Origin of the sequence: Faecalibacillus sp. (assembly GCF_047023275.1) — a bacterium.
Taxonomy (GTDB): domain Bacteria; phylum Bacillota_I; class Bacilli_A; order Erysipelotrichales; family Coprobacillaceae; genus Faecalibacillus.
Genome location: NZ_JBKYAR010000020.1, coordinates 1 through 53,889 on the forward strand (window position 1 = coordinate 1; position 53,889 = coordinate 53,889).

51 protein-coding genes, 1 pseudogene and 3 other annotated features are annotated in these 53,889 nt (G+C 31.3%); of the genes and pseudogenes, 5 read left to right on the top strand and 47 right to left on the bottom strand.

All coding sequences use genetic code 11. From position 1 onward, the window contains the following. Window positions 1–272: 272 nt before the first annotated feature. Window positions 273–581, bottom strand: a complete 309-nt coding sequence (locus ACLVEP_RS08120) for a PTS lactose/cellobiose transporter subunit IIA (RefSeq protein WP_022002421.1) — start codon at window positions 579–581, stop codon at window positions 273–275. 367 nt (window positions 582–948) lie between these two features. Between ACLVEP_RS08120 and tnpA the strand changes: the two genes are divergently transcribed. The 3 genes from tnpA (at window position 949) to tnpC (ending at window position 3,328) form a co-directional block, all read left to right on the top strand. Next, window positions 949–1,281: an IS66 family insertion sequence element accessory protein TnpA gene (gene tnpA, locus ACLVEP_RS08125; RefSeq protein ID WP_119362695.1), complete on the top strand. Its 333-nt coding sequence runs from the start codon at window positions 949–951 to the stop codon at window positions 1,279–1,281. Continuing rightward, entirely contained in the window at window positions 1,278–1,634 is a 357-nt protein-coding gene (gene tnpB, locus ACLVEP_RS08130; protein ID WP_227352341.1) for an IS66 family insertion sequence element accessory protein TnpB, read from the top strand. Before tnpA ends, tnpB begins: the two co-directional genes overlap by 4 nt. 113 nt (window positions 1,635–1,747) lie before the next feature. Next, on the top strand, window positions 1,748–3,328 hold the full coding sequence (tnpC, locus tag ACLVEP_RS08135; RefSeq protein ID WP_412582196.1) for an IS66 family transposase: 1,581 nt from the start codon (window positions 1,748–1,750) through the stop codon (window positions 3,326–3,328). A 199-nt stretch (window positions 3,329–3,527) separates the two neighbouring features. On the opposite strand, the gene tuf is transcribed toward tnpC, so the two are convergent. From tuf to rpsL, 4 genes are all read right to left on the bottom strand, one after another. Continuing rightward, on the bottom strand, window positions 3,528–4,712 hold the full coding sequence (gene tuf, locus ACLVEP_RS08140) for an elongation factor Tu (RefSeq protein ID WP_412584077.1): 1,185 nt from the start codon (window positions 4,710–4,712) through the stop codon (window positions 3,528–3,530). Window positions 4,713–4,805: 93 nt separating this feature from the next. Beyond that, entirely contained in the window at window positions 4,806–6,881 is a 2,076-nt protein-coding gene (gene fusA / locus ACLVEP_RS08145) for an elongation factor G (protein ID WP_412584079.1), read from the bottom strand. 33 nt (window positions 6,882–6,914) lie between these two features. Then, window positions 6,915–7,385: a 30S ribosomal protein S7 gene (gene rpsG, locus ACLVEP_RS08150; protein ID WP_022002418.1), complete on the bottom strand. Its 471-nt coding sequence runs from the start codon at window positions 7,383–7,385 to the stop codon at window positions 6,915–6,917. A 25-nt stretch (window positions 7,386–7,410) separates the two neighbouring features. Then, entirely contained in the window at window positions 7,411–7,824 is a 414-nt protein-coding gene (gene rpsL / locus ACLVEP_RS08155; protein WP_022002417.1) for a 30S ribosomal protein S12, read from the bottom strand. Between the two features lie 288 nt (window positions 7,825–8,112). On the opposite strand from rpsL, the gene ACLVEP_RS08160 reads away from it, so the two are divergent. Beyond that, window positions 8,113–9,474 carry an ISL3 family transposase gene (locus ACLVEP_RS08160; protein WP_412582119.1) on the top strand — a complete coding sequence of 454 codons (1,362 nt, stop codon included), beginning with the start codon at window positions 8,113–8,115 and terminating at the stop codon, window positions 9,472–9,474. Between the two features lie 61 nt (window positions 9,475–9,535). Here ACLVEP_RS08160 and rpoC read toward each other — a convergent pair whose 3' ends face one another. The 9 genes from rpoC to ACLVEP_RS08205 form a co-directional block, all read right to left on the bottom strand. After that, on the bottom strand, window positions 9,536–13,195 hold the full coding sequence (gene rpoC, locus ACLVEP_RS08165) for a DNA-directed RNA polymerase subunit beta' (protein WP_412584081.1): 3,660 nt from the start codon (window positions 13,193–13,195) through the stop codon (window positions 9,536–9,538). A 14-nt stretch (window positions 13,196–13,209) separates the two neighbouring features. Continuing rightward, on the bottom strand, window positions 13,210–16,815 hold the full coding sequence (gene rpoB, locus ACLVEP_RS08170) for a DNA-directed RNA polymerase subunit beta (RefSeq protein ID WP_412584084.1): 3,606 nt from the start codon (window positions 16,813–16,815) through the stop codon (window positions 13,210–13,212). A gap of 149 nt (window positions 16,816–16,964) precedes the next feature. Beyond that, window positions 16,965–17,591, bottom strand: coding sequence for a class I SAM-dependent methyltransferase (locus ACLVEP_RS08175; RefSeq protein WP_412584086.1), 627 nt, complete (start codon window positions 17,589–17,591; stop codon window positions 16,965–16,967). 67 nt (window positions 17,592–17,658) lie between these two features. Continuing rightward, window positions 17,659–18,030, bottom strand: coding sequence for a 50S ribosomal protein L7/L12 (gene rplL, locus ACLVEP_RS08180; protein WP_412584088.1), 372 nt, complete (start codon window positions 18,028–18,030; stop codon window positions 17,659–17,661). A 29-nt stretch (window positions 18,031–18,059) separates the two neighbouring features. Next, on the bottom strand, window positions 18,060–18,614 hold the full coding sequence (gene rplJ / locus ACLVEP_RS08185; RefSeq protein ID WP_412584091.1) for a 50S ribosomal protein L10: 555 nt from the start codon (window positions 18,612–18,614) through the stop codon (window positions 18,060–18,062). 40 nt (window positions 18,615–18,654) lie between these two features. Next, window positions 18,655–18,772 (bottom strand) — a sequence feature (ribosomal protein L10 leader region). A 10-nt stretch (window positions 18,773–18,782) separates the two neighbouring features. Continuing rightward, a complete protein-coding gene (gene rplA / locus ACLVEP_RS08190; protein ID WP_022002411.1) occupies window positions 18,783–19,469 on the bottom strand; it encodes a 50S ribosomal protein L1 in 687 nt (228 codons plus the stop codon). Between the two features lie 48 nt (window positions 19,470–19,517). After that, entirely contained in the window at window positions 19,518–19,940 is a 423-nt protein-coding gene (gene rplK, locus ACLVEP_RS08195) for a 50S ribosomal protein L11 (RefSeq protein ID WP_022002410.1), read from the bottom strand. Window positions 19,941–20,158: 218 nt separating this feature from the next. Beyond that, the gene (gene tpiA, locus ACLVEP_RS08200) at window positions 20,159–20,902 is read right to left on the bottom strand and encodes a triose-phosphate isomerase (RefSeq protein WP_106987802.1); all 744 of its coding nucleotides are present in this window, start codon (window positions 20,900–20,902) and stop codon (window positions 20,159–20,161) included. A 20-nt stretch (window positions 20,903–20,922) separates the two neighbouring features. Next, a complete protein-coding gene (locus ACLVEP_RS08205; RefSeq protein WP_022002408.1) occupies window positions 20,923–22,107 on the bottom strand; it encodes a phosphoglycerate kinase in 1,185 nt (394 codons plus the stop codon). Between the two features lie 84 nt (window positions 22,108–22,191). Here ACLVEP_RS08205 and ACLVEP_RS08210 point away from each other — a divergent pair, with 84 nt between their 5' ends. Next, window positions 22,192–22,491, top strand: coding sequence for a rhodanese-like domain-containing protein (locus ACLVEP_RS08210; RefSeq protein WP_412584092.1), 300 nt, complete (start codon window positions 22,192–22,194; stop codon window positions 22,489–22,491). A 24-nt stretch (window positions 22,492–22,515) separates the two neighbouring features. On the opposite strand, the gene ACLVEP_RS08215 is transcribed toward ACLVEP_RS08210, so the two are convergent. The 33 genes and pseudogenes from ACLVEP_RS08215 to ACLVEP_RS08375 all read right to left on the bottom strand — a co-directional run. After that, entirely contained in the window at window positions 22,516–23,373 is an 858-nt protein-coding gene (locus ACLVEP_RS08215; protein ID WP_412584094.1) for a YitT family protein, read from the bottom strand. A gap of 122 nt (window positions 23,374–23,495) precedes the next feature. Then, window positions 23,496–24,590, bottom strand: coding sequence for a MerR family transcriptional regulator (locus ACLVEP_RS08220; protein ID WP_412584095.1), 1,095 nt, complete (start codon window positions 24,588–24,590; stop codon window positions 23,496–23,498). A gap of 21 nt (window positions 24,591–24,611) precedes the next feature. Further along, window positions 24,612–25,661 carry a MerR family transcriptional regulator gene (locus ACLVEP_RS08225; RefSeq protein WP_412584097.1) on the bottom strand — a complete coding sequence of 350 codons (1,050 nt, stop codon included), beginning with the start codon at window positions 25,659–25,661 and terminating at the stop codon, window positions 24,612–24,614. Between the two features lie 18 nt (window positions 25,662–25,679). Next, a complete protein-coding gene (locus tag ACLVEP_RS08230) occupies window positions 25,680–26,600 on the bottom strand; it encodes a TraB/GumN family protein (protein WP_412584099.1) in 921 nt (306 codons plus the stop codon). A gap of 102 nt (window positions 26,601–26,702) precedes the next feature. Next, window positions 26,703–28,382 (bottom strand): biosynthetic-type acetolactate synthase large subunit, encoded by a 1,680-nt coding sequence (ilvB, locus tag ACLVEP_RS08235; RefSeq protein ID WP_412584102.1) that lies wholly within the window; start codon window positions 28,380–28,382, stop codon window positions 26,703–26,705. Window positions 28,383–28,398: 16 nt separating this feature from the next. After that, the gene (gene ilvD, locus ACLVEP_RS08240) at window positions 28,399–30,078 is read right to left on the bottom strand and encodes a dihydroxy-acid dehydratase (RefSeq protein ID WP_288542057.1); all 1,680 of its coding nucleotides are present in this window, start codon (window positions 30,076–30,078) and stop codon (window positions 28,399–28,401) included. A gap of 14 nt (window positions 30,079–30,092) precedes the next feature. Beyond that, complete coding sequence (gene leuB / locus ACLVEP_RS08245; RefSeq protein WP_412584104.1) at window positions 30,093–31,175, bottom strand: 3-isopropylmalate dehydrogenase; 1,083 nt, start codon at window positions 31,173–31,175, stop codon at window positions 30,093–30,095. A gap of 10 nt (window positions 31,176–31,185) precedes the next feature. Next, entirely contained in the window at window positions 31,186–31,662 is a 477-nt protein-coding gene (gene leuD / locus ACLVEP_RS08250) for a 3-isopropylmalate dehydratase small subunit (protein WP_412584105.1), read from the bottom strand. Further along, window positions 31,662–32,936 (bottom strand): 3-isopropylmalate dehydratase large subunit, encoded by a 1,275-nt coding sequence (leuC, locus tag ACLVEP_RS08255; protein WP_412584107.1) that lies wholly within the window; start codon window positions 32,934–32,936, stop codon window positions 31,662–31,664. The genes leuD and leuC overlap by 1 nt, the downstream gene beginning before the upstream one ends. Before the next feature lie 88 nt (window positions 32,937–33,024). Next, complete coding sequence (gene ilvC, locus ACLVEP_RS08260; protein ID WP_412583135.1) at window positions 33,025–34,041, bottom strand: ketol-acid reductoisomerase; 1,017 nt, start codon at window positions 34,039–34,041, stop codon at window positions 33,025–33,027. Between the two features lie 14 nt (window positions 34,042–34,055). Next, window positions 34,056–34,544, bottom strand: coding sequence for an acetolactate synthase small subunit (gene ilvN, locus ACLVEP_RS08265; RefSeq protein ID WP_412584109.1), 489 nt, complete (start codon window positions 34,542–34,544; stop codon window positions 34,056–34,058). Window positions 34,545–34,557: 13 nt separating this feature from the next. Next, window positions 34,558–36,234 carry a 2-isopropylmalate synthase gene (gene leuA, locus ACLVEP_RS08270; RefSeq protein ID WP_412584112.1) on the bottom strand — a complete coding sequence of 559 codons (1,677 nt, stop codon included), beginning with the start codon at window positions 36,232–36,234 and terminating at the stop codon, window positions 34,558–34,560. A 61-nt stretch (window positions 36,235–36,295) separates the two neighbouring features. Further along, window positions 36,296–36,546 (bottom strand) — a binding site (T-box leader). Window positions 36,547–36,900: 354 nt separating this feature from the next. Beyond that, window positions 36,901–37,029, bottom strand: coding sequence for a hypothetical protein (locus ACLVEP_RS08275; RefSeq protein ID WP_318000744.1), 129 nt, complete (start codon window positions 37,027–37,029; stop codon window positions 36,901–36,903). 14 nt (window positions 37,030–37,043) lie between these two features. Beyond that, window positions 37,044–37,190: a hypothetical protein gene (locus tag ACLVEP_RS08280; RefSeq protein WP_412584114.1), complete on the bottom strand. Its 147-nt coding sequence runs from the start codon at window positions 37,188–37,190 to the stop codon at window positions 37,044–37,046. 136 nt (window positions 37,191–37,326) lie between these two features. Further along, window positions 37,327–37,797, bottom strand: coding sequence for a hypothetical protein (locus ACLVEP_RS08285; protein WP_412584116.1), 471 nt, complete (start codon window positions 37,795–37,797; stop codon window positions 37,327–37,329). Between the two features lie 185 nt (window positions 37,798–37,982). Next, window positions 37,983–39,023, bottom strand: coding sequence for a D-alanine--D-alanine ligase family protein (locus ACLVEP_RS08290; protein ID WP_412584118.1), 1,041 nt, complete (start codon window positions 39,021–39,023; stop codon window positions 37,983–37,985). Between the two features lie 10 nt (window positions 39,024–39,033). Beyond that, the gene (locus tag ACLVEP_RS08295) at window positions 39,034–39,660 is read right to left on the bottom strand and encodes a lysozyme family protein (protein WP_412584120.1); all 627 of its coding nucleotides are present in this window, start codon (window positions 39,658–39,660) and stop codon (window positions 39,034–39,036) included. Between the two features lie 3 nt (window positions 39,661–39,663). Next, the gene (locus tag ACLVEP_RS08300; RefSeq protein WP_412584122.1) at window positions 39,664–40,995 is read right to left on the bottom strand and encodes a UDP-N-acetylmuramoyl-tripeptide--D-alanyl-D-alanine ligase; all 1,332 of its coding nucleotides are present in this window, start codon (window positions 40,993–40,995) and stop codon (window positions 39,664–39,666) included. 9 nt (window positions 40,996–41,004) lie between these two features. Continuing rightward, entirely contained in the window at window positions 41,005–42,198 is a 1,194-nt protein-coding gene (locus tag ACLVEP_RS08305; RefSeq protein ID WP_412584124.1) for a DUF5050 domain-containing protein, read from the bottom strand. Between the two features lie 62 nt (window positions 42,199–42,260). Beyond that, complete coding sequence (locus ACLVEP_RS08310) at window positions 42,261–43,604, bottom strand: hypothetical protein (RefSeq protein WP_412584126.1); 1,344 nt, start codon at window positions 43,602–43,604, stop codon at window positions 42,261–42,263. A gap of 50 nt (window positions 43,605–43,654) precedes the next feature. Next, the gene (locus ACLVEP_RS08315; RefSeq protein WP_412584128.1) at window positions 43,655–44,290 is read right to left on the bottom strand and encodes a methionine ABC transporter permease; all 636 of its coding nucleotides are present in this window, start codon (window positions 44,288–44,290) and stop codon (window positions 43,655–43,657) included. After that, the gene (locus ACLVEP_RS08320) at window positions 44,287–45,255 is read right to left on the bottom strand and encodes a methionine ABC transporter ATP-binding protein (protein WP_412584130.1); all 969 of its coding nucleotides are present in this window, start codon (window positions 45,253–45,255) and stop codon (window positions 44,287–44,289) included. Before ACLVEP_RS08320 ends, ACLVEP_RS08315 begins: the two co-directional genes overlap by 4 nt. A gap of 13 nt (window positions 45,256–45,268) precedes the next feature. Further along, complete coding sequence (msrA, locus tag ACLVEP_RS08325) at window positions 45,269–45,751, bottom strand: peptide-methionine (S)-S-oxide reductase MsrA (RefSeq protein WP_412584133.1); 483 nt, start codon at window positions 45,749–45,751, stop codon at window positions 45,269–45,271. An 11-nt stretch (window positions 45,752–45,762) separates the two neighbouring features. Continuing rightward, window positions 45,763–46,584, bottom strand: a complete 822-nt coding sequence (locus ACLVEP_RS08330; RefSeq protein WP_412584135.1) for a MetQ/NlpA family ABC transporter substrate-binding protein — start codon at window positions 46,582–46,584, stop codon at window positions 45,763–45,765. Between the two features lie 58 nt (window positions 46,585–46,642). Further along, window positions 46,643–46,878 (bottom strand) — a binding site (T-box leader). Window positions 46,879–46,927: 49 nt separating this feature from the next. Further along, window positions 46,928–47,212, bottom strand: a complete 285-nt coding sequence (locus tag ACLVEP_RS08335) for a hypothetical protein (protein WP_119362710.1) — start codon at window positions 47,210–47,212, stop codon at window positions 46,928–46,930. A 10-nt stretch (window positions 47,213–47,222) separates the two neighbouring features. Beyond that, window positions 47,223–47,441 carry a helix-turn-helix domain-containing protein gene (locus tag ACLVEP_RS08340; protein ID WP_022001629.1) on the bottom strand — a complete coding sequence of 73 codons (219 nt, stop codon included), beginning with the start codon at window positions 47,439–47,441 and terminating at the stop codon, window positions 47,223–47,225. Continuing rightward, window positions 47,434–48,384: a DNA-binding protein WhiA gene (whiA, locus tag ACLVEP_RS08345; protein WP_412584138.1), complete on the bottom strand. Its 951-nt coding sequence runs from the start codon at window positions 48,382–48,384 to the stop codon at window positions 47,434–47,436. Before whiA ends, ACLVEP_RS08340 begins: the two co-directional genes overlap by 8 nt. Next, window positions 48,384–49,232, bottom strand: a complete 849-nt coding sequence (rapZ, locus tag ACLVEP_RS08350; RefSeq protein ID WP_412584140.1) for an RNase adapter RapZ — start codon at window positions 49,230–49,232, stop codon at window positions 48,384–48,386. Before rapZ ends, whiA begins: the two co-directional genes overlap by 1 nt. An 80-nt stretch (window positions 49,233–49,312) precedes the next feature. Then, window positions 49,313–50,215: a thioredoxin-disulfide reductase gene (gene trxB / locus ACLVEP_RS08355; protein WP_412584142.1), complete on the bottom strand. Its 903-nt coding sequence runs from the start codon at window positions 50,213–50,215 to the stop codon at window positions 49,313–49,315. Then, the gene (gene ppaX, locus ACLVEP_RS08360) at window positions 50,209–50,856 is read right to left on the bottom strand and encodes a pyrophosphatase PpaX (protein ID WP_412584144.1); all 648 of its coding nucleotides are present in this window, start codon (window positions 50,854–50,856) and stop codon (window positions 50,209–50,211) included. Before ppaX ends, trxB begins: the two co-directional genes overlap by 7 nt. Window positions 50,857–50,916: 60 nt before the next feature. Then, window positions 50,917–51,720, bottom strand: coding sequence for a prolipoprotein diacylglyceryl transferase (lgt, locus tag ACLVEP_RS08365; protein ID WP_412584146.1), 804 nt, complete (start codon window positions 51,718–51,720; stop codon window positions 50,917–50,919). Beyond that, the gene (gene hprK / locus ACLVEP_RS08370) at window positions 51,717–52,658 is read right to left on the bottom strand and encodes an HPr(Ser) kinase/phosphatase (protein ID WP_317999823.1); all 942 of its coding nucleotides are present in this window, start codon (window positions 52,656–52,658) and stop codon (window positions 51,717–51,719) included. Before hprK ends, lgt begins: the two co-directional genes overlap by 4 nt. Window positions 52,659–52,669: 11 nt before the next feature. Next, window positions 52,670–53,889 (bottom strand): annotated as a pseudogene (locus ACLVEP_RS08375) (excinuclease ABC subunit UvrA); the annotation flags it as partial.

The window sequence follows — 53,889 nt, forward strand, 5'->3', positions numbered from 1 at the left end:
ATTGTTGTTGGTCCATCATTGATCAGTGAGACTTTCATCATCGCTCCAAAGATTCTTACTTCTAAGTATTATCATCTTTATTCTTTTTATATTCATTAAAATAGATATCATTGTTTATTCTAAAGTCATTACATCTTGTTATTTCACTATTAATAACGTAATGTATTAAAGGATTAATCACTTGTTTAAATAAATACATTTAAAATAAAAAAAGAAGCCTAACATAAAGTTAGACTTTTAAACATTATATTACTGCTTCTTTTTTATTTTAATTAACCAATTTTTTTGTAAACATCAACGAATTCTTGAGCTAAATCAATGCATAATAATGAAGTCATTAAGTGGTCTTGAGCATGAACCATTAATAAACTTAATGGAGCTTTTTCTCCTCTGATTTCAGCTTGAATCATTTCAGTTTGTGAATGATGTGCTTCGTTTACTGCTTCTTTAGCATTTCCTAAAGATTCTTCAGCTTTTTCGATATCTCCAGCTTTAGCATATTGAATTGCTTCGATAGCTGAACTACGTGCGCTACCAGCATTAACAATTAAGTTAATTACGATTTGTTCTTGTTGATCCATTTTTATTATCTCCTTCTATAAACAAATATTCAGACTACTTACATCTGCACTTTTATTTTATCAAAGTCATATCTATTATTCAAGCGCTTTCGCTATTTAAAACACTATTTTAAATAAAATAATTTAATTAGACTTAATCAAAAAAAGAATATTAAATAAAATATAAAAGGTCTATCTTTTTTATTGATTCTATAAATGATACATATTAAAACTTTAGATTTTTTAAACCATTTATAGTAAGCGCCAAATAAAATAGTGGATAAAAATATAGAACTCTAAGAACTACAATATAGAATGTGGAGACTCCATAAACTATATTGTAGTTTTTATATTCTCCAAAAACTATATGGAAAGGAAGAGAGACTATATGACAGTACAGGAACTTACCGAAAATGAAAAATATAAATTTTGGTATTTTAAAATCAAAGAATGCAAGGAAAGTGGTTTATCTGTCAAAGATTTCTGTGACAAAAACAATATCAAGCCGTCGACTTATTATAATTATCAACAAAAAATCAGAAATATTTTATGTGATCAGATAAATGAAAACAGCTACAAGAATGAAGTATCCTTTGTTTCTGTTGAAAAGCAACCACACAATAATGAAAAGATTATCATTATCAAGGGAAGCATCAAAATTGAACTCGATTCAGATACACCTTACCAAAGTATTGAGCCTCTTTTGAAGTCACTATTATGATTGGTGATATTTCAAAAGCCGAACATATTTATATAGCTGTTGGCTATACAGATATGCGTAAACAGATTGATGGTCTTTCAGCTATCGTTCAACAGAACTTCAAGCTTGATCCTTTTTCTAATTCTGTGTTTCTGTTTTGTGGTAGAAATACAAGAATCATGAAGGCACTGTATTGGGAAGGTGATGGTTTTGTCTTACTTTATAAAAGACTTGAAAATGGTAAATTCAAATGGCCAAGAGATGAATCAGAAGCTCGAGAAATAACCCCTCAACAATTCAGATGGCTGCTTGAAGGACTTTCTATCGTACAGCCTAAGACCATTCAGAAAAGTTATCCACAAGTTGTACTGTAAAGCCTTGATTTCATAGGATAATATGCCTGTTTATGGTATAATGGATGTATGAAATGGAGGTGCTTTTGATGGCTGATTCTACTACAGGTACAGTTGAAAATTTAGCTTTGGTAATGGCTAATCTGTCACATTCTATTGAAGAATTGAAAGCTACAATTGCATCTTTGAACAGTACCATTGACAGTTTGAAAGCTGAAAATGAATACTTAAAAAACAACAATGAACTTTTACGTGAAGAAAATGCCTATTTAAAGAGAAAGCTGTTTGGTACCAAGAGTGAAAAGATAACACATTCTATGGATCAGCTTTCTCTTTTTGATGAAGCAGAAAATGAATGTGAACCTGAACTGCTTGAAGATATCTCATATACCAGAGCCAAAAAGAAACAAAAAGAGAAAATTGATATCAAATTAGACAAGCTAAAACATGTAAAAAAAGTTTATGATGTTGATGAAAAAGACAGAGTATGTGATGAATGTGGCTCTAAATTATCTTATGTAGGTGAGGAATTTGTAAGACATGAAGTTATTTATGAACCAGCCAAACTCTATGTAAAAGATATTTATCGAAAAACATATGAATGTCGAAACTGTAGAAAAAAAGGAAAGGTAGTCATGCTTAAAGCTGGCACACCTCAACCGGTTGTTCCACATTCATATACATCGCCAAGTGTACTGTCACAAGTAATCATTGATAAATATGTAAATCATATGCCACTATACAGACAAGAATCAGAATGGAAACGATTAGGAATGAAACTTTCAAGAACGACAATGGCAAACTGGATCATCATTGCCGCCAATGAATATTTCATTCCATTGGTAAACAGGATGCACGAACTGATGATGAAGGAATCACATATACATTGTGATGAAACGCCAGTTCAGGTATTGAATGAACCAGGTAAGAAGGCTACTTCTAAATCATATATGTGGGTATATTCAAGTATCAAAGAAAGTAAAAGACCTGTTAAGATATTTGATTACAGACCTGACAGAAAAGCAACCAACCCTCAAGAATTTCTGAAAGGATTTGATGGTACTATCATTACTGATGGCTATTATGGATATAACCATATAGATGGTGTAACCAATGCTTATTGTTGGGCGCATGCCAGACGGAAGTTCTATGATGCTTTGCCTGTAGATATGAAGAATGCATCAGATACACTCGCAAATACAGCCATTGAAAAAATAGCTAAACTGTTTGCGATAGAAAAACAAATCGAAACATTATCACCTGATAAAAAGGAGAAAGTACGTCAAGAAAAATCAAAGCCATTAGTTGATGACTTCTTTTTATGGTGCAAAGAAAATCAAAACAAGGTGTTAACAGCTTCTAAGACAGGAAAAGCTATACAATATGCCTTGAATTACGAGGCAGGACTGCGTTCATTTTTAGAAGATGGTCTTGTACCTATGACAAATTCATTAGATGAACGTACAATCAGACCATTTACAGTTGGTCGAAAGAACTGGCTGTTTTCAACTTCTACTAAAGGAGCTGAAGCAAGTGCTGCAGTCTTCAGCTTGATTGAAACAGCTAAAGCCAACAAACTTAATCCATATGATTATATTGAATTCATTCTGGATTATTTACCTCAACAAGATCTGGTTGAAGATCCAAAGAAATTGGATTGGTTCTTACCATGGAGTGAAGAAATAAAAGAAGAATTTGAAATAAAAGCCGACTAAATTGATCATTGTATCAATTCAATCGACTTTTTTAAATACACTATTTTATTTGGCACTTACATTCAATCGACTTTTTTAAATACACTATTTTATTTGGCACTTACCATTTATAGATACTCTTACTAAAAATTTATCTTCTATAATATATAAAATTTAAAACAAAAAAGGTTCAACTTAATGAACCTTTTATTTAAAATTATTATTCAATAATTTCAGAGATGTTTCCAGAACCTACAGTTCTACCACCTTCACGAATTGAGAATTTAGTTCCTTGTTCAATTGCGATTGGGTGAATTAATTCAACTGTTAATTCTACAGTATCTCCAGGCATTACCATTTCAGTTCCTTCTGGTAATTCAATTACACCAGTAATATCAGTAGTTCTGAAATAGAATTGTGGTCTATAGTTAGCGAAGAATGGTGTATGACGTCCACCTTCATCTTTACTTAATACATATACTTGACCTTTGAATTTAGTATGTGGATGTACTGAACCAGGTTTAGCTAATACTTGTCCACGTTGAATTTGATCACGGTTGATACCACGTAATAATACACCGATGTTATCTCCAGATTCAGCATAGTCTAATAATTTTCTGAACATTTCGATACCAGTAGCAACTGTTTTTTGAGTTTCTTTGATACCAACGATTTCTAATTCGTCATTTAAGTTTAATTGTCCACGTTCTACTCTACCTGTAGCAACAGTTCCACGTCCAGTGATTGTGAAAACGTCTTCTACTGGCATTAAGAATGGTTTATCAACGTCTCTAGTTGGAGTTGGGATATAAGTATCTACAGCTTCCATTAATTCGTCGATAGCTGGAGTCCATTTTGGATCTCCTTCTAATGCTTTTAATGCTGATCCTCTGATTACTGGAGTATCATCACCTGGGAAGTCATATTCATTTAATAATTCACGAACTTCCATTTCTACTAAGTCGATTAATTCTTCGTCATCAACCATATCGCATTTATTTAAGAATACGATGATGTATGGAACACCTACTTGACGAGATAATAAGATGTGTTCTCTTGTTTGTGGCATAGGTCCATCAGTAGCAGCAACTACTAAGATAGCACCATCCATTTGTGCAGCACCAGTGATCATGTTTTTGATGTAGTCAGCATGGCCTGGACAGTCAACGTGTGCATAGTGACGAGTGTCAGTTTGATATTCTACGTGTGCAGTATTGATTGTGATACCACGTTCTTTTTCTTCTGGAGCAGCATCGATTGAAGCATAATCCATTGCAGCAGCTTGTCCTTTTTTAGCAAGACAAGTAGTGATTGCAGCAGTTAAAGTTGTTTTACCATGGTCAACGTGACCAATAGTTCCGATATTTACATGCGCTTTAGAGCGGTCAAATTTTTCCTTAGCCATTGTTAAGGTTCCTCCTATTTTTATAATTTTTTACAATAAACATTCTAGTTTATTTATTCGAAAAAATCAATATTTATTTGATTTTAATGTATATTATACATTTCCACCATTTTTCTTGATGATTTCTTCTCTAATTGATTTAGGTGCAGCTTCGTATCTATCAAATTGCATTGTATAGTTTCCACGACCTTGAGTAAATGATCTTAAATCAGTTGCATATCCGAACATTTCTGATAATGGTACAGATGCTTGAACTGAAACAGCATTTCCTCTTTCTTCTTGCCCTTCAATCATACCACGTCTTGATGAAATATCACCCATAACGCTACCTAAATATTCAGAAGGAGCAGTTACTTCTACAGCCATAATTGGTTCTAATAATACTGGAGCACATTTTTTAGCAGCATTTTTAAGTGCTAAACTTGCAGCTACTTTATATGCCATTTCTGATGAATCGACATCATGGTAAGAACCATCAAATAATGTAGCTTTTACGTCTAATACAGGGTATCCAGCAATCATACCAGTTTCAAGTGCGTCTTCAAGACCTACTTTTACTGAGTTGATATATTCTCTTGGGACAGCCCCACCAACGATAGCATCAACGAATTCAAATCCTTTACCTTCATTAGGTTCAAATTTGATCCATACGTGACCGTATTGTCCACGACCACCTGATTGTTTTACATATTTACCTTCACATTCAGCTGCTTGAGTGATTGTTTCACGGTAAGCAACTTGTGGAGCACCAACGTTAGCTTCTACTTTGAATTCTCTCTTTAAACGGTCAACGATTACGTCTAAGTGTAATTCACCCATACCAGCGATAACAGTATCTCCAGTTTCAGGGTTAGTAAATGTTTTGAAAGTTGGATCTTCTTCAGCTAATTTAATTAAACCATTACTTAACTTATCTTGGTCTTGTTTAGTTTTTGGTTCGATAGCTAATTGGATAACTGGTTCAGGGAATTCCATTTTTTCAAGGATAACGAAATTCTTTTCGTCACAAATAGTATCCCCAGTTGTTGTATTTTTGAAACCTACTGCTGCAGCAATATCTCCAGCGTAAACTTCAGCAATTTCATTACGTTTGTTCGCATGCATTTGAAGAATACGACCTAAACGTTCTTTTTTATCTTTTGTAGAGTTTAATACATAACTTCCTGATTGACATGTACCTGAATATACACGGAAGAAAGTTAATTTTCCTACGAATGGGTCAGCCATGATTTTGAATGCTAATGCTGAGAAAGGTTCATCATCTGATGCATGTCTTTCTACTTCATTACCATCTTCATCAGTACCTTTGATTGAAGGAATGTCAGTTGGTGCAGGTAAAAAGTCAATAACTGCATCTAACATTGGTTGAACACCTTTATCTTTGTAAGCTGAACCACATAATACTGGGAATAATTCTACAGCTAATGTTCCTTTACGGATTGCTGCTTTAATTTCTTCTTCAGTAATTTCTTCACCTTCTAAAACTTTCATTAATAGATCATCATCATATGTTGCAGCTTGATCAATCATTTTAGCACGGTATTCTTCAGCTTGAGCCATATATTCTTCAGGAATGTCTTTGTAAACTACATTTTCACCTTTTGTTCCTTCAAAATAAACAGCTTTCATTTTAATTAAGTCAATGATTCCTTCGAAAGTATCTTCAGCACCGATAGGTAATTGAATTGCAACACCTTGTACTCCTAATCTCTTTTCTAAAGATTCTAATGACATAATGAAATCTGCACCTGTTGCATCCATTTTATTAGCGAATACAATACGAGGTACACCATAAGTAGTAGCTTGACGCCAAACTGTTTCAGTTTGTGGTTCTACACCAGCTTTTGCATCTAATACAGTTACAGCACCATCTAATACACGTAAAGAACGTTCTACTTCGACTGTAAAGTCTACATGGCCTGGTGTATCGATAATGTTAACACGATACCCGTTCCATTGAGCAGTTGTAGCTGCTGAAGTGATTGTGATTCCACGTTCTTGTTCTTGTTCCATCCAGTCCATTTGTGAAGCACCTTCGTGAGTTTCACCAATTTTATGGATTTTACCAGTGTAATAAAGGACACGTTCAGTTGTTGTTGTTTTACCAGCATCAATATGAGCCATGATTCCGATATTACGAGTCTTTTCTAACGAAAATTCACGAGCCATTTGTTTTCTCCCTTCAAAATTTTAACCGTTATATTACCAACGGAAATGAGCGAATGCTTTATTAGCTTCAGCCATTTTATGAGTATCTTCTTTCTTCTTAACAGAAGCACCTGTTCCGTTTGAAGCATCAATAATTTCGTTTGCTAAACGATCAACCATAGTTTTTTCGTTTCTTAAACGAGAATAATTTACTAACCATCTTAATCCTAAAGTCATTCTTCTTTCTGAAGAAACTTCAACTGGTACTTGGTAGTTAGCACCACCAATACGTCTTACTTTAAGTTCAAGAACTGGCATAATATTGTTAATTGCTTGATCAAAGACTTCCATAGCTGGGTTTCCAGTTTTTTCTTCTACTTTTTTAAACGCATCATATAAGATGTTTTGAGCAACACCTTTTTTACCATCTAACATAATGTTGTTGATAAGTTTAGAAATAGTTTTAGAGTTATACACTGGATCAGGTAGAACGTCTCTTTTAGCAACTCGTCCTTTTCTTGACATATATATTTCCTCCTATAAGTATTAATTAAGCTTTTGGTTTTTTAGCACCGTATTTAGAACGTGCTTGTTTACGATCGTTAACTCCAGCACAGTCCATTGTACCACGGATAATATGGTAACGAACCCCTGGTAAGTCTTTAACACGACCACCACGAATTAAAACAACACTATGTTCTTGTAAGTTGTGTCCAATTCCTGGAATATATGCAGTTACTTCCATACCATTTGATAATCTAACACGGGCATATTTACGTAAAGCCGAGTTAGGTTTTTTAGGTGTCATAGTAGCAACACGTGTACACACACCACGCTTTTGAGGTGATTTAGTTGATGTAGCTTTTTTAGCTAATGAGTTATAACCTCTATTTAAAGCAGGTGAATTTGATTTTGTTGTTTTATCAGTACGACCTTGTCTTACTAATTGGTTAATTGTAGGCATTTCTTTCTCCTTTCTTGATAACACACAATACCGGGTGTTTCATATTTAATCAATAAATATTGCACCCAATTCGGGCACTGACAATATATTATAGTATTAAAATGATAATGTCAACAAAAAAATTAAAAAATATAAAAAAAATAGGCATAAGCCTATTTTTTAGGCTCTATACTAAAACTGGAGGGGAAATATATCCTGCTCCAGTTTTCTTATATTTAAATAGACATAGCTTTCATACCGTTTTACAATTTAAATGACCAAAAATAAATAGAAAAGAGGTATTCCACTATGTCCAATTTGAATTATATCAATGATTTATTTAAATCTCTAGATTTTCCTGATAATTTATCTGATTATTTTATTCCTGTCCCTTATGAGGACTCTGATTCTTGCTTTAGATATGGTCTTGATAAGCATGGTCACCATTCTAAATTTATTAGACTTAGATCTGTTCTTAAAGATAATTTCGTCTGTCCTCATTGCGGCGTTATCGAACATCATGAATCTAAAGGTTTACGTAAGATTTCCCTGTCTCATATTGCCAATGGTCATCAAAGATTCGTTATTGAGGTTGAATACAGAAGATATTTCTGTCATTCATGTCATTCTTATTTTAAGGATGATATCCCTTTTAAATTTAAAAATACTAGAATGACTTCTTCTGCTGCTCATGCCTGCCTGATTCAATTTAGAGAGAATACGGCCATGGCCGTTATTTCTCGTATGATGGGTGTTTCTAAATCTTCTGTATACAGAATATTTTTTCATCACATCAAAGTAAAAGAACGATTCTATCATCTTAAGTCTGTTATTTCTATTGATGAATTTAAAGCAACCACTGATAAAGGAACTTATGCTTTTCATATTACCGATCCTATCAACGGCAAAACTCTTGATATTATTGAAGACAGAAAAGAACGCAGTCTAAGAAACTATTTTCTTAGATTTCCCTATAAAGAAAGAAAAAAAGTAAGGATCATCATTATGGATCTTTCCAATCCTTTTCGTTGTATCATGCAGCGTCTTTTTCCCAATGCTTCTATTATCGCTGATCGTTTTCATTATGTAAAATTATTCGGTGAATGTCTAAAAAGAAGCAGACTGGATACCTGTTCTTCATTAAAAAATGAAAAGATAGCCAAATCTATTAAGAAAAATCTTCATCTTTTTGACAAATATAGAAAGGATCTTGATGATCAAACAGAATGGTATGATCGTCATTTAAAAAAACACTTTACCTGCAGAACATATGTTGAACATATATTTGAACAGGATGGTACAGATGAATTCTACCAGAGCTATATGATCTATCAGAATCTGTTGAAACTCATCCATGAAAAGCACAATGATTACAAGAAAGAATTGAATAACTGGCTGAACCATATATTTGAAACAAATAATACATATTTTATTTCGTCTGCAAAAAACATAAGAAAGAACTGGTTTGTGCCAATACTTAAGTCACTTACATACAAAGCAATCTATGTTAGAAACGATAAAACATATGAAACAAGTTTTAATAATGGTTTTATTGAAAGTATGAACAACAAGGTCAAGCTTGTAAAACGAAATGCCTATGGCTACAGATATTTTTATAATTTAAGAAAGAGGATTCTTCTTCATCTTGGGTTCTCATATGAATTTGAGTAAAAGAAAAGAGATAGCTTTCGCTATCTCTTAAGCCCCTCCACTATTGACACGGAGCCATTTTTTATAATTGATTTCCAAGATTTTCATGATTATCATCTAATAAATCATATTTAGCAAGTTCAGCAGCTTTTGCTTCTTCAGCTTCTTTTGCTAATGTTTCAGGTGATTTTAAAGGACCTCTAAATCCTGTACCAGCTGGTAATAATTTACCAATTAATACATTTTCTTTTAATCCTTTTAACATATCTTTCTTACCTTTAATTGATGCATCAGTTAAGATCTTAGTAGTTTCTTGGAATGATGCAGCAGATAAGAATGAATCAGTTTCAAGAGATGCTTTAGTAATACCTAATAAGATTGGTCTACCAACAGCAGGATGTTTTCCTTCTTTTAATGCTTCTCTATTTAATTCAGTAAATTGAGTTACATTAACATGTGTACCAGGAAGTGTTCCAGTATCTCCACCTTCAACAATTCTAATTTTCTTCAACATTTGTCTTACGATAATTTCGATATGTTTATCAGAAATTTCGATACCTTGAATACGATATACTTTTTGAACTTCTTTAATAATATAATTTTCAACAGCTTCTGTATCAGCTACATTTAATAATTCTTTTGGATCAATAGAACCTTTAGTGATTTTGTCACCAATACGTACTTCATCACCAACATTAACTCTTAATTTTGCACCATAAGGAGTTAAATAACTTCTTGTTTCTAAATCATTAGAAACAACAACTTCCATTCTTCCAGCATTATCAATAATATTTGATACTTCACCATCAATTTCAGAAATAATTGATTTAGCTTTTGGATTACGTGCTTCAAATAACTCTTGGATACGAGGTAACCCTTGAGTGATATCGGCACCACCGGCAACCCCACCATCATGGAAAGTACGCATTGTTAACTGAGTACCTGGTTCACCGATTGATTGTGCTGCCATAACTCCAACAGCTTCACCTAATTCAACAACATTACCTGTTGCTAAGTTACGACCATAACATTTTTTACAAACTCCGCCTTTAGCAACGCAGCCAAGAACTGAACGAATTTCAACTTCTTTAATACCTGCATCACAAACAACTTTAGCGTTTTGTTCAGTAAAGATTTCACCCGCAGCTACTAATAATTCTTTAGTTTCTGGATGGTAAACATCTTTTTGTGAATAACGACCAACTAAACGGTCATATAATGGAACGATAACTGTATTGTCATCTGTATTGTATAATTCAGTAACAACAAATCCTCTATCTGTTCCACAATCTTCTTCAGAAATAATAACTTCTTGAGCAACGTCTACTAAACGTCTTGTTAAGTAACCTGAATCGGCAGTCTTTAAGGCAGTATCTGTAGAACCTTTACGGGCACCATGTGTCGAAATAAAGAATTCTGATGCTGTTAAACCTTCACGGAAGGCAGACTTGATTGGTAACTCGATTGTTTCCCCTTTTGGATTTGACATTAATCCACGCATACCTACTAACTGAGTGAAGTTAGAAAGTGATCCACGGGCACCTGAATCAGACATGATAAAGATTGGGTTACGATCATCAGCTTCGAACTCTTGACGAACGACTTCTTGTACTTCATCTTTAACACCAGTCCATAATTTGATTACGCTTTGATATCTTTCTGCTTCAGTTAATTTACCTTTGTTATAGAAATTCTTGATTTGTTCAAGTTTTTGATCTGCTTTATCAAAGATTTCAAATTTTGCTTGTGGCACTTGGATATCATATGCAGATACTGTAATACCAGCAATTGTTGAATATTTGAATCCTTGGTCTTTTAATTTATCAAGCATTAAGCTTGTATCTGTTAATGCAGATTGTTTGAATACTTCATCAATGATGCTTCCTAATGCTTTTTTACCTAATGGTTTAACTGGTTTTTGAGCAGCGATATGTGCTTTAATATCAGTTCCCATTGGAACAAAGTATCTATCAGGTGTTCCAGATAAGTTTTCTTTACCTGGTTCATTGATAAATGGGAATTGTCCATCAAAAATATCATTGAAATAAATTTTACCTACTGTAGTAATTAAATAACTATTATTTTGTGCTTCTGTAAATGTTGCATTGTGTAATGAAGATGCTTTAATAGCAACTCTTGTATGAAGATTTACAGTTTTAGCAAAATATGCATGATCAACTTCGTTTCTATCAGCAAAGACAGTACCTTCACCAATTGCTCCAACATCTTCTAAAGTTAAGTAGTAGTTACCTAATACCATGTCTTGTGATGGAGTAACGATAGGTTTACCATCTTTAGGCCCTAAGATATTAGTTGATCCTAACATTAATTGTCTAGCTTCTTGAATTGCTTCTTCACCTAATGGTACATGGACAGCCATTTGGTCCCCATCGAAATCGGCATTGAATGCTGGAGTTACTAATGGGTGAAGACGAATAGCACGTCCTTCTACTAATTTAGGTTCGAATGCTTGGATACCTAATCTATGAAGAGTAGGAGCACGGTTTAATAATACTGGGTGTTCTTTAATAACATCTTCAACGATTGGCCAAATTTTGTCATCCATTTTATCAATAAGTCTTTCAGCAGCTTTAATATTAGTTGCAATTTCTTTATCAACTAAACCATGGATAACAAATGGTTTAAATAAGCTTAAAGCCATTTCACGTGGGATACCACATTGATACATTTTTAAGTCTGGTCCTACTGCGATAACTGAACGTCCTGAGTAGTCAACACGTTTACCTAATAAGTTTTGACGGAAACGTCCTTGTTTACCTTTTAATGTATGGCTTAATGATTTTAATGCACGTCCACCAGCACCAGTGATTGGTTTAGAACGACGACCATTATCAATTAAAGCATCAACAGCTTCTTGTAACATACGTTTTTCATTTTGTACGATAATAGAAGGTGTTCCAAGTTCTAATAATTTTTTCAAACGATTATTACGAGTAATAACACGTCTATATAAATCATTTAAATCACTTGTTGCAAAACGTCCACCATCTAATTGTAACATTGGTCTTAAATCAGGTGGTATTACTGGTAAAGCTTCAAGAATCATCCATTCTGGTTGATTATCAGAAGATCTAAATGCTTCGATTGCTTCTAATCTCTTTAATAATTTAGTACGTTTTTGTCCTTGAGCTTCTTTTAATTCTTTAGATACAAGTTCAAATTCTGCATCTAAATCAACTTGTTTTAATAAAGTTTGAATTGCTTCAGCCCCAATTTGAGCTTCAAATGTATGACCAAATTGTTCATAACATTTACGATAATCTCTTTCAGATAATACTTGTTTGTATTCTAAAGGTGTAGTTCCTTTATCAATAACAACATAAGAAACAAAGTAAATAATTTCTTCTAATTGTTTTGGTGACATATCTAAGATTAATCCCATTCTTGATGGAATACCTTTTAAATACCAAATATGTGCTACTGGTGTAGCTAATTCAATATGTCCCATACGTTCACGACGTACTGCAGATTTAGTAACTTCTACACCACAACGATCACATACAACACCTTTGTATCTAATTTTCTTATATTTTCCACAACTACATTCCCAATCCTTAGATGGTCCAAAGATTCTTTCACAGAATAGACCATCTTTTTCAGGTTTTTGAGAACGATAGTTAATCGTTTCAGGTTTTTTTACTTCACCATAAGACCATTCACGAATTTTTTCAGGAGATGCTAATCCAATTTGGATTGATGAAAATTTATTAGTATTTGCCATTTTCTATTCCCTCCTTATAATGATTCACTTTCTACAGTTTCAACTAATTCTTCAGATTCCATAGCATCAGAAACAACTTCTTTTTCTTCGTTCACATCTTCTTTTTCAATTGATCTTGGGAAACGTCTTTCTTCATCTTCGATATTTCTTTCATCAATTTCTTGATCATTTTCATCTAATAAACGAATATCTAATGCTAATGCTTGTAATTCTTTCTTTAATACTCTAAATGATTCAGGTAATCCTGGTTCTGGCATTGGTTGTCCTTTAACAATTGCTTCATATGTTTTAACACGACCAACAACATCATCAGATTTAACAGTTAAGATTTCACGAAGTGTATAAGCAGCACCATATGCTTCAAGTGCCCAAACTTCCATTTCCCCAAATCTTTGTCCACCGTTTTGAGCTTTACCTCCAAGTGGTTGTTGAGTAACTAATGAGTAAGGTCCTACTGAACGAGCATGTAATTTATCATCAACCATGTGTGATAATTTAACGAAGTACATAATACCTACTGAAACAGGTGAGTCAAAATATTCACCAGTTTGACCAGAAATTACTGGTTGTTTACCATCTTCGTTCATTCCAGCTTCTTTCATTAATGCTTCTAAGTCTTCACGATGTAGACCATCGAACGCTGGTGTAGCAATATATAAACCTAATTGTCTAGCAGCATAACCTAAATGTAATTCTAATACTTGTCCAATATTCATACGAGATGGAACCCCTAATGGATTTAACATGATATCTAATGGTGTACCATCTTCTAAGTGTGGCATATCTTCGATTGGTAAGATTTTTGAAATAACCCCTTTGTTACCATGACGTCCAGCCATTTTATCTCCTTCTGAGATTTTACGTTTTTGAACGATATAAACTTTAACAACACGGTTAACACCTGGTTGTAATTCATCACCATTTTTACGATCAAAGATTTTGATATCATGAACGATACCTGCCCCTCCATGAGGAACTCTTAATGAATTATCTTTAACTTCTCTTGATTTTTCACCAAAGATTGCAAGTAATAATTTTTCTTCTGCTGATAATTCAGCTTGACCTTTTGGAGTAACTTTACCTACTAAGATATCTCCTTCTTTAACTTCAGCACCAATCATGATGATACCATCACTATTTAAATTTTTACGTGCTTCATCTCCAACGTTAGGGATATCTCTTGTAATTTCTTCAGGTCCTAATTTTGTATCACGACATTCAATTGAATATTCATCAATATGAATAGATGTATAAACATCTTCTTTTACTAATCTTTCAGACATAATAACGGCATCTTCGTAGTTATAACCATTCCATGTCATGAAACCAACTAATACGTTTTGTCCTAATGCTAATTCACCTTGTTCCATTGCTGGACCATCAGCTAATACTTGTCCTACAACAACTTCTTCACCAACTTTAACGATTGGTTTATGGTTAATACATGTACCAGCATTTGAAATAGCAAATTTAGTTAAACGATATTTATGCACAACTGCTTCATCATCTACGATTTCAATACGTTTTGCATCAACATAGCTAACAGTACCGTTATGTTTACTTACTAAAGCCGCACCAGAATCTCTTGCAGCTTGATATTCCATACCAGTTCCAACAAATGGTGTATGTGGATTTAATAAAGGTACAGCTTGACGTTGCATGTTAGCACCCATTAAGGCACGAGTTGCATCATCGTTTTCCAAGAATGGAATACATGAAGTGGCAACAGATACGATTTGTTTTGGAGAAATATCGATAAAATCAACATCTTCTCTTTTAGCCATAATGTTTTCACCTAAATGACGTGCAATAACTTGTTCATCTAAGATTTCACCTTCATCAGATGTTTGAACATTTGCTTGTGCAATAATGTAATTTTTTTCTTCATCAGCAGTTAAATAACGTACATCATCTTCATCGATAACACAGTTATTAACTTTACGATATGGAGTTTCAATAAAACCATATTCATTAATTTTAGCATAAGATGCTAAAGTTGAAATTAACCCGATGTTTGGACCTTCAGGAGTTTCGATTGGACAAATTCTTCCATAATGGGAAGCATGTACGTCACGGACTTCATATCCTGCACGGTCTCTTGATAAACCACCTGGCCCTAATGCAGATAAACGACGTTTATTTGTTAATTCGGCTAATGGGTTAATTTGATCCATGAATTGTGATAATTGTGATGACGCAAAGAATTCTTTCATTGCGGCAGTTAATGGACGAATATTTGTTAAAGATTGAGGTGTTACTGAATCAACTTCAGATAATGACATTCTTTCTTTAACAACTCTTTCCATTCTTGATAATCCAATTCTAAATTGGTTTTGAATTAATTCACCTACAGAACGTACACGTCTATTTCCTAAATGATCGATATCATCTAATAAACCAATACGAGCCATATGAGATACTCTATCTTCAGGTGCCAAATCATAAGAATTGAAAATATCAACTAAGTTTAACATATATGAATATGCTGCAATCATGTCAGAGATTGTAACATATTTACAATTTAATGATAAATCTGTACCAATTACTTTCATAACTTTAGTACGTGATTCATCAACATAAACATGAACTACTTGTAATACACCATTACTTTCTAATCTAGGATTAGTTTTCATTTCAATAGTGTGTGCACCTGCTTCAAAAACAGGTCTTAATGTATCAATAACTTCGTTTGTAATAACTGTTCCTTTTGTACAAACAACGTTACCATCAACATCTTTAACATCTTCAGCAAGAACACGTCCTGCAATACGATCTAATAAACTTAATTTTTTCTTAAATTTAAAACGACCAGCTTTAGCTAAATCATAACGTTTAGGATCAAAGAATCTAGTATATAAAAGGCTTGTAGCACCTTCTAATGTAGCAGGTTCTCCTGGTCTTAATTTATTATAAATTTCAATTAAAGCTTCTTCTGTGTTTGTTGTATTATCTTTTGCTAAAGTGTTCAAAATAAATTCATGATCACCAAAAACATCAATAATATCTTCATTACTAGAAAGTCCTAAAGCACGTAATAAAACTGTTCCTGGAATTTTTCTATTACGGTCAATACGAACATTTAAAACATCTTTTGCATCATTTTCGAACTCTAACCAAGTCCCTCTTGATGGGATAATACTACCTTCAAAGACAGTTTTACCACTTTTATCGATGGCATCAGCAAAGTATGCCCCTGGTGAACGTACTAATTGAGATACAATAACACGTTCTGCCCCATTAATAATGAAAGTTCCTGAATCAGTCATTAATGGGAAATCACCCATAAATACTTCTTGTTCTTTAATTTCACCAGTTCCTGAATTAATTAAACGTAAAGTAGCACGAATTGGTGCTGCATAGTTTGCATCACGATCTTTACTTTCGTTTACAGAATATTTTGGTTCATCAAAGGCACAATCAACAAATTCTAATGATAAAGTTTCATTAAAGTTTGTAATTGGGTAGATATCATCAAATACTTCTTTAATTCCTACTTCTTTAAACCATTTATAGGAATTTGTTTGAATTTCTACTAAATTTGGTAACTCTAAAGATCCTGAAATCCTAGAGTAATTACGACGAGTAATCTTGCTTTTTGCTGTAGTTGTATGCTTTTCCACGAATTAACTCCACCCTTCTTTATCTCTATTAAACTGTTTTTGAGCGCACAAAAACGCTTGATTTTAAATATTAATAGTCATTATTGTATTTTAGATAAAGGTTTCAAAAAAGTCAATACCTTTTTTTATAAAAAATAAAAAAAGAAATATTATCTTTTTACGCTGTGTAATAAGTAATATCCCTTATCTCTTTTAACAATTTCACAATTCCCAAAAACTTCTTCCATTTTCTTTTTAGCCGAAGGAGCACCTTGTTTCTTTTGTAAAATGACCCATAAACTTCCTTGATCATTTAAATGATCAATTGCTTCAGATAAAATCGTTGTAACAACTTCTTTTCCAGCTCTAACTGGTGGATTAGTCACAATCACATCATAACTTCCTTGAACATTTTCATAAATAAAACTTTTATAAATATTTGCATGAATATTATTGTTTTTTGCATTTAATTTAGCAAGTTCAAGTGCACGCTCATTAACATCAACCATATCCACATTTAATTGTGAATAAACTTTATTAAGGCATATTCCAAAAGTTCCATAGCCACATCCTACATCAAGAAGTGTTTTTTCATCTGTGATTTCAATATTGTCTAATAAAACACGTGAACCATAATCAATCATACTTTTAGAAAAAACACCATTATCACTTGTAAATAAAAGATCATATTTATGATATCTAAAAATAAATTGTGATTGTTCACTTTTTAAATCTGTATTATCTGTAAAATAATGTTTCATTTGTATACCTCTATTTCCTTTGTCTCTATTATACAAATAAATCGGATTTTAACCAACAAAAAAAGAAGAATCGTAAGATCCTTCTTTTAAATCAAAGTTATAATTATTTAACTTCTACTGTAGCTCCAGCAGCTTCTAATTTTTCTTTGATTTCTTTAGCTTCATCAGCAGAAACTTTTTCTTTGATTACTGAAGGTGCTTTGTCAACTAATCCTTTAGCATCAACTAATCCTAAACCAGTGATTTCTCTTACAGCTTTGATTACAGCAACTTTAGTTCCACCAACTTCAGTTAATGTTACGTTAACTTCTGTAGGTTCAGCAGCAGCTCCATCATCAGCAGCAGCAGCAACAGCAACTGGTGCAGCAGCAGTTACATCAAATTTTTCTTCGATTGCTTTTACTAAATCATTTAATTCTAAAATAGTAGCTTCTTCTAAGTAAGCTAAGATATCTTCATGTGTTAATTTTGCCATGTTTATATTCTCCTTTTCATTAATTCTGCTTATTCAGCAGCTTCTTCTACTTGTTCTTCAGCAGGTGCTTCAACTGGTGCTTCTCCACCATTTTCTTCTCTTGCATCTGCTACAGCTTTTACAACTCTAGCGAATTTGCTAACTGGTTCTTTTAACATACCAAGTAACATTGAGTACATTCCTTCACGTCCAGGTAATTTAGCAATTTCATTAACTTCTTCTACTTCTAATACTTTTCCTTCAACAATTCCAGCTTTGATTACTAAAGCTTCATGATCTTTAGCGAATTTAGCTAAAATTCTTGCAGGTGCAACGGCATCACTATGACCGAATGCAATAGCGTTTGGACCTACTAATTTATCATTGATTTCAGCATATCCAGCGCTTTCAGTAGCTCTTTGAACTAATTTGTTTTTGTAAACTTTGAATTCAACATCTTCTTCACGTAATGCTTTACGTAATTCAGTGACTTCTGCTACTGATAATCCACGATATTCTACTACTACAGCAGATTGTGAATCATTAAATTTACCAGCGATTTCTTCAACAACGACTTTTTTCGCATTGATTGCTTCTACTGACATTGCTACACCTCCTATAAATTTTTATATATGCAACAATATACGCGCTATATTTAAAACTCCCATACGTAGATAGGAGTTCAAGTTCTTTATAAACTCAACACCTCGGTAACAAATTAAGGTTTCCCAGTTACTGTCTACGGTATATTGATTGCGACATTTTTTTACAAACTATTTAGTAGTTTGAACTTTGATTGCAGGTCCCATAGTTGATGAAACTGCAATGTTTTTAATATAAGTACCTTTAGCTGATGTTGGTTTTAATCTTACGATTAAATCATAAATTGTGTTGAAGTTTTCAACTAATTTAGCATCATCAAATGATACTCTACCGATTGGTAAATGAACATTACCTTCTTTATCAGTACGGTAAGTTACTTTACCAGCTTTTGTTTCTTGAACTGCTTTAGCAACATCCATAGTTACTGTTCCAGTTTTTGGGTTAGGCATTAAACCTTTAGGTCCTAAGATACGACCTAATTTACCTAATTCAGCCATCATGTTAGGAGTAGCGATCATAACTTCGAAATCTAACCATCCTTTTTTGATGTCTTCTAAAATTTCTTTACCAGCAACGATATCTGCACCAGCATCTTTAGCTTCTTGAGCTTTTTCTCCTTCAGCTACAACTAAAACTTTTTTAGTTTTACCAGTTCCGTGTGGTAATACAACAGCTCCACGTAATTGTTGATCTGCTTGTCTAACATCTAATCCTAAATTGAAAGCAACATCGACACTTGCATCGAATTTTACATTACTTGTTTTTTTAACTAATTCAATAGCTTCTTCAGCTGAATAAAGTTTTCCATTTTCAATTAATGCAGCTGCTTCTGTATATCTTTTACTTTTCTTTGCCATTTAATTTCCTCCTTAGTGGTTATAACGGATTATCCTTCCACGTGATGCTTACGCATCGATTCCTTCAACTTTAACACCCATGTTTTTAGCTGTACCAGCAACGATTTTCATTGCAGCATCTAAATCATAAGCATTTAAGTCAGGCATTTTGTATTCAGCGATTTCTTTTAATTTGTCAGCTGATAATGTTCCTACAGTAGTTGTTCCTGCATTACTAGAACCTTTTTGTACTCCTAAAGCTTTTTTAATCATTTCTGAAGCTGGAGCAGTTTTTAATACAAAGCTGAAATCTTTGTCTTCATATACTGTTAAGACAACTGGTACTGTTTCTCCCATACGATCTTTAGTTTGATCATTGAAAGCAGTACAGAATTTAGGCATTTGGATACCTGCACCTGCTAATGCTGGACCAGGTTTAGCTTGCCCTGCTTTGAATTGAATTTTCATAACTCTAACAACTTTCTTACTCACGCGACATTTCCTCCTTGTAAAAATTTGTCCGTGTTGTGGTCAAATGGGTGTTACCCTTCCACACAACAATGAATGCGCAATTAGCCTATTGCGTCGACAACTAATTTACCATTATCTTTTGATAAATGCAATACTTTTTTTATATTTTTTTGTCTTTTTATCAAATAAATTTTAAAAAAAGAAAAACTCTAGGAATTTTCCTAGAGTTTAAACAACAATTAGTCTAAAGCAGCGATCATTGCTTTGTATGAATCTTCAACTAATGAAGCTCCACCAACTAAAGCACCATCAATATCAGGTTGTTCTAATAATGCTTTTAAACCTTCAGGTTTAACAGATCCACCATATTGAATTCTTACTTGATCAGCAACTTCTTGTCCATATAATTCAGCAACTACTGAACGGATGTATCCACAAACATCTTGAGCGATTTCATTTGTAGCAGTTTTTCCAGTTCCGATAGCCCATACTGGTTCGTAAGCGATAACGCTTCTAGCAGCACATTTAGGACAAACATCTTTGTAAGCAGCAACTACTTGAGTTTTAACAACATCTTTAGTAGTTCCAGCTTCATATTGTTCTAATGTTTCACCAACACATACGATTGGAGTCATATCATTTTTAAGAACTTGAATCATTTTAGCGTTAACTGTTTCATCAGTTTCACCAAAATATTGTCTTCTTTCAGAGTGACCTAAAATAACCCATTCAACTCCGATTTCTTTTAACATTTCAACAGATACTTCACCAGTATAAGCTCCGCTATCTTTGAAGTGTACGTTTTCAGCAGCTACGATTAAGTTTTTAGCTCCTGCTTTTGCAGTTTGTAAAGCTAAGTATGGAGTAGCAATTCCCCAGTCAGCTTTATCAGTTACTTCTGGATCAACAGCTTCTACGAATGCTTTTGTAGCAGCGATTGTTTTATTCATTTTCCAGTTTCCTACGATAATTGGTTTTCTCATGATTACAAATACCTTCCTTATTATTTATCATCAATTGCAGCAATACCTGGAAGAACTTTACCTTCCATATATTCTAATGAAGCTCCACCACCAGTTGAGATGTGAGAAACTTTATCAGCATATCCAAGTTGCATTACTGCAGCAGCGCTATCTCCACCACCGATGATAGTGTTAGCACCTTCTAAACCAGCTAAAGCTTCACATACAGCGATTGTTCCTTTAGCGAATGGTTCCATTTCGAATACACCCATAGGTCCATTCCATACAACTGTTTTAGCACCAGCTAAAGCAGCTTTGATGTTTTCTACAGATTTAGGTCCGATGTCTAATCCCATGTATCCATCAGGTACATCTTCACCACAAACTTTAATATCACCTTCTGCAGCAAATGCAGTATTGATTACAGAATCTACTGGTAAGATTAATTTATCTCCAGCTTTAGCTAAGATATCTTTAGCTACGTCAATTCTATCATCTTCAACTAAAGAGTTACCGATTGAATGACCTTGAGCTTTAGCGAAAGTATAGCACATACCTCCACCAACGATAACTTTGTCAGCAATTTTTAATAAGTTTTCGATAACTAAGATTTTATCAGAAACTTTAGCTCCACCTAAGATAGCAACCATTGGTCTTTCTGGATTACTTACAGCTTTTCCAATGTAGTTGATTTCTTTTTCTACTAAGAAACCAGCTGCTGATGGTAAATGAGCAGGGATTCCAGCTGTAGAAGCATGAGCTCTATGAACTGAACCGAATGCATCTTCAACAAATACATCACCTAATGAAGCCCAGTATTTTCCTAATTCAGGATCATTTTTACTTTCTCCAGCTTCATAACGAGTGTTTTGAACTAAGATAACTTGTCCATTTTCAGCATTTTTAACAGCTTCTTCTAATTCAGCACCACGAGTGCAATCTACGAATTTTACATCTCTACCTAATAATTCAGCTAATCTTGGAGCAACAACAGCTAAATTGTTTTTAGCTTTGTCTTCTTCAGTTTTCACTTTACCTAAGTGAGAGAATAAAACGATAGCTTTTGGAGATTGTTCTAATAAATATTTGATTGTTGGTAATGCAGCAACAATACGATTATCATTAGTGATTTCTCCTGTTTCTTTACTTCTTGGTACGTTGAAGTCAACACGAACTAAAACAGTTTTTCCAGCGACTTCAATATCTCTAATTGTTTTCTTATCCATTTTTATAATTCCTCCATGGCTGAATTATATCATCTATAATCATTGTTTTCAATTAATTTCATATTATATTATGAGGTGAAAAATATGAAAAATACGAATGTAATCCCTATCCAAAAAATCCCATCTATATTAGAGAATGATTATCAATTTATTGATTTAAGAGATCCTTATGAATATAAGAAAGTGCATCTTACAAAATTCACAAATATTCCCTATGAAAAATTTGATCTCAATCAATATTATTTTTCAAAAAAAGAGCCCCTTATTCTCATTTGTTATAGCGGAGCTAAATCAAAAAAACTAGCAGATGATTTATGTCAACAAGGATACGATGCTTACAGTATTGAAGGTGGATTCTATTCTATATTGCATCAAAAGACATAAAAAAAATTAACGAGTGCATACTCGTTAATCTAATGGTTTATTATAAAAACGTCCAATAAAGTTTTCAACTTTAGTTACAGAAACAATAATCTTAGGGTCTGTTTCCTTTAAAGCTTCTAATACATCTCCAACTTCATAACTTGAAACAATTGCTGTTAAATAGCTTACAGGATGATGTAAATAACCTCCATACCCATCTAAAGCAGTAATTCCATGATGGAATTTTTCTAAGTAAGTATCCACCACTTCATCTTTTTTAGAAGTATAGATATGTAACATAACACGTTTATATCGTGTATGGAATGTAGAAATTGTTTTTGTTGAAATAAATTGGAACAAAATAGAATACCCTGCTTTATCAAATCCAAAAATAACTCCAAAAACACATAAAATCATAGCATTAAAGGCAAAAACTTGCATCCAGATTTCTCGTCCATTTTTATTAGCAAAATACAAAGCAATAAAATCTGTACCTCCTGAAGAAGCACCAGCTTTTAAAGCAAGTACAATACTCATCCCCCAAATATATCCACCAAATACAACATTTAAAACTTGTTCATCAAATAATGGATAATTTGGAATAATTTGTAATAAAAATGATGTTAAAAAGACTTGTAATAATGAAAAGAATACAAATCGTTTTGATATTTTCTTGGCACAAATAAGCGCAACAGGTACATTTAAAGCAACTAAAGTAAATGCTGTTGGAATAGATTTTCCAAATAAATCAGCAATCATATCTACAAGTAAGGCAATACCCATAAAACCACCTGATAATAAGTGTGCTGGTCTTACAAATGTTTTAGTTGTAGCAGCCATAATCAATGAAGAACAAAATACACAACCAAAACTAATTAAATCTCTTTTTTTTATCTTTTTCATGATCTTTCTCCCTAAATTCCACTACATTGTACTCTTTTAAGAACAATTTACAACAGTCATTTACCAAAAAATAAAGTTAATTTATTAACAAAGAAAAAGGATTAAATTTACATCTAATCCTCTTATCTATTCTTTCCATTTTTATGATAAATATTTTCAAAAAAATCATACAATTTTAATTCATCTTGTTCAAAGAAATCAATCACTTCATCACTTGCTTGGATATCAATATTCTTATTTCTTAATATTTGATAAACCATGTTAGGATTTTCCTCAACTGATTTTCCCATATCAATGACAAATTCAAATCCATCTTGAAAAATAAAACTAAATTGCATTACATAAAATGTATATAATCCCTGATGTCCTCCACCACCTTTTGTAAAATAAAGTTCTATTTTTACTCTTCTTAAATCCTGCCAACTATATTCCTTATTTTCATTATTTTCTTTTTTAGTTATCAAACTTTTTAAAATAGATTTTCTACTTTGATAGCGATAACTACAAATTGAAATCTTATTATCTGTTAATTCAACATATTCTAATTTAGTTTCACAAATAATAAATATAATCAAAAGAATAATAAATGAAATACACATAGAAAGAATGATGCGTCTCCCTGATGCTTCATAAAAAGATATTTGAAAATGTTGTACTGAATTTTGTGTTTGTTCGTTAACATAAGATATCATATTAGGAAATGCTAAACCTATTAAAATTCCAAAAATAGCAGAAATAAATAAAGATAAAGCAACAATACCTAATAGACTCCTTGGTATCGACTTATAACCAATTACCACTGTTTGATCTTTCTTAAAATAATCAAATACTTTCTTTAAATCTCTTTTCTTGATTTTTTTATCTCCTATTTGATTATCTTCAATTACTTGATCTAATAGAGGTATATTTTTTTCTTTTAAATCTTCACACATATTTTTTATATATTGTAACGATTCTATTTGGGTATTCACTTTTTCAATATGATTTTCTAAGACATCTTGAAATGTGACTTTATTATTTAAAATATCTTTAATATCTTCTATCGGTACATTGATATCTCTTAAAAACATGATTCTTTCTATTTTATGAATATCTTCTTCATTATAATTTCGATAACCATTTTCATCTCGATAAGGTTGTATTAAACCCATCTTTTCATAATATCTCAAAGTATAAGAACTGATTTTTAGTTTTTCTTGTACTTCTTTTATTTGCATAATTTTCACCTACTTTTTTAACTATCTGTTTTTACCATTTTTATGATAGATATTTTCAAAAAAATCATATACACTCAATTTCTTTTGTTCAAAACAATCAAGCATTTCATCATTTGTTACAATTTCTATATTTTTATTTCTTAATATTTGATAAGCTGCTTTAGGATTATTCCATTCCAAAAAGCTTTTAGTCGTTGCATCTTTAAAATGAAATATATATTTCGGTAAATAATAATACATTGTTTTACTTGTTCCAATTCCTATTCCACCATATTTAATCACTAATTTAATTTCTACATATTCTAAATCCTCCCAACTATAATTCTCCATAATAGTTGTTAAATCTCTTTTTAAAATTAAATAGCTTAATTTTAAATGTGATACTTTCTTAGCATCTAAAATAGAAATTTTATTATCTGTAAGTTCTATATAATTTTGACGTGAACACATGTAAGAAATACTTATTGTTGAAAATATTATAACTAAAATTATTAGTATTAAATAAATGAAAATATGGTCTATTATTTCCTTTTCCAAAATATGAAATCTTTGCAAATAATTAATAGTTGCAAATGTTAGCATTGGGGCAGTAATCAATGCATAAATAAATGTTCTAAAATACATATTCAAATCAAATCTTGTTCCAATGATCACTGTTTGATCTTTCTTAAAATAATCAAATACTTTCTTTAAGTCTCTCTTATTAACTTTTTTATCTCCTATTTGATTATCTTCAATTACTTGATCTAATAAGGGAATATTCTTTTCTTTTAAATCTTCACACATATTTTTTATATATTGTAATGATTCTATTTGGGTATTCACTTTTTCAATATGGTTTTCTAAAACATCTTGAAATGTGACTTTATTATTTAAAATATCTTTAATATCTTCTATTGGTACATTGATATCTCTTAAAAACATGATTCTCTCTATTTTGTGAATATCTTCTTCATTATAATTTCGATAACCATTTTCATCTCGATAGGGTTGTATTAAACCCATCTTTTCATAATATCTCAAAGTATAAGAACTGATTTTTAGTTTTTCTTGAACTTCTTTTATTTGCATAATTTTCACCTACCTTCATTATTTCATACATTCAACTAAATAGCCATCATCCTTTAACAATTGAATAATTCCTTTTTTACCATAAAGATGTTTGCATCCCACACCTATAAAATCATGTTTACCATTATTGATACTATTAACTAGCGTATCTTTCATATGAATATTTCTATTATATGCAAGTACATTCCAATACTTTTCATACTTTTCTTTATCTTTATCATTTAATTGTTCTAACTGCTCTAACAACAAATTTTGTTCATCTTCATAATATTGTGTATTACCACTATAGTAAGCATCTAAATCTTTTTTAGCACTACTTATTACCATTTTTTTATTAGCCAAATTATCTAATATAGTCTCTGAGTAATCCCATGATAATTCAGTTATTAGCTTCATTTGAAATTCAGTACCTTCAACTTCTTTAAAATTCTTTTTCTTTTGAGCATAATCATAAATATAATTATCAATTGCATTAAATTTACTTATATTTGCCTTATTCAATACTTCAGGATCACTATTTATAAGTGAGTTTATTACAAATACATTATAGAGCGCATAACCAGGTTTTCCTTTCAAACTTTTGTATTGTTTCATAAGATTTTCATATTTATCTTCGAGACCTAAGTCACGAATTGAATTGTACGTGTTATATTTCGCATACTCTTCAGTTTCTTTTGGTGATGGATTCATATCACATTCCAAATAAATTGAATCACTTTTACCTAATACCTTTTCAGTTACTTTATCTAAACTTTTAATAGGATATCTTCCTGGATGACATGTTCCAAATAAATATGAATATTCTCCTTTTTGATTAGATACTTTGTAAAGAAATATACTTGTATCTATTACTCTTGCATTTTCTTCTTTCTTTTGTGTTGTACATCCACTCACCATCACTAAAACAAGAACCATGATTAATTTCACTAACTTTTTCATCTTATTTCCCTTCTTTCTACTTGAAACATACACTTTAGAGCAGCTAGAAGGTCAAGTATTTCATAAAAAAAGACCAAATATTTCTATTTGATCTTTCATAAATTATTTATTTTTTAAATCAGATTCATCAAATGCTTTAGAAATAGCACCACCTGGAGCAACCATTGGGAAGACTTTATCATCTTTACCAATCATTACTTCAATTAAAACAGGTCCATTTGTATCTAAAGCTTCTTTAATAGCTGGGGCAACTTCTTCTTTAGTAGAAACACGAATTGCTTTACATCCTAATCCTTCAGCAACTTTACAGAAATCAACTTTATCATCTAAAATCGTATTACTATAACGTTTACCATAGAATAATGTTTGCCATTGTCTTACCATTCCTAATACCTTATTGTTGATAACAACTTGAATAATAGGCACATTGTAACGACTTGCTGTAGCAAGTTCATTCATATTCATTCTAAAGCATCCATCACCTGCAATATTAAATACTGGTGAATCAGGATTTCCATATTTAGCACCAATAGCAGCACCTAAACCAAATCCCATTGTTCCTGCACCACCTGATGTAATTAATTGACGAGGACGGCGATAATGATAATATTGTGCAGCCCACATTTGATGTTGTCCTACATCAGTACAAATGATGGCATTACTATCAGTAATATAATCAATTTGTTCAATGACATAAGGTCCTGTAAGAGTAGAATCATCATAGTTAAGTGGATAACGATCTTTTAAATCACGAATTTGTTTTAACCATTGTGGATGATTTTGTCTTTCTAACTTATTATTTAATTCATTTAAAATACATTTAGCATCACCAATAATACCTAAATCAACTTGAATATTTTTATTGATTTCAGCAGCATCTACATCAATGTGAATAATTTTAGCATTAGAAGCAAATGTTTGCGTATTACCAGTAACACGATCAGAGAAACGTGCACCAACTGTAATTAATAAATCACATTGACTTACCCCAAAGTTACTTGCTTTTGTTCCATGCATTCCAAGCATTCCTGTATAACGAGGTCTTGTATTATCAAAAGCCCCTTTACCCATTAATGTTTCACAAACAGGTGCATCAATTTTTTCAGCAAATTCTTTTAATTCTTGACTTGCACCAGATGAAATAACACCACCACCAGCAAAGATAAATGGTTTTTCACTTTCTTTGATCATTTCAATTGCTTGATCTAAATCTTCAACAGTATATGTTTCTGTTTTAGGTTCAATAGCTTTTGGTTGAAGTGGTTCAAATTCCATCTTTTCTGCAGTAACGTTTTTAGTAACGTCTACTAAGACAGGTCCTGGTCTACCTTCTTTAGCAATATAGAATGCTTTACGAATTGTAGGCACTAAATCTTTAATATCTTTAACGATAAAATTATGTTTTGTAATTGGCATTGTCACACCAGTAATATCGATTTCTTGGAAACTGTCACGTCCTAAGATTTCAACACCTACGTTTGCTGTAATAGCAACAAGTGGTGTTGAATCCATATAAGCAGTCGCAATTCCAGTAACAAGGTTTGTTGCTCCTGGTCCTGAAGTTGCCATACAAACACCAACTTTACCAGTTGATCTTGCATAACCATCAGCAGCATGAGAAGCTCCTTGTTCATGAGAAGTCAAAACATGATTGATTTTATCTTGATAACGATAAAGTGCATCATAGACGTTAAGAATAGTTCCTCCCGGATAACCAAACACTGTATCGACACCTTGTTCAATTAAACATTCACATATAATTTCTGAACCAGTTAACATCATTTTGTTTTTCCTCCTTTTATTTTTTTTCTTCTGGTGCTTGTAATACAGCACCTTTATCTGCAGATGTTACTAAAGAAGCATATCTTACTAAGTAACCTTTTTTAATACGAGGTTCTCTTGGTTGCCATTTAGCTTTTCTTGCAGCCATTTCTTCATCACTAACACGTACATTCATTGAATGATTTGTAATATCAATATCAATAATATCTCCTTCTTCAATGAAAGCAATTGGTCCACCTAAAGCAGCTTCAGGAGCCACGTGTCCAATTGAAGCTCCACGAGTAGCTCCAGAGAAACGACCATCAGTAATTAAAGCAACATCTTTATCTAAGCCCATACCAGCGATTTCTGAAGTTGGTGATAACATTTCACGCATACCAGGTCCACCTTTAGGTCCTTCATAGCGAATGACAACAACATCACCTTTAACGATTTTTCCTTCACGGATAGCAACAATAGCGTCATCTTCACAATCAAAGACACGAGCAGGTCCTGTATGTACCATCATTTCTTTAGCAACAGCTGATTGTTTAACAACAGCACCATTTGGACAAATATTTCCTTTTAAAACAGCGATTCCACCATAAGGTGAATATGGATTTTCCACTGGACGAATGATTTCAGGATCTAAGTTAACACAACCTTCAATATTTTCAGCCACTGTTTTTCCAGTAACAGTTAATAAATCAGTTGATAATAAACCTAATTTATTAATTTCATTCATAACTGCATAAATTCCACCAGCTTCATTTAAATCTTCCATAAATGTGTCCCCAGCTGGAGCTAAGTGACATAAGTTAGGTGTTTTCTTAGAAATTTCATTTGCAATTTCAAGATTTAAAGTAACTCCTGCTTCATGAGCAATAGCAGGTAAATGAAGCATTGAGTTTGTTGAACATCCTAGTGCCATATCCATTGTTAAAGCATTGATAAATGCTTTTTCAGTCATAATATCACGAGGACGAATATCTTTTTTAATAAGTTCTACGATTTGCATACCTGCATGTTTAGCAAGTCTAATTCTTTCTGAATAAACTGCTGGAATTGTTCCGTTTCCACGAAGAGCCATTCCTAAAACTTCAGTTAAACAGTTCATTGAGTTTGCTGTATACATACCTGAACATGATCCACAAGTTGGACATGCTTTTTGTTCAAATTCATGAAGTTTATCTTCTGTCATATTTCCAGCATTGAATTGTCCTACAGCTTCAAATAATGAAGATAGACAAGTTCTTTTACCATCCATTTTACGACCAGCTAACATTGGTCCACCAGAAACAAAGATTGTTGGAACATTGACTCTAGCAGCAGCCATTAATAATCCTGGCACGTTTTTATCACAGTTAGGAATCATAACTAAACCATCAAATTGATGAGCTTCAGCCATTGCTTCTGTACTATCAGCAATCAATTCACGTGTAACAAGTGAATATTTCATACCTGTATGGTTCATCGCAATCCCATCACATACAGCGATTGCTGGAATTTCTACTGGTACCCCACCTGCAAGATAGATTCCCTTTTTAACAGCTTCACAAATTTTATCTAAGTTCATATGTCCTGGAACAATTTCATTGAAAGAATTGACAACCCCAATTAATGGTCTTTCTAATTCTTCATCTGTATATCCAGCTGCATTAAATAATGATCGATGAGGAGCTCTTTCAGTTCCTTTTTTTACAAAATCACTTTTCATCCCTATATATCCTCCTATAAATGACTTACAATAAGGTCTCCCATTTCACGAGTCCCTACTAATGTTTTACCTTCAGACATGATATCTGTTGTACGATATCCTTCTTTTAATACTTTTTCAATAGCATCTTCAACATCTTTTGCTTCTTGATCTAAATCAAAAGAATAACGAAGCATCATTGCTGCTGATAAAATTGTTGCAATTGGATTTGCAATATTTTGTCCAGCAATATCTGGTGCACTCCCATGACTTGGTTCATACATACCAAAACTATCTTCTCTTAAAGAAGCACTTGATAACATTCCAATTGAACCAGTAACCATACTTGCTTCATCTGATAAAATATCACCAAACATATTTTCAGTTAAAATAACATCAAATTGTTTTGGATCTCTCACAAGTTGCATCGCACAGTTATCTACTAACATATGTTCTAAAGTAACTTCAGGATATTCTTTAGCAACTTCTTCAACCACTTTACGCCATAAACGAGAAGTATCTAAGACGTTTGCTTTATCTACACTTGTTACTTTTTTATTTCTTTTCATCGCAATATCAAATCCACGTTTAGCAATACGACGAATTTCACTTTCACTATAACTCATTGAATCACGAGCAACCATTTGATCTCCTTCTTTTTCAGTAGAACGTTCACCGAAATAAAGACCACCTGTAAGTTCACGCATGATCATCATATCAAATCCACCTTCAGTTAATTCTTCTTTAAGTGGACAAGCCCCTTTTAATTCATCATATAAATAAGCAGGACGTAAGTTTGCGAATAATCCTAGTTCTTTTCTAATTTTTAATAAACCAGCTTCTGGTCTTAACGAAGGTTCTAATTTATACCAAGGTGAAGTTGTGGTATTTCCACCAATAGCCCCTAATAAAACACTATCACTTTCTTTGGCAATTTTTAAAGCTTCATCACTTAATGGTACACCATAGGCATCAATTGAACATCCACCCATTAAGATTTCTGTATAATTAAATGTATGATTATATTTTTTAGCAACAGCATCTAAAACCTTCATCGCTTCTGTTACGATTTCAGGTCCGATTCCATCACATTTAATAACCGCAATATTCTTTTCCATTTTTTATCCCCTATTTTTTAGAATTTACATAATTTACTAAACCATCAGCATCAATCATCTTTTGTAAGAATTCTGGGAATGGTTGACTTTGATAAGTTTCATTTTTTGTTTTATTTGTAATGACACCAGTTGAAAAATTAACTTCTACTTCATCACCTTTTTCAATTTTGTCAGCTGCTTCTTCACATTCCATAATTGGGAATCCAATATTAATAGAATTACGATAGAAAATACGTGCAAAACTTTTAGCGATTACACATTTAACACCTGCAGTTTTTAAGCAAAGAGGCGCATGTTCTCTTGAAGAACCACAACCAAAGTTTTGACCTGCAACAATGATGTCTCCTTTTTCTACAGTTGAAGCAAAAGTCGCATCAATATCTGCCATTGCATGACTTGCAAGTTCTTTTGCATCAAATGAATTTAAATAACGTGCAGGAATAATTACATCTGTATCTACATTATCTTTATATTTATAAATTTTCATTATTCTTTACCTACCTTTTCAGGATTTGCGATATATCCAGCAATCGCACTTGCTGCAGCTACTTGCGGAGAAGCTAAATAAATAAGTGCTTCTGTATCTCCCATACGTCCTACGAAGTTACGGTTTGTTGTTGAAACACATTTTTCACCTTTAGCCATAACACCCATATGACCACCCATACATGGTCCACAACTTGGTGTATTAAAAGCACATCCAGCTTCTACAAAGATTTCAGCTAAACCTTTTTGAATACATTGTAAGAAGATTTTTTGTGTTGCTGGTACAACCATTACACGTACATTATCTGCTACTTTTTTACCTTTTAAAATAGCAGCTGCTTTTTCTAAATCAGATAAACGTCCATTTGTACAAGATCCAATAACCACTTGATCAATATAGATTTTATCCATTTCTTCAATTTCATCAATTGTATGACCATTTCCTGGTAAATGAGGAAATGCTACAGTTGGTCTTACTTCACTTAAATTGATTTCAATCACTTGTTCATAAACAGCATCTTCATCTGCTTCAAAGATTTCATATGGTTTTTTAGAATGTTTTTCAATATAAGCAATTGCTTGATCATCAACAGGGAAAATACCATTTTTAGCTCCTGCTTCAATTGCCATATTACAAATTGTAAAACGATCATCCATTGTTAAATATTGAATACCGTCTCCAACAAATTCCATTGATTTATATAAAGCACCATCAACACCAATTTTATCAATAATATGTAAAATAACATCTTTCCCACTAACATATTCACTTGGTTTACCAGTAATTACAAATTTGATAGCACTTGGTACTTTAAACCATAACTCACCAGTAGCCATTCCAGTTGCAATATCAGTTGTTCCTACACCTGTAGAAAAAGCGCCTAATGCTCCATAAGTACATGTATGACTGTCTGCCCCAATAATACATTCACCAGCCACAACAATTCCTTTTTCTGGTAAGATTGCATGTTCCACACCACATTTACCTTGTTCCATACGATGTGTTAAACATTGTTTGTTTGTAAAATCTAAGATTGCTTTTGAGTTTTCTGCAGATTTAATATCTTTATTTGGTGTAAAGTGATCTGGCACTAAAACCACTTTATCTTTATCAAAGACTTTATCTGCCATTTTATCAAAAATTGGTAATGCCATAGGCCCTGTAATATCATTTGCCATTACAACATCCAATTTTGCTTCAATTAATTGTCCCGCTTCAACATGATCTAATCCCGCATGTTTTGCTAAGATCTTTTGTGTCATTGTCATTGCCATTTTTTAAATTCCCCCTTCATTTTTAACCTTAGTAGGTTGTCATTAGAAAGTCACGACTTTCCAATGACAACACACTAAAGTGTGTTGATTAGTTATTGATTAATTTATCTTCATCAGACCAAGAATATAATTTTCTGATTTCTTTTCCAACTTTTTCTGATTCATGTTCTGTAGCTAATTTTCTCATTGCTTTGAAATGTGCTTGTCCTCCAGCTGCTGACATGTCTAATAAGAAGTCTTTTGCGAATGTTCCATCTTGGATATCTTTTAAGATTTGTTTCATTGCTTTCTTTGTATCTTCTGTGATGATCTTTGGTCCTGTAATATAATCTCCATATTCTGCTGTATTTGAAATTGAATATCTCATTCCTTCAAATCCTGATTGATAGATTAAGTCTACGATTAATTTCATTTCATGGATACATTCAAAGTATGCATTTCTTGGATCATATCCTGCTTCTACTAATGTTTCAAATCCTGCTTGCATTAGGGCACATACTCCACCACATAAAACTGCTTGTTCTCCAAATAAGTCTGTTTCTGTTTCTGTTCTGAATGTTGTTTCTAGTACACCTGCTCTTGCTCCTCCAATTGCTAATGAGTATGCTAAGGCGATGTCTTGTGCTTTTCCTGTGTAGTCTTGTTCTACAGCTACTAGACATGGTGTTCCTTTTCCTGCTTGATATTCACTTCTTACTGTATGTCCTGGTGCTTTTGGTGCAATCATTGTTACATCAACATTTTTTGGTGGTACGATTTGATTGAAATGAATATTGAATCCATGAGCAAACATAAGCATGTTTCCTTCTTCTAGGTTTGGTTCAATTGATTCTTTATATAATTTTGCTTGTAATTCGTCATTGATTAAGATCATGATGATATCTGCTCTTTTTGCAGCTTCTGCTGAAGTATATACTTCAAATCCTTGTTCTTCAGCTTTTTTCCATGATTTTGATCCTTCGTATAATCCTACGATGACTTTTACTCCTGATTCTTTTAAGTTTAATGCATGTGCATGTCCTTGTGATCCGTATCCAATGATGGCTACTGTTTTCCCATCTAATAATGATAAGTCACAATCTGATTCATAAAAAATTTTTGCCATTTTAAATATCCCCCTTAATCTTCTTGGCTTCCTCGATGCATTCCAACAAGTCCAGTGCGTGCAATTTCTGTCACGTGGAACCCATTTAACATCGTTAATAACTGATTGACTTTTCTTGTATTTCCAGTAACTTCAATAATCAATGAAGTTGGTGAAACATCGATAATATGTGCTCTAAAAATATCAACAATTGAATTAATATTTGTTCTTTGATCAGCATTTGCATCTACTTTAATTAATACAAGTTCACGATAAACCGAATCATCTTGTTCAAGTTTTTCAATTTCAACGACTTCTACAAGTTTCCCTAATTGTTTTTCAATTTGCGTTAAAATTTGTTCATCACCAGTAGATACAACTGTCATACGTGACATTCCTTTAATATTTGTTTGTCCTACTGAAATACTTTCAATGTTATATCCTCGTCTACTAAATAAACCAGCAACACGGTTTAAAACCCCTGGATTATTTTCAACAAGTAATGACAAAACAAGTCTATCCATGTTTTAATCCTCCCTATTTTTTTAATTGTTTATGAATTCTGTTCATAGCTGAAATAATAGCTTTAATTGTTGCTGTTGTAATATTTGGATGTACCCCTACTCCATATTCTTGAACAGCACTTCCTTTAACTCTTAAATAAACATAAGCAGCAGCTTTAGAACTTGATCCTGATGATAATGAATGTTCACTATAATCTAAGAAATGTGTATAAACAAAGCCATTTTCGTTAAATGCATCTTTAACAGCATCAATTGGTCCATTACCATAACCAACAATTGTTCTTACTTCACCATGATCTTTTAATGTAATTTCTGCTTTTCTTTCAAATTCAGAATCATCTTCAGAAATATCAATTAATTTTTGTTTAATAAATTCATATGGTTCTTTAATATCTACATATTGTTCAATAAATGTATCATAAACTCTTTCTGGAGAAACTTCCCCTTCTTCTTCAGAAATATCTTGAATCACTTTTGCAAAATTTACTTGTAATCCTTTTGGTAAATGATAACCATACATGCTTTCCATAACATAAGCAACCCCACCTTTACCAGATTGTGAATTAATACGAACAATTGGTTCATATTGTCTACCTAAATCACTTGGATCAATTGGTAAATATGGAACTTCCCACATTTTTGAATTTCTTTCTCTTAAAGCATGCATTCCTTTATTGATTGCATCTTGATGACTTCCAGAGAATGCTGTAAAGACAAGTTGTCCAACATATGGATGTCTTGGTGGAATATCCATTTTTGTACATTTTTCATAAACATGTTTAATATCATTAATACTTCCTAATTCTAATTGAGGGTCTACACCATGTGTAAACATATTTAAAGCAACAGTCACAACATCAACATTTCCTGTTCTTTCACCATTACCAAATAATGTTCCTTCAACACGATCAGCACCCGCTAATAAAGCAAGTTCAGTTGAAGCAATTCCACAACCTCTATCATTATGAGGATGAACAGAAACAATGACTCTTTCACGGTCTTTGAAGTTACGACACATCCATTCGATTTGATCAGCATAAACATTTGGTGTATCCATTTCTACTGTTGAAGGTAAATTGATAATTACTTTATTATCTTTACTTGCTCCCCATACATCCATAACAGCTTCACATACTTCCATTGCATAATCAACTTCAGTTCCTGTAAAACTTTCTGGTGAATATTCAAGAATCACTTTTCCTTCAAATTCTTTTGATAAGTCTTTTACTAATTGAACACCATCAATTGCAATTTGTTTAATTTCATCTTTATCTTTGTTAAAGACAACGTCTCTTTGTAAAATAGAAGTTGAATTGTAAACATGGACGATAGCTTTATCTAATCCTTTTAATGATTCAAATGTTTTTCTAATTAAATGTTCTCTTGCTTGAGTTAATACTTGAACAGTCACATCATCAGGAATTAAATTTTCTTCAATTAATAATCTTAAGAAATCATACTCAATTTGACTTGAAGAAGGAAAACCTACTTCAATTTCTTTAAATCCTAAGTCTACTAAAAGTTGGAACATTTCCACTTTTTCCTCTATTTTCATTGGTGTGATCAAAGCTTGATTTCCATCTCTTAAATCAACTGAACACCAAATTGGTGCTTTTTCAATTGTTTTATCAGGCCAAGTACGGTCTTTTAATTTAATTGTTTCAAATCTCTTGTACTTTTCGTAATTCATTTCCATTTCCTCCTTAATACTATAAAAAAAACTCCCGTCTCAAAATAGCCAATCCGGCCATTTTGAGGACGAGAGCTATATTACTTCGTGGTTCCACCTCAATTTGTGAATAAATCACTTTATCCACCTCGCTAAGTACGCTACATAATAGTTCATACTCTTGCAAAATAACGGTTGCACACCGTAGCCACCTACTTAAGTTCAGCGCTCCACTCAAGGATGAGTTCAGTATTACTCAAACAATTCTTTCCACCAACCAGAATCTCTCTACGCCTTGAAATAGTACTTACTAGTTCCTATCGAAGTATTTATTTTATGGTTACTTGTAATGTTAGACTTTTTTTTTACTAAAGTCAATGTCTTTAACGTAATTTTATAAATCGATATTTTTTTATCACAATGATGTTATTTTATCTATTTAAAAAGAAAAAAATCTAAACTGATTTTCTTCTTCTAAAATTTTAAATATTTTTATACTTCTTAATTCCTACAAAAGCGCCTGCAGATAAAATAAATAACATTGACATTTACTCCAAATGAAATATTTTGTATATGTACAAGTTATGCATTCACTAATGATGTTAATTTTTTTATAATATATCGTATACGTAAAAAGAGACCAATTTGCATTTAGTAATTGCTCTCTTTTATGAATTTTATTAAAAATTATTCTTCCATCATCCATGCACCACAAACTGGACATCTTTTGTTTCCTGAGCCATCATATTCTGTCACATAATCACAATTCGGACATCTCCAAATATTATATCTTGTATAAATTACAATTTTTTTCATATTGCTTCTCCTTTTTAATCTCGATACATAGTCCCACCACATTCAGGACATTTATAAGTATTTCCAATTACTTTCACATATGTTTCATATCCACAATTTGGATTTGAACATGTAAAATGATCTGATAGGTAACTTCTTACTCTATTAAAAAATTTTTTCATATTTTTTCTCCTCTTTCTTTATTATTTCATTAAATCGTGACATTTGGGACATAGATATGTATCTTCTATATCTTTCGTATAATCACTATAACCACAATTTTAACAAGTTGTTTAACCAATGCATAAACAAATACTTCTAAGAAAGAAATAAATCCTTGATGACATTAATTACTGCATAGTAATAAAAATTTTCCCTTTCCATTGCTGATGAATCAACTTTTGTCATAAGCCCCGCAATTTTACTTACTGTTCCACCTCTCATTCTTCTATTTTTCTTGTTAATTTGAGCTTGACTTGCACCTGTTCCTAATCTATAAATTGATAATTTCGTAATATTTCCCATTGTTTTGACTGTAAAGACAAAACCAGCACACCCCTCAATCTCTGTTGTCATTAATACAAGACAATCCTCATATTTTTTACTAAATATACCACCAGATTGTAGTTGCTCTCTTCTTAAACTATATCCTACTCCTATCTTAGGAAATCCTTCATTGGAATTAAAGCAATATTCTAATTCGTCAAGACCAAATTTTTGATTAAATTGAATATTTTGTACCAATCCATAATCCTCCCAATTAGATAAAAAATCTTTTGTTAACATCATTTTATTTCTCCTCCTTTCTTGTCTTTACTATAGCCTTTTCTACACAAAATGTATTTGCCTATACTTTGACCACTTTTTGACAAAATAAAAAAATCCACAATATTATGTGGACTTAATAAACCGATAAAAAAGAGCTTCCCTCAGGAAAAAAATCCTATTGTACGAATGTACAATAGGAACATAATCTATTTATCAAAAGCAAGTTTAATGACTCTATCTAATAATTCACTATAAGAAATACCAAAATCATTCATTAATTGTGGATACATAGAAATCTTTGTAAATCCAGGTAAAGTATTGATTTCATTTAAATAGATTTGATTTGTTTTCTTATCTAAGAAGAAATCAACTCTTGATAGACCATGTCCATCAACTGCTTTAAATACTCTTAAAGCATATTCACGAATCTTATCTTGAATTTCTTGATCAACTAAAGCAGGAATACATGTTTTACTTTCTTCATCTTCATATTTAGATTCAAAAGTATAGAATTCACCATGAGGCATGATTTGTCCAACACGTGATACAACTGGATCATCATTTCCTAAAACAGCTGTTTCAAGTTCAATACAATCTACACACTCTTCTACAACAATATGGCGATCATATTTTGAAGCTTCAATAAGTTTAGTCATTAAATCTTCTTTATGATCACAACGATAACATCCAACGCTTGAACCTGAACGACTTGCTTTAATAAAACATGGGAACCCTAATTCTTCTTCCACTGTTTTTTCAATATCTTCAATTTCATCAAATTGTTTATTGACAACAACAAGTTTTCCATCATATCTTTTTTTAACATATAAAGATTTTACTTGGGGAATTCCTGCAGTTTCTAAAATCTTCTTTGTATAGATTTTATCCATAGATACTGCTGAAGCTAAAACACGACATCCAACATAAGGAACACCTGCTAATTCAAATAAACCTTGGATTGTTCCATCTTCACCAAAAGCTCCATGTAAAATTGGTAAAACAACATCTTGTTGTTTTAATAAACCAAAAACATCTTGAAGAGCTTGAGAATTTTCTAACCAAGTATCTTGAGCTAAATCAGCTTGATCTTGATCTAATAAATACCAAGATCCATCTTGATCAATTCCTACTAATGTCACATCATAATGTTCTTTATTTAAATTATTCATTACTGATGTACAAGACATACGAGAAACAATATGTTCACTCGATTTTCCACCACAAACAACCATCAATTTTTGTTTCATAATAATCTCCTTAACGATATAATTCTAACCAATCATCTACTAAAGTAGTATCTTCATAATATCTTAAAACATGATATACATACTTACTATCTCCATAGACTGATACGTTATAATCCTTTTTACATTTTTCAGAAAAATCTATAGCATTTTGATAAGTATATTGCTTGTCTGTTTGTTCAATGTAATTTATATATCCAATACCATAATTATAAGATTGTAAGGCTAAAAAGATACCTTTTTCATCTTTTAAAGATGTTACTTTTGCTTTTTCTAAACATTTAGCAAAATATTGAATACCTACTTGAATAGAATATTCGGGGTTATTGATAGCATTTGGTTTCTTTTCAAATTGTGTATTAAATTCACATTCTGATGATTGCATTGGGTCATTTCCTTGTCCCCCTGATTCTTGCATCATCATAGCCTGTAATAATCCTAAATATTCTTCTATATTATTTTCCCTTGCATATTTTAGCATTAAATCTTCATAATTCAATACCTGAGTTGATACCAATTTATTCTCTTGATTAAATTGATTTTTAATAAGTTGATAAAATGAAAAAGCAAGTAAAAATAATAAAGCTGTTAAAATAAGTTGAAAAGGTTTTTTTAGTTTTAATTTTTTCTTTTTTTTCATAATTTATATCTTTTCTACAATTTCTTTTAAATTCATAGAGTGACTTCCTTTTACTAAAATCACATCCCCATCTTTTAAAAGATCTTCTAATTGTTTTATAGCTTCTTGATTAGTTGCAAAATAATAAACATTTTCCATATTTTCTTTAGCTTTTTGAGACATATATTTTGCTTCTTTACCAATACAAATCAAAACATCTATTTTTTTAGCAGCTATATAATTACCAACTTCTTCATGAAGTTGTTGACTATAACTTCCAAGTTCCAACATATCTGCTAAAATAGCTACTTTACGTTTTTTATAATTTGCTAGTACATCAATACTAGACTTCATTGAATCTACACTGGCATTATAAGTTCCATCAATAATTGTTTTATGATTTTTTTCAACAATATCCATTCTGTTTTTAGTTAATTCAAATTCTTGGATTCCCTTTTTAATATCTTCTAAAGAAATATCTAATTCTAAACCTACAGCAATCGCAATTAAAGCATTAGAAACATTGTGTTCTCCTTGAACAGGAACAATGATTTCTTCACTTTGTCCATGATAATGAACGATAAAAGTACTTTTATCCTCAAATAATTCAATATCACTTGCTTGAATTGAAGCAGTCTTATTTTTTCCTACTCTAACAACATTTAAACGAGGTAAATCAACTGTGTGTAACATATCATTATCATCATTAATAATCAAAGTAGTTTGATCTTTCATACCATCTGTAATTTCTAATTTAGCTTTTAGAATATTTTCACGGCTTCCAAGTTCACCAATATGTGCTGTTCCAACATTCGTAATACATGCTACATCAGGATGAGCAATCATTGATAATCTTGACATTTCATTTAAATGATTCATTCCCATTTCTAAAACCATGACTTCTTCACCATGATATCTTAAGATTGTAAGAGGTAACCCAATTTCGTTGTTGTAGTTTCCATCTGTTTTTAATGTTTTATATTTTTGTTTAACAACACTATAAACCATATCTCTGGTACTTGTTTTCCCCACACTTCCTGTAACTCCAATAACTTTTACAGGACGATGGTTTCTTAAATAAATGGCCATATCTTTTAAAGCTTGATAGGTATCTTTTACTTTAATCACAATTTTATCTGGGTAACTAACATCTTTAGCTGTAATAATTGCTGTTGCTCCTGTTTGAAAAGCACTTTCAATAAAATCATGCCCATCAAATCTTTCACCTTTTAAAGGAATATACATTCCTCCATTTTCCATTTGTCGACTATCTTGACTAAAAAAGCAAATATCATCTTCTTTATTTCCTGATAATAAAGTTCCATGTGTTGCTTCTAATATTTCATATACTTTCATTTTATTCTCCTATACATCTTGTAAATTTTCAAAGTCTTGTGTTGCTTCTTCACTTAATGATTTATATTGTCCTTGAATATTAAAAACAATATATTTAAGTCCACCATCTTGACTATATCCTTGTGTAAATATATCAGATCCTAAAACTTGTAAATCTGATACAACAATATTTTTAAATAAAACCTGATCATCTTTTCCTTTTAAGTTCATCATTTTAAGTTGTGTTTTTGAAGCATAGACAATATTATTATTGACTAAGGCAATTGCACGATTTTCTACTTTTTTTAATGTTTTCGCTTTTAATGTTTTTTTATTTATTTTTATAATTTGAGATTGATTTGTTAAATAAATATTATTTTTATCAAGTGTAAAAGTACATTGTTTTTCATAAAGCGTTTCAACATTTTCACCATTAATTGTCATTCTTTTTAAAGCATATTGTTCATCATTTTTTGCTAAATAATAAATATAATCACCATCTATTGTAAGATCATAAGAAGTTTCATCATTTAATTTTTTATTTGTTTGATCTTCTAATGAATAACGATAAAGACTTTCATGATCTTGATCTAATTGATAATAAATCACATGATCTTTAATAATAGGATAGTACACATTTTCAAGAATTTGTGTTGTAGTTTTATGATTTAAATCATAAGCTTGATAATTATAGTTTGTATCACAATAATAAAGAATATCATCTTCAATACTTAAATATCCAACACAATCTTCTATTAATACTTCACTAGTATCTAATTGATCTAAATCACTTACTAAAAGTTGATTATTTACAACATAATAGAGATGTTTACTATCTTTAAGATATTGTCCACCTGCTTGATTATTAGCTGATACATTATAAGTACTTACTTTTCCTTTTAGGGTATAGTTGGTTTGTTGATTTGAAGCTGATTGTAATGGATGATTGACTATATAATTTCCTAGAAAAACAGCTGCTAAACATAAAACACCTGAAATAAACCAAAGTATTGGCTTTTTCCAATATCCTTTATAAGGATCCTCTTCTTCAATAATTTCTTCTGGTGTTTGTTTCATACCACAAGCAGGACAAATCTCTTCATTCTCAGCTAATGGTATATGACAACGAACACAAACCTTCTTTATAGGTTTTAACTGTTTTCCACATTGAGGACAAAACAGCATATCATCTTCGACATATGTTCCACATTGACTACAATACATTTTTATCACTCCTAGTGACCTTATTCTACCACAGTCACAAAACAAAAAGAATGACTAAATTGTCATTCTTGTAAAGGAGCATACATTCCATCATATGTACTTATAAAATAATGTGGGTTATCATTATCATCGTAAGTAATGAAAACTACTTTATCTCCCACAATAAAGAAATCACTGGCATCATCATAAATATGATAGACATCATCATTTATATGTGCTTCTAATAAACCATCATAATCTATCATATAATTGATTTCTTGTTGATTGACTTGATCATTTGCAATCCCAAAACAATGTATATTATCCATTGATTGCAATTTATTTTTAGTATTATTTTGTAAATTAATACGATAAATACCATCATAATCTTGATAATAAAGAAGTCCATTAGAAAAATAACAATTTTCATATTGATCTAGTTTTTTCTTAATTACATTTCCATGATAATCAGTTAAATATGTATCATAGTCGTCATCATAATATAAAATACATTGATTAACATTATCTATATAGAAATACATTACATTTTTTAAAAGCTTTTTATTTGTTACAGTATTCATATTTTGATCAACTACCAAACAATAGAGCTTATCTTCTTTCGTATAAAAAATATTTTGTCCATCCACATAACAACGATCAACACCCTTTAATAAAACCTTCTTTTCTCCATATATATTTAAATAAATAAATTCATCATATTTTCTATAAAAACAACCTCTTTCATCTACATAAAGGTCACCACAGTTTTCATCTTCTAAGACTTCTTTTCTTTCAAAAGATGCACTATATTTAACTAATTCATTTTCTAAAGAAACATATAGCTCATTTCGATAAACAAAAGCACCATTTTCTTCATTTATAAAATTATAATTATAATCACTGCGTGAAGTGTCTTGTTGAAGCTGTATACTTGATAATTCACTATTTCCATGATCATCAAAAGAAATGATATCACCCTTTTCACTACCATCACCACTTATAGCATCTATAATAATTTCAACAATTGGAATAAAAATAAAACATACAGACATAATGACACCTATCATTGACTTAATAAAAGATTTATTTTTTTCTGTATTTAAATTATTCTTTTGAATTGGTATATACTGCTTCACTTTCTTTAAAGAATCTTTATAATCATAAGCATTCTTTTTATAATCATAACTTTCAGAAACCGTATGATAATTATGACTTGCTTCACTATGTACACTAGTATCAGGGGTTATCTTTTTAATGGTCTCCGTATTACGATAAATTGTAGGGCTACCACAATTGGAACAATATTCTTGATAAGGATAAATGAGTTTTGAACATACAGGACATGTTATTTTTCCCACTTGTTTATGTCCACATAAATGACATTCTAAACTATTTCCTATTTCTGCTCCACAATTTCTACATTTCATATTCCCACTCCTTTGTTCAATCATAACATAAAAAAGACCACTTGGGTCTTTTAGGATAATTTTTTATATAAGTGATTACCAATCGTTTGAATAATTTGAACAAAGATAATAAGAATGATACTTGTAATAATAAGATAAGGAATCTTGTAAGCTTGATAACCATATCTAATAGCGATATCTCCAAGTCCTCCTGCTCCTAAAGCACCACCCATTGCACTATATCCAATAATGCTAATCATTGTAAGTGTTATTCCTGATAAAATAGCTGGAATAGCTTCTTTTAAATAAACATGAAATATAATTTGAAAATCACTTGCGCCAAATGATTTAGCTGCTTCAATTAAACCAACATCTACACTTCTTAAGGCACTTTCAATGACTCTAGCAACAAAAGGAATTGCTGAAATTGTAAGAGGAACTAAAGCTGCTGTTGTCCCAATTGCTTTACCAGCAATTAATCTTGTAAGTGGAATCACAATAACCATTAAAATAACAAAAGGAAAGCTTCTAAAGATATTCACTAAAACATCTAAAATTGTATAAATGACTTTATTGGGTTTTAAACCATCTGGTGCGGTAAGTGTTAAAATGATTGCTGGAATAAAACCTAAAATAACTGCAAATAAAGTTGATCCAATGACCATATATAATGTTTCATAAGTTGCTTTTAAAATAACATCACTCATACAATTTCCTCCCATGTAATACCTTCTTGATTTAAATAATTTCCTACAGCTAATAAATCCTTTTCTTCAATATTAATAATAAGACTTCCCATCATTGAACCTCTGAAATTTTCTAATTTTCCTTGGCATATATCAAAATTAATATCTAATGTTCTAGCAAGCTGTGTAATCGTATGTGATTTTGAATTATTGTTTGTAAAGAATAATTTAATGTTTTTACCAGTTTGTGGCAATATTTCTATATCATCACCTACAAATTTTTGTATTTCTTCATTTGGAGCAACAAAAAGTTCCTCTGGTTTACCAACAGAAATCACACGTCCATCTTTTAGAAATGCAACTTTATTACAAATTTGTTTAATGACTTCCATTTGGTGTGTGACAACCACAATTGTAATATTCATCTCTTTATTAATTTTTAATAATAGATTTAAAATATCTCTTGTAATTTGTGGATCCAATGCAGATGTAGCTTCATCACATAAAAGAATTTTAGGATTTAAAACAAGTGCTCTCGCTATTGCAACTCTTTGTTTTTGTCCTCCACTTAATTGACGAGGATAAGCATGGCTTTTATCTTCTAAACCAACAAGTTTTAAAAGCTTTTCGATTCTTTGTTTATTGTCTAAACTATGTGGATCTTGTTTCCAAAATTTTAATGGTAAAGCAACATTATCATAAACATTTAATCTATTTAAAAGATTAAAGTTTTGGAAAATCATTCCCATTTCTTTTTGAATAGAACCTAATTGTTTTTTATTTAAAGAAGATACAGCTTGTCCATCAACAATCACATCTCCCTTTTGAAAATTTTCTAAACCATTGAAACAGCGAAGCAGTGTAGATTTACCTGCCCCACTTTGTCCAATAATTCCAAAAATATCTCCCTGTTCAATTTGAAAAGAAACATCTTTTAAAACTTCTAAAGAACCATAGCTTTTATATAAATTTTGTATTTTAATCATAAACCTCATCCTCTCAACCAAAGAAGCATTTTCCTATATGACAATACCCTTGGGGATTTTTTTCTAAATATTTTTGATGATATTCTTCTGCTTTATAGAAGTTATCTAATGGTTGTATTTCAACAACGACTTTTCCTTGATAATTTTTTTGAATTTCATTTGTTTTATTTTGAATAATTTCTAAATCATTTTCATTTGTATAATAAATCCCTGTACGATAAGAAATACCTTCATCTTCACCTTGCTTATTTAAAGAAGTAGGATCAATTATCTTGTAATAATCATCCAATATTTGACTTAAACTTCTTATACTTTCATCATATTCAACTTTGACTGTTTCAACATGCCCTGTTTTTTCTGCTTTAACATCTTCATATTTAGGATTTTCAGTATGTCCATTGGCATAACCTACTGTAGTTTTTACAATTCCTTCAAATTGATCAAAATATTTTTGAACGCCCCAGAAGCATCCTCCAGCTAAATAAATAACACTCATTTTAAATCTCCTTATTTTGTAGGATCTGTAAAGACAGCTTGAACAGAACCTTTATATTTTTTGATATAACTTTTTACTTTTTTAGATTGTAATGCTTTCTTTAATGCTTTTGTTTTAGCTGTATTTTCATTACCTTCTTTAACAACTAAATAATTGATATATGGTTGTGCTTCTTCATCTGTAAAGCTTTCTGTTAATAAGACGTTTGCACTATCTCCTAAATTATGTTCTAATGCATAGTTTCCATTGATAACAGCAACATCTACATCTGGTAAGTTATTTGGTAAGTTGGCTGCTTCTAATTCTTCAATTTTATAATTATGTGGATTTGATGTAATACTTGATGCTGTATAAAGTGCATCATCGTTTAATTCAATTAAATTATTTTTAGCAAGTAAAGCAAGTGCTCTTGATTCATTTGAACCATCATTTGGTACAGCAATTGTTGCTCCATCTTTTAAATCATCTAATGATTTTAAGTTTTCTGAATATAAAGCCATTGCTTCATAATGAATACCAGCAACTGCTTTTAAATGTAATTTTCTTTCTTTATTTTGTTCTTTTAAATAAGCTAATGTTTGGAAATAGTTAGCATCTAAATCTCCATCTTCTAATGAAGTGTTAGGTGTTACATAATCTGTAAATTCTGTAACTTCTAATGTATACCCTTCTTTTTCTAACTCATCTTTAACAACATCGTTTAAGATTTCAGCATGTGGGATTGCTGTTGCCCCTATTTTGATTGTTTTGTCATCATTTGATGATCCATTAGCACATCCTGCAATTGATAATGCGAATGCTGCTGATAATAATAATTTTAATCCTTTTTTCATTTTTCTTTTCCCCTTTTTCTTTTATTACAATACAACAAACAAAAAACTCGTCCTTTATACAAAGGACGAGTTACCTCGCGTTACCACCTTAATTTAAAATAACCTCACGATTATTTCCTCATCGAGTACCATCATACTCTATCACTTTAACGGGTGAATCCGTCATAGCCTAACCAACTTGGGCTCGGTATGCAACTCCAAGGCCATTTTCATTTATCTTCCATGTTTCTTTTCCACCAACCAAGAACTCTCTATGCATTTTCAATAAATTACTTTCCTTTTCAATGTCTTTTTGTATTGTTGATATCATAGTATACCTCTATGAATTGAATGTCAATAGTTTTTATTCATTTTCATCTTTTTCTACATAATTAACATCAATAACATCATCACTCCCATTACGGTAAGCTTGACCTGATTGATACGCAGCTTTTTTCTCTGCCATCTCTTTTTCAATTCTTTCATTATATTCTTTTAATTGTTTTTCATATAAATATCTTCTAATAAAAGAATAAATCACAAGAATTGCGATAATGATCCATGTAATGGGACTAAATAATAAATTTAAAAGTAAACTTAAAACTAAAATAACAACTGCAATAACTAAAATAATTTGATAAATTGGCATTTTTTTACTCCTATTTAGAAAAATTAAATAACTCTTTCACTTCTACTTTCAAACCATCTGCTAACTTTGAAATAGCTTTTAAAGAAATATTTCTAGTACCTCTTTCAACATCTGAAATATAATTTTTAGATAATCCTGAACGAAATGAAAGTTCTTCTTGAGAGATATGTGCTCTCACTCTTAATTCTTTAATTCGTAAACCAAATAAAATATGAATATCTTTATTCATTTTGCATTTGCATTAATTGTGCTGCTTGTTCACTTAATTTTTTAAAACGATGATGTAACCCTGATTTACTAATTGTAAGCCCTGTTTCATCTTGATAAGCATTGCACAATTCATTCAATGTATAATCTGGATATTTTTTACGAATCAAAGCGACAGTTCTCGTTTTTTCATCAAGCATATCAAGTCCCATAAACATCTCAATAATGCTGATATCTTCTAATTGTTTATTAGAAGAAGCCATTGATTTGACCTCATTAGCAATATCACAGTTATTCCACCTATTTACAGTATTTGACATACTACGGTCAATACGAGTACTTTCAAAGTTCATTACCGATTGGCTTGCTCCAATGGCTCTTAAAAAGTCTCCTATTTTCTCTGCCGATTTTAAATATATAATATATTTGTTTCTTCTTTTTGTCATTTTGGCATTTAAATGAAAATAATTCATTAGTTCTTGAATAAATAATGCATATTCTTCTTCATCAACAGATAACTCTAAATGATAATTAGAGGTTTCTGGGTTATTCACAGATCCTCCAGATAAAAAGATACCTGCTAAAAATGCTCTTTTACAACATTCTTTTTGAATTATTTTTTTATTAGGAAGTGTATGAAAACCTAATCCATTCATTAAACCTAAATCATCTAAAATTTCTCTTGCTTTTGAAACTTTAAGGATATAGACATTATTTTTTTGTAATTTCATTTTTCTTGAAACGAGAAACTCTATATGAGGATGATACACTTCTTTTAACATTTTATGAACTTTAGACGCTATTTTCGCATTTTCTGTTCTTATTGTAAGCAATAAACCTTGATTTGATAAAGAAAGTGTTCCATTAACCTTGATAATTGCTGATAAAATAGCCTTTTGACAACAAATATCAAAATCATTAAAAACAACTTCTTCTTTAACTTGTCTAGCAAATGATACTTTCATTAATGAACAGCATCCCTATGTAGACGATGAACATGATATTTTTGACTATAGTGATCAGCAAAATAATTTGTTAAGCTCACTGAACGATGTTGTCCTCCAGTACATCCAATACCAATGACAACATGTGTTTTCCCTTCTTTATCATATTCTTCTAATAAGTAATCAAGTAAGTCTGTCATTTTTTGAATAAAGACTTGGGTTTCAGGTTTATCTATTACATAATCATAAACTTCTTTATCGTTTCCAGTTAAATTTCTAAGTTCATCTATATAGAAAGGATTTGGTAAAAAACGCACATCAAAAAGTAAATCTGCATCTTTAGGAATTCCATGTTTATATCCAAAGGATACAAAACTAATTCTAAATGGATCTATAGATTGGTGATTGAATTGGTTTTCTAATAACTGTTGGAACTTATTTCCTTTTAGATTTGTTGTATCAATAACCACATTTGCTTCTTTAGAAATAGGTCTTGCTAATTTTCTTTCATATTCAATAGCTTCAACTAATGTAGAAGCTTTATTAGAAATCAAGATAGGATGTGTTCTTCTTGTTTCTTTATATCTTTTTAAAATAATATTATCATCACAATCTAAGAAAACAACTGATACATTTAACCAATCTACATTGTTTAAAAAACGAATAGCTTTTGGTGCATCAGCTAAACTTACTGCCATGGCTATTCTTTGATAATTCGTATTATCTTTTAAAAATTCTGAAAAAGCCCCTAATAAGGCAATAGGATAATTATCAATACAACAATAAGCCATATTTTCAAAAGCAGCCATTGCAGTTGTTTTTCCTGCACCTGACATTCCTGTAACAATAACAATTTCAATTTTGTCCATAATACCTCCCCTTTCTATTTTCGTATCTATTCTATCAAAATTCATCTCTAAATAAAAGCCAGATGTGACCATCTGAGCTTTTATTTTAATGAAGCAATGTATTGTCCAGCAATAGCACCATCATTTGTAGCAGTAACAACTTGTCTTAATTGCTTATTTCTTACATCTCCTGCAACAAAAACTCCTTTAACTGCTGTTTCCATATTTTCATTAGCGTCAATATACCCCTCTGTATTAACAATTCCTAATGACTTTGCACATTGTGTCATTGGATCTAGCCCAATAAATGGGAAAATACCATTGACCATTAATTCTTCTTTTTCACCTGTTTCACTATTTTCTAAAACAAGACCTTTTACTTTATTATTTTCTTCTAAAATTACAGCTGGTTTTCTTTTAAAATGAACTTCAATGTTTTCATTTTTTGATAGACGATCTTGAATAATTTTATCTGCTCTAAAAACATCTCGTCTTACAATTAAATGTACTTTTTTACATAATGTTGCAAGATACATAGCTTCTTCAAGTGCTGAATTTCCACCACCAATCACAGCAACTTCTTGATTTTTAAAGAATGGACCATCACAGACAGCACAATAAGAAATTCCACGTCCAACAAGTTCGTTTTCTTTTTCAAGATTCATTTGTCTTTCTTTTGTTCCTGTCGCAATTAAAACATATTTTGCTTGATATGTTTGTTTAGTAGTCACAACTTCTTTGTAATCACCATGATCTTTAATATCTAAAACTTCACCATATTCCATTTTAGCTCCAAAGCTCAAGGCACTTTCATACATTGTAAAAGCAATTTCTGGACCTGGAGTTGGTTTAAGTCCAGGATAGTTTTCAATTTGTGCAGTAACATTTAATTTACCACCTGGGGCTGCCATATCAAATATTAAAACATCTAATCCAGCACGACTAGCATATAAGCAAGCACTTAGACCCGCTGGTCCAGCTCCAATAATTATTAAATCTAACATTCTTCATTCTCCTTTATATAATCTATAAATTCTTGATAATCATTAATTAATAAATCTGGATGTTCTTTTTCTATAAGAGCATATCCTTTAGGTGACCATTTCACTCCTACTGTTTTAATTCCAGCATTTTTCCCCGCTTGAATATCAGTTACATTATCACCAACATAATAACCTTCTTGGCAATTTAATTTTTTTAAAGCACACAATATACCTTCAGGATCTGGTTTAGAGTGTTTAACATCATTTTCTCCAATAATGACATCAAAATATTGTGTAATATTAAATAAATCTAATCCTAAAATAGCTGCTTCTTTATATTTCGTTGTTACTACAGCCAAAGGGAATCCTTGTGCTTTTAAATATTTTAACATTTCTTCAACATATGGATAAATTGTGACATAATCTTCATGATGTGCATGATTATATTCTCGATAGTATTGAATTAATTCATCCACTTGATTTTCTTCTACATAACGACTAAAGGTGTTCTTTAAAGAAGGTCCTAAAAATGAAAGGAGTTCTTCTTCACTTAAAGTATAACCTGGTTTATATTTTTTAAATGTGTGTATAAATGATTTTTTTATTAATAAATCAGTATTTAAGAGTGTTCCATCTAAATCAAAAATTATTGCTTTTTTCATACTTTTCTCCTTAATGTTAATTATTATATCTATTTTACAAAAAAAAGATAGTCTTATGCACTATCTTTTCTTTAATACATCTTGTCCTTTAAAATGACAATAAATAAATCCTATTAAACCAACAACAACAAATACAATAGAAACAAGTTGAGCAGTTTTTAAACCAAAAACATATAAACTATCTGTTCTAAATGCTTCTATGAAAAAACGAATAAATCCATACCAAATAAAATAAGTAAAAAACTGAATTCCTTGTTTTTGTTGGTACTTTCTAATAACAAAGAAAATAATCAAAAAACCAATCACACATCCTATTGATTCATATAAAAATGTAGGTTGATAATATTGACCATGAATATACATTTTATCAATAATAAACTGTGGTAGATGTAATGACTTTAAAAAACTTAAATCAACTGCACTTCCATAAGCTTCTTGATTAAAGAAATTTCCCCATCTTCCACATGCTTGGGCAATAAGGACACCTGGCATAATGGCATCTCCTGCAACAAGAAATGAAATATTTCTTTTTTTAAAAAAGAAATAACTATAAATAAGTCCTGTGATAAGTCCTCCTTGAATAGCAAGTCCTCCATGATTGATCATGATGATTTCTGTTGGATTATTAGCATATAATTCATTCCACATAAAGATGACATACCAAATTCTAGCACCTATGATTCCTACAAATAATAAACCAAAAACATAATCAGAAAGTACTTCTTTTGAATATCCTAATCTTTTAAAGTGATATTGTCCTAAATAATAAGCAATTGCTGCTCCTGTTAATATACAAATTGCATACCATTGTATAGAAAGTGGTCCAATTTCTATAAAGGTATTAAAGCTTGGAAAGAATCTCATTGTTCTTGTTTATTATGATCAATATTTTTAAGAATACGTTCAACAAATTCTTTACTTGAATCAATACCTACGTCACGTAAACGCATATTCATAACAGCAGCTTCAATAATAACAGACATACTACGACCACTTGATACAGGAACAACTATTTTTGGAATTTTAATTCCTAAAACATCTTCTGAAATATCATTTTCTTCAACCCCTACACGTGTATATTCACGTGATGGTACCCAACGTTCTAATTGAATCACTAAATCTACATCATTTCTATCTAAAATAGCAGAAATACCAAACATTTTAGAAACATCAATGACCCCAATTCCTCTAATTTCTAATAAGTTAGCAAGAACAGCAGGTGCTTTACCAACAATTTTTTGTCCTACACGATAAAGTTCTACAGCATCATCAGCTACTAATAAATGTCCTCTTTTAACTAATTCTAAGGCAATTTCTGATTTACCAATTCCACTATCACCTTTAATAATGACACCTTTACCATGAATATTTAGAAAAACTCCATGCATTAATGTTTCTCTTGCAAGTTTTTCTTCTAGGGTATTCATAAGTTCACTTGATACAACACCCGTAATCATTTCTGTTTGAAAAATTGGAAAATTTCTTTCATCAGCAATATTTTTTAATACTTCAGGACAAGCGTGTCCTTTACAAATCACAATACAAGGTACTTCTTCATTAATTAAACATGGAAAGATTTCTTTTTGTCTTTCTTCTGTCATTTCAGCAATAAAAGCCATTTCTTTATCGCCAAAAACAATAATTCTTCTAAAGTCACTATGTTTAAAGAATCCTGCTAATTCAAAACCTGGTCGATTAATTTCACCAGTTAAAATAACCCTTTTTAAAGATTCTTCATTTCCTGTAACTTGTTGATAATTTTTATTATTCCCTAATAATTTTTCTACTGTAATTGATTTCATCTTTTTTCTCCTTAAAGCATTGATTTTAAGAACTGACCTGTATAACTTTTTTCACATTTAGCTACTTTTTCTGGAGTTCCCGTCACAACAATTGTTCCTCCTCCAGCACCACCTTCAGGTCCTAAATCAATAATATGATCTGCAACTTTGATAACATCTAAATTATGTTCAATAACAATAATTGTATCTCCTTGATCAACAATACGTTGTAAAACATCAATAAGTCTTGCAACATCGTGACTGTGTAATCCTGTTGTCGGTTCATCAAGAATATAAACTGTTTTCCCTGTTGATTTCTTTTGTAACTCACTTGCAAGTTTTACTCTTTGTGCTTCTCCACCAGAAAGTGTTGTTGCACTTTGTCCTAATTTAATATAACCAAGACCAACATCATAAAGTGTTTGAATTTTATTTCTAATTTTTGGTAAATTATCAAAGAAATCTAACGCTTCTTCTACTGTCATTTCTAAAACATCATAAATGTTTTTATCTTTATAAGTCACTTGTAAAGTTTCTTCATTGTATCTTTTACCTTCACATTGTTCACAAGGAACATAGACATCTGGTAAAAAGTGCATTGAAATTTTCTTTAGCCCATCACCTTGACATGCTTCACAACGACCACCTTTAACGTTAAATGAGAATCTTCCTTTATCATATCCTCTCATTTTAGCTTCATTTGTTTGTGCAAATAAATCACGGATATCATCAAAGACACCTGTATAAGTTACTGGATTTGAACGTGGTGTTCTTCCAATTGGATCTTGTGAAACTTCAATGACTTTATCAATATTTTCAATTCCCAAGATTTCTTTATGTAAACCTGGTCTCTCTTTTGATTGATAAACATATCTCATTAATGATTTTCCTAAAATATCATTCACTAATGTTGATTTACCACTTCCTGATACTCCTGTAACAACATTGAACTTACCAAGAGGAAATTTAACATTAATATTTTTTAAGTTATGTTCCTTAGCTCCTTTAACTTCAATAAATAAGCCATTTCCTTTACGTCGTTTTTTAGGAACTTCAATTTTTCTTTTTCCTGATAAATATTGTCCTGTAATAGAATCCTTACAGTTCATAACTTCTTCTGGTGTTCCTGCACAAATAACTTGTCCACCATGAACACCAGCCCCTGGACCAATATCAACAATAAAGTCTGAAGCTCTCATCGTATCTTCATCATGTTCAACAACTAAAACACTATTTCCTAAATCTCTAATAT

Coding starts and splice junctions, on each gene's coding strand:
- leuB (WP_412584104.1), bottom strand. CDS start 31,175: ATGGAAAAGAATATTGCGGTTATTAAATGTGATGGAATCGGACCTGAA.
- leuD (WP_412584105.1), bottom strand. CDS start 31,662: ATGAAAATTTATAAATATAAAGATAATGTAGATACAGATGTAATTATT.
- ACLVEP_RS08225 (WP_412584097.1), bottom strand. CDS start 25,661: ATGCAAATAAAAGAAGTTCAAGAAAAACTAAAAATCAGTTCTTATACT.
- ACLVEP_RS08120 (WP_022002421.1), bottom strand. CDS start 581: ATGGATCAACAAGAACAAATCGTAATTAACTTAATTGTTAATGCTGGT.
- rpsG (WP_022002418.1), bottom strand. CDS start 7,385: ATGTCAAGAAAAGGACGAGTTGCTAAAAGAGACGTTCTACCTGATCCA.
- ACLVEP_RS08330 (WP_412584135.1), bottom strand. CDS start 46,584: ATGAAAAAAGGATTAAAATTATTATTATCAGCAGCATTCGCATTATCA.
- rpoC (WP_412584081.1), bottom strand. CDS start 13,195: ATGGCAAATACTAATAAATTTTCATCAATCCAAATTGGATTAGCATCT.
- rplL (WP_412584088.1), bottom strand. CDS start 18,030: ATGGCAAAATTAACACATGAAGATATCTTAGCTTACTTAGAAGAAGCT.
- rapZ (WP_412584140.1), bottom strand. CDS start 49,232: ATGGACAAAATTGAAATTGTTATTGTTACAGGAATGTCAGGTGCAGGA.
- ACLVEP_RS08160 (WP_412582119.1), top strand. CDS start 8,113: ATGTCCAATTTGAATTATATCAATGATTTATTTAAATCTCTAGATTTT.
- lgt (WP_412584146.1), bottom strand. CDS start 51,720: ATGAGATTCTTTCCAAGCTTTAATACCTTTATAGAAATTGGACCACTT.
- ACLVEP_RS08290 (WP_412584118.1), bottom strand. CDS start 39,023: ATGAAACAAAAATTGATGGTTGTTTGTGGTGGAAAATCGAGTGAACAT.
- tnpA (WP_119362695.1), top strand. CDS start 949: ATGACAGTACAGGAACTTACCGAAAATGAAAAATATAAATTTTGGTAT.
- ACLVEP_RS08310 (WP_412584126.1), bottom strand. CDS start 43,604: ATGAAATGTAGAAATTGTGGAGCAGAAATAGGAAATAGTTTAGAATGT.
- leuC (WP_412584107.1), bottom strand. CDS start 32,936: ATGGCAATGACAATGACACAAAAGATCTTAGCAAAACATGCGGGATTA.
- ACLVEP_RS08230 (WP_412584099.1), bottom strand. CDS start 26,600: ATGAAAAAGTTAGTGAAATTAATCATGGTTCTTGTTTTAGTGATGGTG.
- ACLVEP_RS08220 (WP_412584095.1), bottom strand. CDS start 24,590: ATGCAAATAAAAGAAGTACAAGAAAAACTAAAAATCAGTTCTTATACT.
- ilvC (WP_412583135.1), bottom strand. CDS start 34,041: ATGGCAAAAATTTTTTATGAATCAGATTGTGACTTATCATTATTAGAT.
- rplJ (WP_412584091.1), bottom strand. CDS start 18,614: ATGTCAGTAGAAGCAATCAATGCGAAAAAAGTCGTTGTTGAAGAAATC.
- ACLVEP_RS08320 (WP_412584130.1), bottom strand. CDS start 45,255: ATGATTAAAATACAAAATTTATATAAAAGCTATGGTTCTTTAGAAGTT.
- ilvB (WP_412584102.1), bottom strand. CDS start 28,382: ATGATGTTAACTGGTTCAGAAATTATATGTGAATGTTTAATTGAACAA.
- ACLVEP_RS08210 (WP_412584092.1), top strand. CDS start 22,192: ATGAAAAATACGAATGTAATCCCTATCCAAAAAATCCCATCTATATTA.
- tuf (WP_412584077.1), bottom strand. CDS start 4,712: ATGGCTAAGGAAAAATTTGACCGCTCTAAAGCGCATGTAAATATCGGA.
- leuA (WP_412584112.1), bottom strand. CDS start 36,234: ATGAATTACGAAAAGTACAAGAGATTTGAAACAATTAAATTAAAAGAC.
- ppaX (WP_412584144.1), bottom strand. CDS start 50,856: ATGAAAAAAGCAATAATTTTTGATTTAGATGGAACACTCTTAAATACT.
- ACLVEP_RS08305 (WP_412584124.1), bottom strand. CDS start 42,198: ATGTATTGTAGTCAATGTGGAACATATGTCGAAGATGATATGCTGTTT.
- tpiA (WP_106987802.1), bottom strand. CDS start 20,902: ATGAGAAAACCAATTATCGTAGGAAACTGGAAAATGAATAAAACAATC.
- rpsL (WP_022002417.1), bottom strand. CDS start 7,824: ATGCCTACAATTAACCAATTAGTAAGACAAGGTCGTACTGATAAAACA.
- ACLVEP_RS08285 (WP_412584116.1), bottom strand. CDS start 37,797: ATGATGTTAACAAAAGATTTTTTATCTAATTGGGAGGATTATGGATTG.
- ACLVEP_RS08315 (WP_412584128.1), bottom strand. CDS start 44,290: ATGAGTGATGTTATTTTAAAAGCAACTTATGAAACATTATATATGGTC.
- ACLVEP_RS08205 (WP_022002408.1), bottom strand. CDS start 22,107: ATGGATAAGAAAACAATTAGAGATATTGAAGTCGCTGGAAAAACTGTT.
- ACLVEP_RS08295 (WP_412584120.1), bottom strand. CDS start 39,660: ATGAAAAAAAAGAAAAAATTAAAACTAAAAAAACCTTTTCAACTTATT.
- ACLVEP_RS08340 (WP_022001629.1), bottom strand. CDS start 47,441: ATGAATAAAGATATTCATATTTTATTTGGTTTACGAATTAAAGAATTA.
- tnpC (WP_412582196.1), top strand. CDS start 1,748: ATGGCTAATCTGTCACATTCTATTGAAGAATTGAAAGCTACAATTGCA.
- whiA (WP_412584138.1), bottom strand. CDS start 48,384: ATGAAAGTATCATTTGCTAGACAAGTTAAAGAAGAAGTTGTTTTTAAT.
- ACLVEP_RS08275 (WP_318000744.1), bottom strand. CDS start 37,029: ATGAAAAAAATTGTAATTTATACAAGATATAATATTTGGAGATGTCCG.
- ACLVEP_RS08335 (WP_119362710.1), bottom strand. CDS start 47,212: ATGCCAATTTATCAAATTATTTTAGTTATTGCAGTTGTTATTTTAGTT.
- msrA (WP_412584133.1), bottom strand. CDS start 45,751: ATGAGTGTTATTTATTTAGCTGGAGGATGCTTCTGGGGCGTTCAAAAA.
- fusA (WP_412584079.1), bottom strand. CDS start 6,881: ATGGCTCGTGAATTTTCGTTAGAAAAGACTCGTAATATCGGAATCATG.
- ACLVEP_RS08300 (WP_412584122.1), bottom strand. CDS start 40,995: ATGAAAGTATATGAAATATTAGAAGCAACACATGGAACTTTATTATCA.
- ilvN (WP_412584109.1), bottom strand. CDS start 34,544: ATGGATAGACTTGTTTTGTCATTACTTGTTGAAAATAATCCAGGGGTT.
- trxB (WP_412584142.1), bottom strand. CDS start 50,215: ATGTTAGATTTAATAATTATTGGAGCTGGACCAGCGGGTCTAAGTGCT.
- ilvD (WP_288542057.1), bottom strand. CDS start 30,078: ATGAAAAGTGATTTTGTAAAAAAAGGAACTGAAAGAGCTCCTCATCGA.
- rplA (WP_022002411.1), bottom strand. CDS start 19,469: ATGGCAAAGAAAAGTAAAAGATATACAGAAGCAGCTGCATTAATTGAA.
- hprK (WP_317999823.1), bottom strand. CDS start 52,658: ATGAAATCAATTACAGTAGAAAAATTATTAGGGAATAATAAAAATTAT.
- ACLVEP_RS08215 (WP_412584094.1), bottom strand. CDS start 23,373: ATGAAAAAGATAAAAAAAAGAGATTTAATTAGTTTTGGTTGTGTATTT.
- ACLVEP_RS08280 (WP_412584114.1), bottom strand. CDS start 37,190: ATGAAAAAATTTTTTAATAGAGTAAGAAGTTACCTATCAGATCATTTT.
- tnpB (WP_227352341.1), top strand. CDS start 1,278: ATGATTGGTGATATTTCAAAAGCCGAACATATTTATATAGCTGTTGGC.